The sequence below is a fragment of the Devosia oryziradicis genome, from assembly GCF_016698645.1.
GTDB classification, from domain to species: Bacteria; Pseudomonadota; Alphaproteobacteria; order Rhizobiales; family Devosiaceae; genus Devosia; species Devosia oryziradicis.
The window spans coordinates 2837933-2895603 of the sequence record NZ_CP068047.1 but is presented as its reverse complement, the minus strand read 5'-3'; the positions used below and the strand labels follow the sequence as shown (position 1 = coordinate 2895603).

At 64.0% G+C, this 57671-nt stretch carries 49 protein-coding genes and 1 tRNA gene (2 of these 50 running past the window's edge); 22 read left to right on the top strand and 28 right to left on the bottom strand.

What is annotated here, in order from left to right:
- Positions 1 to 3369 carry the 5' portion of an NAD-glutamate dehydrogenase gene (locus JI749_RS14460; RefSeq protein WP_233280776.1) on the bottom strand. Its footprint begins 1314 nt before the window's first position, so 3369 of the gene's 4683 nt are visible here — the first part of the coding sequence; its start codon is at positions 3367 to 3369; the stop codon falls past the left edge of the window.
- A 282-nt stretch (positions 3370 to 3651) separates the two neighbouring features.
- On the opposite strand from JI749_RS14460, the gene JI749_RS14455 reads away from it, so the two are divergent.
- Positions 3652 to 4683 (top strand): sulfate ABC transporter substrate-binding protein, encoded by a 1032-nt coding sequence (locus JI749_RS14455; protein WP_201655337.1) that lies wholly within the window; start codon positions 3652 to 3654, stop codon positions 4681 to 4683.
- 69 nt (positions 4684 to 4752) lie between these two features.
- Here JI749_RS14455 and JI749_RS14450 read toward each other — a convergent pair whose 3' ends face one another.
- From JI749_RS14450 to JI749_RS14440, 3 genes are all read right to left on the bottom strand, one after another.
- A complete protein-coding gene (locus tag JI749_RS14450; RefSeq protein ID WP_201655334.1) occupies positions 4753 to 5037 on the bottom strand; it encodes a DUF6894 family protein in 285 nt (94 codons plus the stop codon).
- 83 nt (positions 5038 to 5120) lie between these two features.
- Positions 5121 to 5660, bottom strand: coding sequence for a flavin reductase family protein (locus JI749_RS14445; protein ID WP_201655331.1), 540 nt, complete (start codon positions 5658 to 5660; stop codon positions 5121 to 5123).
- 132 nt (positions 5661 to 5792) lie between these two features.
- Complete coding sequence (locus tag JI749_RS14440; protein ID WP_201655328.1) at positions 5793 to 6395, bottom strand: superoxide dismutase; 603 nt, start codon at positions 6393 to 6395, stop codon at positions 5793 to 5795.
- Between the two features lie 121 nt (positions 6396 to 6516).
- Between JI749_RS14440 and JI749_RS14435 the strand changes: the two genes are divergently transcribed.
- The 5 genes from JI749_RS14435 (at position 6517) to JI749_RS14415 (ending at position 10690) form a co-directional block, all read left to right on the top strand.
- Entirely contained in the window at positions 6517 to 7182 is a 666-nt protein-coding gene (locus tag JI749_RS14435; protein ID WP_201655325.1) for a helix-turn-helix transcriptional regulator, read from the top strand.
- Positions 7179 to 7670 carry a group III truncated hemoglobin gene (locus JI749_RS14430; protein ID WP_407644885.1) on the top strand — a complete coding sequence of 164 codons (492 nt, stop codon included), beginning with the start codon at positions 7179 to 7181 and terminating at the stop codon, positions 7668 to 7670. The genes JI749_RS14435 and JI749_RS14430 overlap by 4 nt, the downstream gene beginning before the upstream one ends.
- A gap of 192 nt (positions 7671 to 7862) precedes the next feature.
- On the top strand, positions 7863 to 8732 hold the full coding sequence (gene cysT / locus JI749_RS14425) for a sulfate ABC transporter permease subunit CysT (RefSeq protein WP_201655322.1): 870 nt from the start codon (positions 7863 to 7865) through the stop codon (positions 8730 to 8732).
- On the top strand, positions 8722 to 9633 hold the full coding sequence (cysW, locus tag JI749_RS14420) for a sulfate ABC transporter permease subunit CysW (protein WP_201655318.1): 912 nt from the start codon (positions 8722 to 8724) through the stop codon (positions 9631 to 9633). Before cysT ends, cysW begins: the two co-directional genes overlap by 11 nt.
- 19 nt (positions 9634 to 9652) lie before the next feature.
- Positions 9653 to 10690, top strand: coding sequence for a sulfate/molybdate ABC transporter ATP-binding protein (locus JI749_RS14415; protein WP_201655315.1), 1038 nt, complete (start codon positions 9653 to 9655; stop codon positions 10688 to 10690).
- A 55-nt stretch (positions 10691 to 10745) separates the two neighbouring features.
- Here JI749_RS14415 and JI749_RS14410 read toward each other — a convergent pair whose 3' ends face one another.
- A complete protein-coding gene (locus JI749_RS14410) occupies positions 10746 to 11213 on the bottom strand; it encodes an Lrp/AsnC family transcriptional regulator (protein WP_201655312.1) in 468 nt (155 codons plus the stop codon).
- A gap of 125 nt (positions 11214 to 11338) precedes the next feature.
- On the opposite strand from JI749_RS14410, the gene putA reads away from it, so the two are divergent.
- Complete coding sequence (gene putA, locus JI749_RS14405; RefSeq protein WP_201655309.1) at positions 11339 to 14752, top strand: bifunctional proline dehydrogenase/L-glutamate gamma-semialdehyde dehydrogenase PutA; 3414 nt, start codon at positions 11339 to 11341, stop codon at positions 14750 to 14752.
- Positions 14753 to 14907: 155 nt separating this feature from the next.
- Here the strand turns inward: putA and JI749_RS14400 are convergent, their stop codons facing one another.
- From JI749_RS14400 to JI749_RS14380, 5 genes are read right to left on the bottom strand one after another with little or no spacing between them, the layout of a single operon-like run.
- Complete coding sequence (locus JI749_RS14400; protein ID WP_201655305.1) at positions 14908 to 15399, bottom strand: GAF domain-containing protein; 492 nt, start codon at positions 15397 to 15399, stop codon at positions 14908 to 14910.
- Positions 15400 to 15409: 10 nt separating this feature from the next.
- Positions 15410 to 16159 (bottom strand): ABC transporter ATP-binding protein, encoded by a 750-nt coding sequence (locus tag JI749_RS14395; RefSeq protein ID WP_201655302.1) that lies wholly within the window; start codon positions 16157 to 16159, stop codon positions 15410 to 15412.
- Complete coding sequence (locus JI749_RS14390) at positions 16156 to 16989, bottom strand: ABC transporter ATP-binding protein (RefSeq protein WP_201655298.1); 834 nt, start codon at positions 16987 to 16989, stop codon at positions 16156 to 16158. Before JI749_RS14390 ends, JI749_RS14395 begins: the two co-directional genes overlap by 4 nt.
- Positions 16989 to 17888, bottom strand: coding sequence for an ABC transporter permease (locus tag JI749_RS14385; RefSeq protein ID WP_201655295.1), 900 nt, complete (start codon positions 17886 to 17888; stop codon positions 16989 to 16991). The genes JI749_RS14390 and JI749_RS14385 overlap by 1 nt, the downstream gene beginning before the upstream one ends.
- Positions 17888 to 18943: an ABC transporter permease gene (locus JI749_RS14380; RefSeq protein ID WP_201655292.1), complete on the bottom strand. Its 1056-nt coding sequence runs from the start codon at positions 18941 to 18943 to the stop codon at positions 17888 to 17890. Before JI749_RS14380 ends, JI749_RS14385 begins: the two co-directional genes overlap by 1 nt.
- Positions 18944 to 19092: 149 nt before the next feature.
- On the opposite strand from JI749_RS14380, the gene JI749_RS14375 reads away from it, so the two are divergent.
- The 4 genes from JI749_RS14375 (at position 19093) to JI749_RS14360 (ending at position 23220) form a co-directional block, all read left to right on the top strand.
- Positions 19093 to 19767 (top strand): helix-turn-helix domain-containing protein, encoded by a 675-nt coding sequence (locus JI749_RS14375; RefSeq protein WP_201655289.1) that lies wholly within the window; start codon positions 19093 to 19095, stop codon positions 19765 to 19767.
- A complete protein-coding gene (locus JI749_RS14370; protein ID WP_201655286.1) occupies positions 19767 to 21353 on the top strand; it encodes an ABC transporter substrate-binding protein in 1587 nt (528 codons plus the stop codon). Before JI749_RS14375 ends, JI749_RS14370 begins: the two co-directional genes overlap by 1 nt.
- A 245-nt stretch (positions 21354 to 21598) precedes the next feature.
- Positions 21599 to 22702 carry a M24 family metallopeptidase gene (locus tag JI749_RS14365; RefSeq protein WP_201655283.1) on the top strand — a complete coding sequence of 368 codons (1104 nt, stop codon included), beginning with the start codon at positions 21599 to 21601 and terminating at the stop codon, positions 22700 to 22702.
- The gene (locus JI749_RS14360; RefSeq protein ID WP_201655280.1) at positions 22702 to 23220 is read left to right on the top strand and encodes a GNAT family N-acetyltransferase; all 519 of its coding nucleotides are present in this window, start codon (positions 22702 to 22704) and stop codon (positions 23218 to 23220) included. Before JI749_RS14365 ends, JI749_RS14360 begins: the two co-directional genes overlap by 1 nt.
- Before the next feature lie 16 nt (positions 23221 to 23236).
- Here JI749_RS14360 and JI749_RS14355 read toward each other — a convergent pair whose 3' ends face one another.
- Positions 23237 to 24187: a glycoside hydrolase family protein gene (locus JI749_RS14355; protein ID WP_201655277.1), complete on the bottom strand. Its 951-nt coding sequence runs from the start codon at positions 24185 to 24187 to the stop codon at positions 23237 to 23239.
- 124 nt (positions 24188 to 24311) lie between these two features.
- On the opposite strand from JI749_RS14355, the gene JI749_RS14350 reads away from it, so the two are divergent.
- The gene (locus JI749_RS14350; protein WP_233280775.1) at positions 24312 to 25388 is read left to right on the top strand and encodes a LacI family DNA-binding transcriptional regulator; all 1077 of its coding nucleotides are present in this window, start codon (positions 24312 to 24314) and stop codon (positions 25386 to 25388) included.
- Here the strand turns inward: JI749_RS14350 and JI749_RS14345 are convergent.
- Positions 25385 to 26413: a LacI family DNA-binding transcriptional regulator gene (locus tag JI749_RS14345; protein ID WP_201655273.1), complete on the bottom strand. Its 1029-nt coding sequence runs from the start codon at positions 26411 to 26413 to the stop codon at positions 25385 to 25387. The genes JI749_RS14350 and JI749_RS14345 overlap by 4 nt on opposite strands.
- A gap of 160 nt (positions 26414 to 26573) precedes the next feature.
- On the opposite strand from JI749_RS14345, the gene JI749_RS14340 reads away from it, so the two are divergent.
- From JI749_RS14340 to JI749_RS14330, 3 genes are all read left to right on the top strand, one after another.
- Complete coding sequence (locus JI749_RS14340; protein ID WP_233280774.1) at positions 26574 to 29342, top strand: glycoside hydrolase family 2 protein; 2769 nt, start codon at positions 26574 to 26576, stop codon at positions 29340 to 29342.
- Positions 29343 to 29507: 165 nt separating this feature from the next.
- Positions 29508 to 29990, top strand: a complete 483-nt coding sequence (gene greA / locus JI749_RS14335; protein WP_201655271.1) for a transcription elongation factor GreA — start codon at positions 29508 to 29510, stop codon at positions 29988 to 29990.
- A gap of 109 nt (positions 29991 to 30099) precedes the next feature.
- Complete coding sequence (locus JI749_RS14330) at positions 30100 to 30867, top strand: DeoR/GlpR family DNA-binding transcription regulator (protein ID WP_201655268.1); 768 nt, start codon at positions 30100 to 30102, stop codon at positions 30865 to 30867.
- 155 nt (positions 30868 to 31022) lie between these two features.
- Here JI749_RS14330 and JI749_RS14325 read toward each other — a convergent pair whose 3' ends face one another.
- Positions 31023 to 33500 carry an EAL domain-containing protein gene (locus tag JI749_RS14325; RefSeq protein WP_233280773.1) on the bottom strand — a complete coding sequence of 826 codons (2478 nt, stop codon included), beginning with the start codon at positions 33498 to 33500 and terminating at the stop codon, positions 31023 to 31025.
- A gap of 147 nt (positions 33501 to 33647) precedes the next feature.
- A tRNA-Gln gene (locus tag JI749_RS14320) sits at positions 33648 to 33721 on the bottom strand.
- A gap of 237 nt (positions 33722 to 33958) precedes the next feature.
- Here JI749_RS14320 and JI749_RS14315 point away from each other — a divergent pair.
- Together JI749_RS14315 and JI749_RS14310 are read left to right on the top strand one after the other, a co-directional pair.
- A complete protein-coding gene (locus JI749_RS14315; RefSeq protein ID WP_233280772.1) occupies positions 33959 to 35143 on the top strand; it encodes a Ppx/GppA phosphatase family protein in 1185 nt (394 codons plus the stop codon).
- The gene (locus JI749_RS14310) at positions 35082 to 35882 is read left to right on the top strand and encodes an RlmE family RNA methyltransferase (RefSeq protein ID WP_407644884.1); all 801 of its coding nucleotides are present in this window, start codon (positions 35082 to 35084) and stop codon (positions 35880 to 35882) included. The genes JI749_RS14315 and JI749_RS14310 overlap by 62 nt, the downstream gene beginning before the upstream one ends.
- Here the strand turns inward: JI749_RS14310 and JI749_RS14305 are convergent.
- The gene (locus tag JI749_RS14305; RefSeq protein ID WP_233280771.1) at positions 35879 to 37258 is read right to left on the bottom strand and encodes an MFS transporter; all 1380 of its coding nucleotides are present in this window, start codon (positions 37256 to 37258) and stop codon (positions 35879 to 35881) included. The two genes, JI749_RS14310 and JI749_RS14305, sit on opposite strands and share 4 nt — an antisense overlap.
- A 39-nt stretch (positions 37259 to 37297) precedes the next feature.
- A complete protein-coding gene (locus tag JI749_RS14300) occupies positions 37298 to 38692 on the bottom strand; it encodes an MFS transporter (protein ID WP_201655256.1) in 1395 nt (464 codons plus the stop codon).
- Positions 38693 to 39034: 342 nt separating this feature from the next.
- On the opposite strand from JI749_RS14300, the gene guaB reads away from it, so the two are divergent.
- Positions 39035 to 40537: an IMP dehydrogenase gene (guaB, locus tag JI749_RS14295; RefSeq protein WP_201655253.1), complete on the top strand. Its 1503-nt coding sequence runs from the start codon at positions 39035 to 39037 to the stop codon at positions 40535 to 40537.
- Positions 40538 to 40571: 34 nt separating this feature from the next.
- Here guaB and JI749_RS14290 read toward each other — a convergent pair whose 3' ends face one another.
- The 4 genes from JI749_RS14290 to JI749_RS14275 form a co-directional block, all read right to left on the bottom strand.
- A complete protein-coding gene (locus JI749_RS14290) occupies positions 40572 to 41216 on the bottom strand; it encodes a L,D-transpeptidase (RefSeq protein ID WP_201655250.1) in 645 nt (214 codons plus the stop codon).
- Between the two features lie 95 nt (positions 41217 to 41311).
- Positions 41312 to 42418 (bottom strand): helix-turn-helix transcriptional regulator, encoded by a 1107-nt coding sequence (locus tag JI749_RS14285; RefSeq protein WP_201655247.1) that lies wholly within the window; start codon positions 42416 to 42418, stop codon positions 41312 to 41314.
- A 113-nt stretch (positions 42419 to 42531) separates the two neighbouring features.
- On the bottom strand, positions 42532 to 43992 hold the full coding sequence (gene der, locus JI749_RS14280) for a ribosome biogenesis GTPase Der (protein WP_201655244.1): 1461 nt from the start codon (positions 43990 to 43992) through the stop codon (positions 42532 to 42534).
- A 42-nt stretch (positions 43993 to 44034) separates the two neighbouring features.
- Positions 44035 to 44862, bottom strand: coding sequence for a tetratricopeptide repeat protein (locus tag JI749_RS14275; protein ID WP_201655241.1), 828 nt, complete (start codon positions 44860 to 44862; stop codon positions 44035 to 44037).
- A 163-nt stretch (positions 44863 to 45025) separates the two neighbouring features.
- On the opposite strand from JI749_RS14275, the gene JI749_RS14270 reads away from it, so the two are divergent.
- Entirely contained in the window at positions 45026 to 45529 is a 504-nt protein-coding gene (locus tag JI749_RS14270) for a hypothetical protein (protein ID WP_233280770.1), read from the top strand.
- A 9-nt stretch (positions 45530 to 45538) separates the two neighbouring features.
- On the opposite strand, the gene guaA is transcribed toward JI749_RS14270, so the two are convergent.
- A complete protein-coding gene (gene guaA / locus JI749_RS14265; RefSeq protein WP_201655238.1) occupies positions 45539 to 47110 on the bottom strand; it encodes a glutamine-hydrolyzing GMP synthase in 1572 nt (523 codons plus the stop codon).
- A gap of 39 nt (positions 47111 to 47149) precedes the next feature.
- Positions 47150 to 49864, bottom strand: coding sequence for a DUF2339 domain-containing protein (locus JI749_RS14260; RefSeq protein ID WP_201655235.1), 2715 nt, complete (start codon positions 49862 to 49864; stop codon positions 47150 to 47152).
- A 170-nt stretch (positions 49865 to 50034) separates the two neighbouring features.
- On the opposite strand from JI749_RS14260, the gene JI749_RS14255 reads away from it, so the two are divergent.
- Both JI749_RS14255 and JI749_RS14250 read left to right on the top strand, forming a co-directional pair.
- Entirely contained in the window at positions 50035 to 51258 is a 1224-nt protein-coding gene (locus JI749_RS14255) for an acyltransferase family protein (protein WP_201655232.1), read from the top strand.
- Positions 51259 to 51315: 57 nt separating this feature from the next.
- Complete coding sequence (locus JI749_RS14250; RefSeq protein WP_267911648.1) at positions 51316 to 52518, top strand: acyltransferase family protein; 1203 nt, start codon at positions 51316 to 51318, stop codon at positions 52516 to 52518.
- On the opposite strand, the gene JI749_RS14245 is transcribed toward JI749_RS14250, so the two are convergent.
- The 4 genes from JI749_RS14245 to JI749_RS14230 all read right to left on the bottom strand — a co-directional run bounded on the left by JI749_RS14245 (position 52515) and on the right by JI749_RS14230 (position 55183).
- Positions 52515 to 53000: a TspO/MBR family protein gene (locus JI749_RS14245; protein WP_201655229.1), complete on the bottom strand. Its 486-nt coding sequence runs from the start codon at positions 52998 to 53000 to the stop codon at positions 52515 to 52517. The two genes, JI749_RS14250 and JI749_RS14245, sit on opposite strands and share 4 nt — an antisense overlap.
- 63 nt (positions 53001 to 53063) lie before the next feature.
- Entirely contained in the window at positions 53064 to 53456 is a 393-nt protein-coding gene (locus JI749_RS14240; protein ID WP_201655226.1) for a hypothetical protein, read from the bottom strand.
- Positions 53453 to 54745, bottom strand: a complete 1293-nt coding sequence (locus JI749_RS14235; protein WP_201655224.1) for an RsmB/NOP family class I SAM-dependent RNA methyltransferase — start codon at positions 54743 to 54745, stop codon at positions 53453 to 53455. The genes JI749_RS14240 and JI749_RS14235 overlap by 4 nt, the downstream gene beginning before the upstream one ends.
- A complete protein-coding gene (locus JI749_RS14230; protein ID WP_201655221.1) occupies positions 54746 to 55183 on the bottom strand; it encodes an MAPEG family protein in 438 nt (145 codons plus the stop codon).
- 168 nt (positions 55184 to 55351) lie between these two features.
- Between JI749_RS14230 and JI749_RS14225 the strand changes: the two genes are divergently transcribed.
- The gene (locus JI749_RS14225) at positions 55352 to 56614 is read left to right on the top strand and encodes a hemolysin family protein (protein ID WP_201662865.1); all 1263 of its coding nucleotides are present in this window, start codon (positions 55352 to 55354) and stop codon (positions 56612 to 56614) included.
- Between the two features lie 62 nt (positions 56615 to 56676).
- Here JI749_RS14225 and JI749_RS14220 read toward each other — a convergent pair whose 3' ends face one another.
- Together JI749_RS14220 and JI749_RS14215 are read right to left on the bottom strand one after the other, a co-directional pair.
- Positions 56677 to 57270 (bottom strand): GNAT family N-acetyltransferase, encoded by a 594-nt coding sequence (locus JI749_RS14220; RefSeq protein ID WP_201655218.1) that lies wholly within the window; start codon positions 57268 to 57270, stop codon positions 56677 to 56679.
- Positions 57270 to 57671, bottom strand: the 3' portion of a protein-coding gene (locus JI749_RS14215) for an SDR family NAD(P)-dependent oxidoreductase (RefSeq protein ID WP_201655215.1). The gene runs 348 nt beyond the window's last position; only the last 402 of its 750 coding nucleotides appear in the window; the start codon falls outside the window, past its right edge; its stop codon occupies positions 57270 to 57272. The genes JI749_RS14220 and JI749_RS14215 overlap by 1 nt, the downstream gene beginning before the upstream one ends.

Below are 57671 nucleotides of genomic sequence, written 5' to 3'. Positions count from 1 at the left end.
ATTGTCGATGGCGTCCGTATTGATGCGACCACCGGCCAGCGCATATTCGATGCGTCCGCGCTGGGTCACACCTAGATTTGCGCCTTCGCCAACGACCTTCGCGCGGATGTCGCTGCCGGTAATGCGAATGGCGTCGTTGGCCCGGTCGCCCACATCGGCGTCGGTCTCGAGCGAACTGCGCACATAGGTACCGATGCCGCCAAACCACAGCAGGTCCACCGGCGCCTTGAGGATTGCGGTCATAACCTCGGCTGGCGTTGCATGGTCGGCCACAAAGCCCAGGGGCGCCTGCATCTCCGGCGTCAGCGGGATCGACTTGAGGCTGCGCGGAAATACGCCGCCGCCCGCCGAGATCAGGCCCTTGTCGTAATCCTGCCAGCTCGACCGGGGCAGAGCGAACAGCCGCTGCCGTTCGGCGAGGCTGCGCGCCGGATCGGGATTGGGATCGATGAAGATGTCGCGGTGGTCGAAGGCTGCCACCAGCCGGATTTCCGGCGATAGCAGCATGCCGTTGCCGAACACGTCGCCACTCATGTCACCCACGCCGGCAACCGTGAACGGCTCGCGCTGGATGTCGCGATCCATCTCGCGGAAATGCCGCTTCACCGCCTCCCAGCCGCCCCGCGCGGTGATGCCCATCTTCTTGTGGTCATAGCCGGCCGAGCCGCCCGACGCGAACGCGTCACCCAGCCAGAAGCCGCGCGATGTCGCAATGCCATTGGCGGTATCGGAAAAACTGGCGGTTCCCTTGTCGGCCGCGACGACGAGATAGGGGTCGTCCCCGTCCCGACGGACGACGTCAGGCGGCGGCACTACCGCGCCGTCGACCAGGTTATCGGTCACGTCGAGCAGGGCGCCGATGAATATCTTGTAGGCCGCCATGCCCTCCGCCGCGAACGCCTCACGCGCCATGCCAGGCACCAGCCGCTTGGGCACGAATCCACCCTTGGCGCCGACCGGCACGATCACCGCATTCTTGACCTGCTGCGCCTTGACCAGGCCGAGCACTTCGGTGCGGAAATCCTCCGGCCGGTCCGACCAGCGGATGCCGCCGCGGGCAATGGCGCCAAACCGCAGGTGCACGCCTTCGACCACGGGCGAATAGACCGAAATCTCGCGGAACGGCCTGGGCGCGACCATTCCATCCACCAGGCTGCTGTTGAATTTGATGGCCAGCGCCGGCATCCGGTTGCCATCCGGGTCGCGCTGGAACGCATTGGTTCGTACCGATGCGTCCACCAGGTTGAGGAAACGCCGGACGATCGTGTCCTCGTCCAGCGATTCCATGGCGTCCAGTGCAGCCATCAGCCGCTCCCGCGCCGCACCAGCCTTGGCGTCGCGGTTCACTTCGGCGGGGTCATGCAGCGCCCCAAACAAGGCCACCAGCGCCGACGCCGCCTCGGCCTGCTTGACAAGGACGTTGGCAATGTAGCGCTGGGAATAGGAAATCCCGATCTGCCGCAGATAGCGTGCCAGCGCCCGCAACAAGGCCGCATCATGCCAGGCCAGTTCGGTCCGGCTGACCAGCGTGTTGAGCTGGTCGCTCTCCGCCAACCCCTCCCACACGGCCAGGAGGCCCGCCTCGACCGCCGCTCCGCGCGCCTCGACATCGAAGGCACTGCCATCCTGCGGTTCGAGCACCATGTCGTGCAGATAGCGCTCCACCCCATCGCGGGGCACGATCGTATAGGTGCGTTCGTCGATCACCCGGAAGCCGAAGGCCTCCAGCATCGGCACGCGATCGCTTAGCGGGATGGCGCTTTCCCGGTGGTAGAACTTCAGCCCCAGCGTCCCGTCGGTGCCCGTCCGCGCATGAAGCCGCATCGCCACGCCGGAGCCATCGCCCAGCCCGCGCAGCATATCGATGTCATCGAGCGCCTCGCGCGCCGAATTGCGCGACTGGTAGGCAGGCGAAAACGCTGCGCGATAGTCGCTGATCGTGGCTGGATCGATCGCTGCCGCCGCCAGCATATCCCCGAAGTTGGAGGTCAGCGCATTGACCCGATCTTCCAGTTCCGCCCGTTCGGGGCGCGGGGTCGGTCCGGCGACGCGGCCGATGATCACGTGCAGGCGCACCAGCTCCCCTTCGGGAAAGTGCGGGTAGAAAGCCGAGACACGCCCGTCATACGCCTGTGCCAGGTAGCGCGTAATCCGCGCCCGGGCCTCCCCGTCATAGCGGTCGCGCGGCACATAGACGAGCACGGACACGAAGTTGTCGAACCGGTCGATACGCGGCAACACCCGCACGCGCGGCCGGTCATAGAGCCCGGCAATCGCCGTGGCGAACTCGAACAACTGGTCGACGCCGATCTGGAACAGCTCGTCGCGCGGATAGGAGTCGAGGGCGCTGAGCAGGGTGCGCCCATCATGGCCCAGCGGATCCACCCCGGATTTGCGCATCACCTCGGCAATCTTGCGCCTGATGATCGGCACCTCGGTATGCGGGGTCGCCTGCGCCTGCGCCGTGAACAGACCCACGATGCGCAGCTCGCCCGCCGCCTCTCCGCTCGCACCAAATATCTTGATGCCCACATAGTCCATATGCACCCGCCGATGCACCCGGGCGCGCACATTGGCCTTCGTCACCAGCAATGGCTCGCTCGAATTCATGAAGGCCGTATGCTGCGGCGTCGATTCAACGAAGCTCGAACCGCTTCGCAGCACCTTGAGGTCCGGGTCGCGCAGAATGCCCAGGCCGCTGCCCACGACAGGCATCAGTCCGCCATCGGTCAGCCGGTATTCGCGCATCCCCAGGAAGGTGAAGTTATGCTCGATCAGCCAGTCGAGAAAACGCAGCGGTTCGTCCTTGAACGCATTCGCGCTGCCCTCGAGCGCCCCGATGCCGCGCCGCAGCCGTTCCAGCATCGGCTGCCAGTCGCGCACCGCGCGGGTCACGTCGACCAGGGTAGCCTCGACCTCGGCCGTGAGCGCCTCGAGATCGGCCACCGGATCGCTGTGGATATGCAGCAGGCTCAGCGCCCGCCCGCTTTTGTCGCTGACCTTTCCCGCCTCCAGGCGGACCACGGGGTGGGCAAACATTCTGACCGTGCCGCCCGCGGCGCGCACTGCCGCCAGCGCGCTGTCGACGATGAACGGCATGTCCGGGGAGACGATATCGAGCACCAGCGGATCATCCGGCCTGGCCGGCGGGGTGACCGTCAGTTGGCTGCCGTCGCCGGAATAGCTCAGCAGCCGCTGGTAGGCGTGTCGCAGACCGGCCTCGAACCCCTGGGGTGACTGCCGCTTCAGGTCCTCACCATCAGTCGCCAGGATCGCGGCCTTGAAGAACCGGGCGAAGCTGGCGTCCTCCCCGGCAAGGGCGGCAGCACGGTCAAACAGTGCCAGGCGGCTTGATTGTCCCAGGTCCATCGAACGACTCCCCAAAGCGCCCATCCACTCTAGGCAGCCCAGGCGCATCTGTCTGCCATCCCTTTAGATCATGCCGCCCACCCTCAACCCGGCAAGCGCGCAATAATTGGAACCAGTTTGCGCACAAGGCCCCGTTTCGGAGTCCGTGGCGCGCTTTTTCTCGACTTGTTGGCGTTTTGAGCAAAGCGTTTCTCCGCAATGCCGCAACGAAGCGCGGCTTCGCCTTGCGATACACGAGTGGTCTGGTAGTGTTTTGGCTATCGATCTCAGCGGGAGACAGAGATGAAGAACGCGTCCAAATACATCGCCTATACGGCCCTTGCCGCCGCGCTGGTGCTCGGTTTCGGGGTCACCGCCCATGCTCAGGATCGCAGCCTGATCAACGTGAGCTATGACCCCACGCGCGAACTCTACCAGCAGTTCAACGAGGCCTTCATCGCCCATTGGCAGGCGGAAAAGGGTGAGACGGTCAGCATCGAAAACACCCATGGCGGCTCGGGCGCCCAGGCCCGCACGGTCATCGATGGGCTCGAGGCCGACGTCGTGACCCTGGCGCTCGAAAGCGACATCAACGCCATTTCCGATGCCAACCCGGCGCTGATCCCGGCCGATTGGCGCGGCACGTTCGAAAACAACAACGCCCCTTACACGTCCACCATTGTCTTCCTGGTGCGCAAGGGCAATCCCAAGGCGCTCAACGACTGGGGTGACCTGGTCAAGGATGGTGTCGAGGTCATCACCCCCAACCCAAAGACCTCGGGCGGCGCTCGCTGGAATTTCCTGGCCGCCTGGGCATGGGCCAGGGCACAGGAAGGCGGTTCGGATGAAACCGCCCAGCAGTTCGTGACCGATCTCTACAAGCACGTTCCGGTGCTCGACACCGGCGCTCGCGGCGCCACCACCACCTTTGTGCAGCGCGGCATTGGCGACGTCCTTCTCGCCTGGGAAAACGAAGCCTATCTCGCTCTGGAAGAACTGGGTCCCGACGCCTTCGATATCGTGACGCCTTCGGTATCCATCCTGGCCGAACCGCCGGTCGCCCTGGTTGTCGGTAATACCGAGAAGAAGGGCACGACCGACCTGGCCAAGGCCTATCTCGAATATCTCTATTCCGACGAAGGCCAGGCGATCGCCGCCGCAAACTACTATCGTCCGTTCAAGCCGGAAGCCGCCAGCCCGGAAGACATCGCCCGCTTCGGCGAAGTCAACCTCGTGACTATCGCCGATTTCGGCGGTTGGCGCGAAGCCCAGCCGAAATACTTCGGCGACGGCGGCGTGTTCGACCAGATCTATACCGGCACGCCGGCGCAATAGGATCGTCCTCCCCGACGCAGCAACGCCGGCCTTCGTGGCCGGCGTTTTGCTTTCGGGGCCCGTCCGTCGTCAATGCACGGTAGTGGGCGCGATGACGTCCTGTTCGTCGCCATCCTGGCCAATCTTGGGCCCGGCCCAGAACACCAGATAGAGCAGTTCTTCTCCCGCAGCATCCGTGATCTCGATCGAGCGCGGGATGCGCGTATCGCCACCGGTGCTGGCCGCCTGCTCGACGATGGCCTTGGCCATCGCCGCCGCATTCTGCTCGGCGGCCTCGATGTCGGGCAGCTCGCTGCCATCGGCATCGCGGATCAGTTCATCGTCAGTGCGATAGTGAAAAAAGAACCGGGGCATGTCGGCCTCCCTCGACAGGGGAAACGTCGCATTCGGCGCGAGGTTGCCGAAGCGGTTCCACCAGCTTGGCAGCTTGGCGCCGTTCAGTCGACCCCGCTGACGCCTCGGTATTGATGGCGCTGCCAAAGCAGCGGCGCCCGGCTCGTGGTCGTCTCGGCCTCGATGATCGCCCCGGCAAACAGCACATGCGTACCCGTTTCGATCGATCCGATCATGTCGCAATCAAGGGCGGTCACGGCACCCAGCAACATCGGATGGCCAGAGGGCCACTGGCTCCAACTGCCAAGGTTGAACCTGTCTTCCGGAGCAACCTGGCCGGCGAACGCATCGGCTATATCCGCCTGGTCGTCGGCCAGCATGGCCAGAGAAAACCCGCCGGTCTTGGTGATGAGGTCCGCCAGGCGGCTCATGATGTCGATGGAAATCAGGATCGTCGGCGGGTTGATGGACAGCGACAGCATCGAGGTCACCGTTCGTCCGATCCGCTCCTCGCCACGCCGGGCCGTGACCAGGCTGACCGTCGAGGCCATGGCCGACATGGCCGCACGGAATTCGACATTGCTCACGACCGGGCGGCGCGGCGGATGCAGTTTCATCGTATCGGGCAGTTCGAAATCTGCCATTGCTGCCGTCATGCTTCCAAGTCTTCCTGGTGAGCGGCGCTGCGCTCCAACAAACCACTACGTTATTCCCGCGCAGGCGGGAATCACCGTTTCGGGAGGTCGGCGAACGGCGACCCCGCCTGCGCGAAAAGCCTATCCCAGATTGGCTTCGGCGAACTCGTAATTCGCCAGCTTGTCGAGGAAGTTGGTCACGTAGTCCGGCCGCCGGTTGCGGAAATCGACGTAGTAGCTGTGCTCCCACACGTCCAGCCCCAGGAGTGGTTTGCCCTCGCCCGTCGCCAGCGGGTTGGAACCGTTCGGCGTCTTGGTCACCTTGAGATTGCCGTCACTGCCGAGCACCAGCCACGCCCAGCCCGAGCCGAACTGGGTCGTGGCCGCCGTCTTGAACTGTTCCTTGAAGGCGTCGACCGAGCCGAGGTCACTGACGATCTTGGCTTCGAGCTTGCCGGGCAGGGCGCCGCCCTTGGGCGACAGCGCATTCCAGAAATGGATGTGGTTCCAGTGCTGTCCGGCATTGTTGAACACCGGCGCCAGGTCCGCCTTGCCATTGGCGAAGGCGATGATCTCTTCCAGCGACTTGCCTTGCAGGTCGGCATTCTTTTCCACAAAGCCATTCAGGGCCGTGACATAGGCCTGGTGATGCTTGTCGTGATGCAACTCGAGCGTTTCCTGGCTCATGCCGCGTTCGGCAAGGGCAGAATGCGAATAGGGGAGGGCAGGGAGTTCAAAGGCCATTTCCGGCTCCTGTTGGTCAGCGCAACCAGCGCGTTCGGGTCTGCGACAACGCTGGCGCTTGCATTCCGTCAGCGTGCCGTCTAATTTCCAAGCAATGACTTTGAAAACCTCTCCCACCGATATGTCAAGGCCGAACTTGGAAAATGTAGCCTGGTCGCCGCGCAGTCCCGCCGAGCGGGTGCTGATGGTCCTCAAGATGCACGGCGCCCTGTCCTCCGCCGCGGTCGGAGCCAAGCTGGGCACATCGGGCGAGGCGGCGCGACAGCAACTGGTGCGCCTGGCCGAAGAGGGGCTGGTGGCGCCGAGCAGCGAGGCAAAGGGCGTCGGTCGCCCCACCCAGAGCTGGAGTTTGACGCCGGCCGCGCAGGGGCGCTTTCCCGACACCCATGCCGCTCTCACGGTGCAGTTGCTGGGCATCGTGCGGAACTCCTTGGGCGAGGCGGCCCTCGACACCCTGATCGCCGTCCGGGAGACCGAGACCCGCATGATCTACGAGACCGCGCTGGCCGATCGTGTCAGCTTGCGGGAAAAGGTAGCCGCGCTCGCCGACCTGCGCTCCGCCGAAGGCTATATGGCCGATTGGCGCGAAGAGGCCGACGGCACCCTGGTCCTGGTCGAAAACCATTGCCCCATCTGCGCCGCGGCGGTTGCCTGCCAGGGCTTTTGCCGTGCCGAACTCGACGTCTTCCGCTCGGTTCTCGGCACGGGCACCGAAGTCGAGCGCACCGAGCATATCGTTGCAGGTGGGCGTCGCTGCAGCTACTCGATCCGCGAGACGGCCCCATGAGCGACGACAATCCTCGCCCGCCTGTCGGTACGCGGCACCAGCGCGTTGGCTGGGAGACGCCCGAGGGCCTCGACGAGGCCATGATCCGCGCGGTGGTCGACCGCTTCTATGCCGACGCGCGGCGCGACCCGCTGATCGGTCCGGTGTTCAATCGGATCATCGCGCCGGAGGCCTGGCCGCATCACCTTGCCACCATCGCCGATTTCTGGAGCTCGATGCTGCTCGGTACCGGCCGCTATGCCGGGCGGCCCATGCCGAAGCATCTGGCGATCCCGGAACTGTCGGACAGCCATTTCATGCGCTGGCTGGCCTTGTTCCGGCGGACGGTGGAAGAGCTCTGCCCATCCGAAATCGCCGCCGTCTTTATCGAGCGCTCCGAACGCATCGGCAACTCGTTCCGCATGAACATCGCCATGCGGCGCGGTGAGGACATCACCCGAATGGCGCCATTGGAGCGCGAGACGCCGGTGTGGACCCCTCCGCGGTAAAGTCACCGCGCGCCTCACGTGCTGAATCTCTCCTTGACCGCAGGCGCAGAATTTTTTTCCGCCGCGCTGATCCCAAACGCCACCGCCTCGCTTTGATAAACCCGACCGTTCCACTAGGGTCACCGCCGCCGAACCGGGTTGAGAGGTCGACATGCACTGCGCCGCCAGAACTGCTGCCTTCAGGGCTGCCGCTTGAGCACCGCCGTCTCGACCGCCAGGCGCGCTGGCCCGCGCTTTCGCCAGCAGAGCGTCATCCCGGGCTTTGGGCTTACCCTGGGTTTCACCCTTACCTATTTCTGCCTGATCATCCTCATTCCGCTGATCGCTCTTGCGGTTCGCTCCGCCGGCCTCGGTCCGGAGGGCTTCTGGAAAGCCGCCACCGATCCGCGCGTGCTCGGCTCGCTGCGGGTCAGCTTCGTCACCGCGCTCTTCGCGGCCGCCATCAACGTCGTTTTCGGCACCCTGATTGCCTGGGTCCTGGTGCGCTACCGCTTCCCTGGTCGCCGCATCTTTGATGCCATCATCGACCTCCCGTTCGCGCTGCCGACGGCTGTCGCCGGCATTTCGCTCACCGCCATCTACGCCCCCAACGGCGTTATTGGAGGCCTGTTCGCGCCTCTGGGCTGGCGCATAGCCTACACGCCCATCGGCATTACCATCGCGATGATCTTCATTGGCCTGCCTTTCGTGGTCCGCACCATCCAGCCGATCCTCGAGGAGGTGAGCCACGAGGTCGAGGAAGCCAGCGCCACGCTCGGCGCCAACCGCTTCCAGACCATTGCCCATGTCATCCTGCCCAGCCTGATGCCTGCCATTCTCACCGGCTTTGCCCTCGCCTTCGCCCGCGCCGTGGGCGAATACGGCTCGGTCATCTTCATTGCCGGCAACATTCCCTTCGTCTCGGAAATCGCCCCGCTCTTGATCGTCATCCGCCTCGAAGAGACCAACTATGCCGGAGCCGCAGCCATCGCCTCGGTCATGCTGATCATCTCGTTCGTGCTGCTCTTTGCCATCAACCTGATCCAGGCATGGTCGCGCCGGAGGTATGGCTATGGCAGTTAAGCTCACCGCACGCCGCAGGCGCCGCGTCTCGCCCACCAGCGAAAGCCGTCCGGTCCAGTGGCTGCTGATCGGCATCGCCGCCCTGTTCATGGCGGTCATCCTGCTGCTGCCGCTCTATGCGGTATTCCACGAGGCCTTCATCAAGGGCATCGGCGCCTTCTTCGCCGGCCTCGCCCATCGGGATGCCCAGGCAGCCATTCGCCTGACACTATTGGTGGCGGCCATCGCCGTGCCGCTCAACGTCGTCTTCGGCCTGGCCGCCTCGTGGGCCATTGCCAAGTTCGAGTTCAAGGGCAAGGCCTTCCTCATCACCCTGATCGACCTGCCATTCTCGGTCTCCCCGGTCATCTCTGGCCTCGTCTACGTGCTGTTGTTCGGCGCGGGCAGCGTGCTGGGGCCATGGCTCAAGGCCGGCCATTCCTTCGATCTTGGCCTCTTTACGCTTCACTTGCCGCCGATCGAAATCCTGTTTGCGCTGCCCGGCATTGTGCTGGCGACCATCTTCGTCACTTTCCCCTTCGTCGCCCGTGAACTCATCCCGCTGATGCAGGATCAGGGCACCGGTGACGAGGAAGCGGCGCTGTCGCTGGGCGCCAATGGCTGGCAGACCTTCTGGCGCGTCACGCTCCCCAACATCAAATGGGGCCTGCTCTATGGCGTGCTCCTTTGCAACGCCCGCGCCATGGGCGAATTCGGTGCCGTCGCTGTCGTCTCCGGCAAGATCCGAGGCCAGACCACGACCATGCCGCTGCAGGTGGAAATGCTCTACAACGAGTATAACGGCACGGCGGCCTTTGCCCTCGCCTCCCTGCTGGCCATGCTTGCGCTGGTCACCCTGGTATTGAAGACTCTTCTGGAATGGCGCTTCGGCGAGGAAATCGCCGCCGGCGCCAAACACTGACGCGTAGGATCGAGTGACTATGGAAGTTCGCGTTCAAAATGTGCGCAAGGAATTCGACCGGTTCCCGGCGCTGCATGACGTGTCGCTCGATATCCGCTCGGGCGAACTGATCGCGCTGCTAGGCCCCTCTGGTTCCGGCAAGACGACCCTGCTGCGCCTGATCGCCGGCCTCGAAATGCCCACCGCCGGCAAGATTTTTTTTGGCGACACCGACGCGTCGGAAAAGACCGTGCAGGAGCGCAATATCGGCTTTGTGTTCCAGCACTATGCCCTGTTCCGCCACATGACGATCCTTGAGAACATCTCCTTCGGCCTCAAGGTTCGCCCGCGTTCCACCCGCCCGCCCGCCAGTGAAATCCGCCGTCGCGCCATGGAGCTGCTCGATCTCGTCCAGCTTTCCGGGCTCGAGAAGCGCTATCCCAACCAGCTGTCCGGCGGCCAGCGCCAGCGCGTCGCCCTGGCGCGTGCGCTCGCCATCGAACCGGCCGTGCTGTTGCTGGACGAACCCTTCGGCGCGCTCGACGCCCAGGTCCGCCGCGAGTTGCGCAAGTGGCTGCGCGAGATCCACGACCGCACCGGCCATACCACCGTCTTCGTGACCCACGACCAGGAAGAAGCGCTCGAGCTTTCCGACCGCCTCTGCGTCATGAGCCAGGGCAGGATCGAGCAGGTCGGCACGCCCGATACCGTCTACGATCACCCCACCTCGCCCTTTGTATTCGGCTTTATCGGCGAATCCAGCGAATTGCCCGTCACCGTCGAAAATGGCGAACTGTGGGTTGGCGGCCGTGCCATCGGCCTGCCTGCCGGCGACGCCAAGCCCGGCAATGCCCGACTGTTCTTCCGCCCGCACGATGTCGAACTGATCGAAGCCGATGCTTCCCTCGCCGGGGTTGTCAGCACCAGCCGCCGCGTCGGCGGCACGCGTCGCGTCGAACTCGAAATCGGTGGCGCCGGTCACCTCGTCGAAGTCGACCTGCCGTTCGATCACCCCGCCGGCGAAAAGACGCGCCTGGCCTTCCGTCCCAAGCGTTGGACGCTGTTCCCAGCCACTTGAACCGGCTAACGCCAGCAATCAGCAAGCAATCTTGCGGCATGCTGGGAGCGAGCGCTTAGTCCTCGTCCCCCTTCACGGCCTCCATCGACACATGCGTACTCGTATGCGCCACATGGGGTAGGGCGCTGATCTTCTCACCCAACACTTCACGATAGTCCGCTATATCCTTGGTTCTCACCTTGAGCAGGTAATCGAAGCTCGACGCAATCATATGCGCCTGTTCCACCTCCGGTATCGCCCGCACCGCCTTGTTGAAGGCATCCAGCGCCGCCTTCCGCGTATCCGACAGCCTCACCTCGACAAACGCCACATGTAGCAGCCCCAGCCGCCGGGGATCGATTACTGCCCGATAGCCGAGGATATAGCCGGCTTTTTCCAAACGCGTGATCCGCGCCTGGCAGGGTGTCTTGCTCAGGTTCACCCGCCGGCTGAGTTCTGCCACGCTGATCCGCCCGTCCTTGGCCAGCTCAGCCAGAATATTGCGATCAATCTGGTCCAAAGTCTCGTAAGTGACAATCTTCATGGCCATTTATCCTGTCGCTGGCCTTCACGATAACGCTTCGCGCTGCCATGCGCCACCATATCAGGCGAAACGCCTGCTGAGGTCACGGTATTATCATGATCGTGATTGCAAGATACGGAGCCATAATGAATCAGACCGGCATCACCGCCGCCCGCCAGGCCCTCCGCGCCCACACCCTCGCGGACGAAACCACGCTCGTCCGTGATCTCATTGCCGCCACCGGTCTCGACGACACCGCGCGCAAGGCCATCTCCTCCCACGCCGAAACCCTGGTCACCACGGTGCGCAAGGGTAACCGCCTGGGCTTGATGGAAAGCTTCCTCGCCGAATATGGCCTCGCGACCGACGAAGGCGTGGCGCTGATGTCCCTTGCCGAAGCTCTGCTGCGCGTCCCTGACGCGGAGACCGTCGATGCCCTCATCCATGACAAGGTCGGCGGTGCCGATTGGCCCGCCCATTTCGGCGGCTCGCCCAATGCCCTGGTCAACTTCTCCTCCTGGGCGCTGAGCCTTACCGCCGACGTTCTCGGCGATCCCGAAGTCGGTCTGCGTAACGCACTGCATCGCGCGGTCGCTCGCCTGGGCGAGCCGGTTATCCGCACGGCGGTCGCCCAGGCGATGCGGCTGCTGGGCAGCCAATTCGTGTTCGGCCGCACCATCGACGAGGCTATCCAGAACGCCAGAAAGCCCGAAGCGCAGGGCTACCGCTATTCTTACGACATGCTCGGCGAAGCCGCCCGCACCGGCGCGGATGCTGCCCGCTACTTCGACGCCTACGCGCGCGCCATCGCGACCCTGGCCCCACACTGCACCGCGGCCTCCGTGCGGGACAATCCGGGTATCTCGGTGAAACTTTCGGCGCTCCATCCCCGCTACGAATTCGCGCAGCGCCACCGCGTCATGTCGGAACTCGTTCCGGCGACGCGCAAACTGGCCCTTGCGGCCAAGGCTGCCAATATGGGTTTCAACATCGACGCCGAGGAGGCCGACCGCCTCGACCTTTCGCTCGACATCATCGCCGACGTGCTCGCAACGCCGGACCTTGCGGGCTGGGACGGCTTCGGCGTGGTCGTCCAGGCCTATGGCAAGCGCGTACTGCCGCTGATCGACTGGCTCGATGCCACTGCCAGGTCGCTTGATCGCCGCATCATGGTCCGGCTGGTCAAGGGCGCCTATTGGGATGCCGAAATCAAGCGCGCGCAGGTCATGGGCCTCGACGGCTATCCGGTCTTCACCCGCAAGGCCGCCACCGATATTAGCTATATCGCGGCTGCCAAACGGCTCTTCGCCAAAGCGAGCATCTACCCCCAATTCGCCACCCACAACGCGCATACCGCCAGTGCCGTCCTCCATATGGCCGCCGAAGCGGGAAGGACCCCCGACACCTACGAGTTCCAACGTCTCCACGGCATGGGCGAGCGTCTGCACGAAGTCCTGCGGACCACCGCCGGCACCCGTACGCGTATCTATGCCCCGGTCGGGGCCCATAAGGACCTGCTGGCCTACCTCGTCCGTCGTCTGCTCGAAAATGGAGCCAATGGCTCATTCGTCTACCAGATCGCAGACGAAGACATCCCGGCGTCAACCGTGGCCGAAGACCCGATCGCCAAGGCCGCGGCGCTGGACAGCATCCCCAACCCCGCCATTCCATCCCCCGCAGCCATCTTCGCCCCGCGCCTGAACTCCGCCGGGCTCGACCTCACTGACCCGGTTGCGTTCCCGGCCATGTCCAAATCCCGCGCCGCCTTCCAAACCACGCAGTGGCACGCCGAACCGCTCTTCACCTCTCCCTCTGGGGGAGAGGTCGACCCGAAGGGTCGGGTGAGGGGGCCTTCCGTTAATCTGAGCAACCCAGCCGACCCCAGCGACCGCCTCGGCACCGTCACCAACGCCACGCCCGACGACGTCGCCTCCGCCATATCAGCCGCCACCAACTCCACGTGGCTGCAAACCCCCGTCAACACCCGCGCCGAACTCCTCCGGGCGACCGCCGATCTTTACGAAGCCAACCGCCCCGAACTCTTCGCGCTCCTCGCCCGCGAGGCGGGCAAGACCTGGGCGGATGCCGTCGCCGAGGTTCGCGAAGCGGTCGACTTCCTGCGCTACTACGCCGCCGAGGCGGAGCGCCAAACGCTCGGCGCAGCGCGTGGCCCCATCGCCGCCATCTCGCCCTGGAACTTCCCGCTCGCCATCTTTACCGGCCAGATTGCCGCCGCCCTCGTCGCCGGCAATCCGGTCCTCGCCAAGCCAGCCCCACAGACCCCGCTCATCGCCTTCCGCGCCGTCCAACTGATGCATCAGGCGGGAATCCCCACCGACGCCGTCCAGTTGCTGCCTGGAGCCGGCGAAGTCGGCACAGCCCTGACGAGTAACGCAGCAATTTCCGGTGTCGTCTTCACCGGCTCGCTGCCGACTGCCCGCAAAATCGACTGCGTCATGGCCGAACACCTCGCGCCAACCGTCCCGCTCATCGCCGAGACCGGCGGCCTCAACGCCATGGTGGTAGATTCCACCGCGCTTCCCGAACAGGCAGTCCGCGACATCCTCGCCTCAGCCTTTCAATCGGCCGGCCAGCGGTGCTCCGCGCTGCGAGTGCTCTACGTCCAGGAGGACGCTGCCGAACGCACCATCGAGATGCTCAAGGGCGCCATGGACGAGCTCTCCCTGGGCAATCCCTGGGATCTGAGCACCGACATCGGCCCGGTAATCGACGAAGCGGCCCGCGCAAAAATCCAAGCACATATCGATACTTACGAGAAGAACGGGAATCTGATTCATCGCTTGAAGACGCCGGGGCGCGGCACTTTCGTTGCCCCGGCAGTCCTGCGCATAGGCGGCATCGCCGACCTCGCCGAGGAAATCTTCGGCCCGGTCCTCCACATCGCCACCTTCAAGGCCGATGAGCTGGGTGCGGTGGTTGCCGCTATCAATGCCTCCGGCTACGGCCTCACCTTCGGCCTTCATACGCGCATTTCCTCGCGTGTTCGCCAGCTGTCGAACACGGTGCGTGCCGGCAATATCTACGTCAATCGCAACCAGATCGGCGCGGTGGTCGGCTCGCAACCCTTCGGTGGCGGAGGCCTCTCGGGCACCGGTCCGAAGGCCGGCGGTCCGCATTACCTACCCCGGTTCACGTTGGGTCTGGGCCATGCCGAGACCGCCCCCTTATCGCTCCCCGGGCCTACCGGGGAAAGCAACGTCATGCACACGGCACCGCGTGGCACCCTGCTGTGTCTTGGCCCAACGACTGCCGATCAGCAGGTCCAGGCCGCCATGGCCGCCATGCTGGGCAACACCGCGATCCTGGCCGAGCTCGATCTCGACACCTTGGCCCACGCCAAAACCTTCGACGCCGTGGCCTATTTTGCCGACGACGCCAACCTCCGCGCCATCCGCCGCGCCCTCAGCGGCCGACACGGCGCAATCATCCCGCTGCTGACTAAAGAGGAAGAGGGTGCGCGCCTACTCGTCGAACGCCACGTTTGTATCGACACTACGGCCGCAGGCGGCAACGCCACGCTCATGGCGCAGGCGGGGTAGGGCAGGAACGGGGTAGGGCAGGAAGGTTAGGCGCATTATAGCCCACCCACCAGCCGTCACCCTCGGGCTTGACCCGAGGGCTCTTCACTTTAGGGCCCGTCGCGAAGTACAGCCCCTTCAGGTCATGCCCGAGGGTGACGCTCAGTGGGCGTGAGCTACCCCCGCGCCAGCACAGCCGCCAGCTTCGCGGGCACCGCAATCACGTCGCGGATCGCCTGCACCCGTTCCGGCGTGTAATAGCCGTCCACGTCGAGCATGTTCACCGTGCCCACCAGCTCCCCGCCGATCACCACCGGCATGTTCACCACGCTCTGGCAGCCGAGCGAATTGATCAGCCCATAGTCGGGGAACACCTTGGCGATATCGGCAATGGTGTTCGCCACGAAATACTGCCGCTCCTTGTGCACGATGTCGAACCAACTGTCATAGCGGATCGGTTTGGTGCCTGATGTTGGGTAGTTGGACGGGTCGCTTGTGTAAGCACGCCGCGCCACCTCTGCCTCCATGTCCACTGTCATGAAGGTGAAGAGCTTCGCGCCGACAGTCGCCTGCACCAGCGCCTGCAAGGCGCCGAACGCCGCGTCGGCGTCCTTGGCATTGGCAATAGCGGCGTCGAACTGAGCGACGGCTTTGGAATAGTCAGTCATGGTTTGGTCCTTAGACAGTCAGGCTGGCCCGGCCCTGGGTGGCTGCCAGCAATTCCCTTGAATAGGGTTCGGCGAGGTCTCCGCGTTTGAGCAACGCGACGTCGGCGACTTCGACAATTCGCCCATGCCGCATCACCGCCAGCCGGTCGCAGAGGAAGCTCACCACCGGCAGATTGTGCGTCACCAGCAGGTAGGTCAGCCCCTGTTCCCGCCTCAGCCGCTTGAGCAGGTTGAGGATCTCCGCCTGCACCGAAACGTCGAGGGCCGAGGTCGGCTCATCCAGCAGCAGCACCTTGGGTTCCAGCATCAGCGCCCGCGCAATCGCCACGCGCTGCCTTTGCCCTCCCGAAAGCTGGTGCGGAAAGCGGAAGCGGAAACGGCGATCCAGCCCAACCGCCTGCAGCATCGCCTCGACCCGATCCCCGCGATTGCCGATGCTGTTGATTTCGAGCGGCTCACTCAGCACGGCATCAATGGTCTTGCGCGGATGCAGTGAGCCATAGGGGTCCTGAAACACCATTTGCACCTGTCGGGCTACGGCGCGTTCGATGGCATGGCTGCGCGGACGGGCCAGCACGGCAATCTCGCCTGTCCAATCCGGCGCGAGCCCTGCAATGGCACGCAGAATAGTCGACTTGCCCGAGCCGCTCTCGCCGACCAGCGCAAAGCTCTCGCCTTCGGCTATGTCGAGGTTCACCCCATGCACGACCTTGGTGTCGCCATAGGCAATGTCGAGATTGTTGAGGCGAATGGCGCTCATGTGCCGGCCCATTGGCTACGATCCAGCACAGGCAGTTCAACCCTCACCTCGTCGATAACAGGCATCGCCGCCAGCAGCCCTCGCGTGTAGGGGTGGGACGCGCGCTCCAGCTCTCCCGCCGCGCATTCCTCCACCACCGTCCCTGCATTCATGACCAGGATACGGTCGCAATAGCGGCTGACGAGGTTGAGATCGTGGCTGATGAGGATCAGCCCCATCCCCTTCGTTCTGACCAGGTCGTCGATGATGTCGAGCACCTGCGCCTGCACGCTCACGTCCAGCGCCGAGGTCGGCTCGTCGGCGATCAGCAACTCGGGCTCGGGGATCAGCATCATGGCGATCATGATGCGCTGCCCCATGCCCCCCGATACTTCATGCGGGTACAGCTTGGCGACGCGCCTGGGGTCGTTGATCCGCACCGCCTCCAGCATGCTCATGATCCGCTCATCAACCTGTTGCCGCGGCAGCTTCTCGTGCGTCACCAGCGCTTCGGCGATCTGTTCGCCTACTGTCATGACGGGGTTCAACGAGAACTTCGGGTCCTGCATCACCATCGAGATGCGCGCCCCGCGGATAGCCCGCATCTGCGTTTCCGACCGGCTCAAAATGTCTGCGCCATCGAAATCCAGCCGATCCGCCGTGACCAGCCCCGGCTTGCGGATAAGCTTGAGAATGGCGCGGCCCATCATCGACTTGCCCGACCCGCTCTCACCGACGATGCCAAGCCGCTCGCGGCGCAGATCGAACGAAATTCCCTTCACAACCTCCACCCGACCGCGATGGGTCGGGAAGGAAACGCGCAGGTTCTGAACCGACAATAGCGGCGCCATCACTTGCCCTCGCTCTTGGGATCGAGCACGTCGCGCAACCCATCGCCCAGGAAACAAAATCCCAGCGATACCACGATGATGGCAAAGCCAGGCATCGTCGCCACCCACCACTGGTCGAGAATGAACGTGCGACCGCGCGAGATCATCGCACCCCATTCCGGCAGCGGCGGCTGCGCGCCCAGCCCGATAAAGCCCAGGCCGGCTGCCGTCAGGATCACGCCGGCCATGTCGAGGGTGACCCGGATAATCATGGACGAGGTGCAGAGCGGCAGGACGTGTCGCAGGATGACGCGAACCGGGCTTGCCCCCTGCAGGCGCACTGCGGCGATGAACTCGGCATTGCGGATCGTCAGCGTCTCTGCTCGCGCGATGCGGGCATAGGCCGGCCAGGAGGTGATGGCGATGGCGATGATCGCATTGTTGATGCCCGGCCCGAGGGCGGCCACGAAGGCGAGGGCCAGAATGAGCTTGGGCATGCTCAGGAATATGTCGGTGACGCCCATCAGGATGCGGTCGGTCCATCCGCCGAAATAGCCTGAAATGGCGCCGATCAGCAGCCCCAGCGGCGCCGAAATCAGCGCCACCAGCAACACGATCGTCAGCGTGATCTGCGAACCCCAGATCACCCGCGAGAAGATGTCGCGGCCCAGCTCGTCGGTACCCATCCAGTGGGTCCCCGATGGCGGTGCCAACCGGTTGGCCAGGTCCTGACCGGTCGCCGAGTAGGGCGCCAGCCAAGGGGCAAAAATCGCCGTCAGCAGCAGGAGCAGGATGATGATCCCGCCCAGCACCGACAGCGGGTTACGCAGTAGCGATGCAAAGACCCGATAGGCCCGTCCGGCATTGGCTTGCCAGCGAGAGGTGGGGGAATCGTCAAGCAGCCAATCGCGCGTTGCCATCACCGAGCCCTCGGATCCAGCACGCGGTAGAGTACGTCACTCACCTTGTTGATGAAGATGAACACCGCTCCGATCACCAGTGTCGAGCCGAGCACGGCATTCATGTCGGCATTGAGCAGGGCCGTGGTCAGGTAGTTGCCGATCCCCGGCCACGAGAACACGGTCTCGATCATCACCGAACCCTCGAGCAACCCGGCATAGCTGAGCCCGATCACGGTGATGAGCGGGACGCGGATGGGATTGAATGCATGCCGCCAGATCACAACGCGCTCGGGCAGCCCTTTGACGCGGGCGGTGGTGACGAATTCCTGGCTGAGCTGATCCAGCATGAAGCTGCGCGTCATGCGCGCGATATAGGCCAGGCTGAAAAAGCCGAGCACCGATGCCGGCAGGATCAAGTGATTGATCGCATTCCAGAAAATGTCGATCTCGCCCGCCAGTAGGCTGTCGATCAGGGTCAGCCCGGTCACCGGGTCCACCAACCCATCATAGAAAATGTCGAGCCGCCCCGGTCCGCCCACCCAGCGCAAGCGCGCATAGAACACCGCGAGCCCGACGAGTCCGAGCCAGAAGGCCGGCATGGAATAGCCCAGAAGGCCCACCACGCGGATGATCTGGTCGATGATCGATCCCTGCCGGCTCGCCGCAATCACCCCGAGCGGCACCCCGATCACCACGCCGATGATGATGCCGATCGTTGCCATTTCCAGCGTCGCCGGGAAGAACCGGCTGATATCCTCGGCAACCGCGCGCCCGGTCGATACCGACTGCCCCAGATTGCCCGACAGCACGCCGACAACATAGTTGAAGAACTGCATGTAGAGCGGCTGGTCGAGCCCCATCTGCGCCCGCGCCGCCTCATAGACGGCCTTGGTCGCCCGGTCGCCCACCACCGCCAGCACCGGATCGATCGGGATCACCCGGCCGATGAAGAAGGTGATGGCGAGCAAGCCCAGAAACGTGAGGAAAACCGTCGCTACGAAGCCCAGCAACGCCGACAGGCCACGGCCCCAGCGCCGCCGGGCAACGACGGCGGGGGCAGGTGATAGGGCCATTTGCGGCTCCAGGCTCAAGCAGATTTTCTCCCGTGAAAACAAGGCGCTAGTGCCGCAAGATGACTCTCGTGCGGATTGTGAGGGGCTTCACATTTCGCTTTCACCATACAGAAAACTTTGCTTATATCAAAAAAATTTTGGTGGAATGGATGGCGGGTGTAGCGCTGACCAGAGCTGAGACGGAGGGGCATCCCAAGGTGGGGGCGCTGATCCGTGCCCGCCGGCGCCAGCAGCATCTGACGCTCGAGGCACTGGGCAAGGCCGCGGAAGTTTCGGTGGGCTATCTCAGCCAGGTCGAGCGCGACCATGCCACGCCGTCGCTCGGCACTCTGGCGGGCATCGCCCGGGCGCTGGGCGTCGGCATCGATTACTTCGTTTCCGCCCCATCGGCGCAGACTGCCCTGACGCGCGCCAACGAGCGCAACCGCTTTTCGCTCGATGGCTCGTCCATCGTCTATGAGCGGCTCGGTACCGAATTCCCCGGCAATACCCTGTCGAGCTTCATCATGACGGTTCCGCCCGGCTACCGCTCCGAGACGGTGGCCCACGAGGGCGAGGAAATCCTCTACGTGCTCGAAGGCTCCATTACGCAGCGTCTCGACGACGAGGAAATGGTGATGAGCGCTGGCGATAGCCTGCATTTCCGCGGCAATCGTCCCCATTCCTGGTCCAATCATACCGACCAGCCGGCGCGCCTCCTCTGGACGGGCACGCTCACCCTCTTCCGCTCGTCGGCCAAGCCATCGCGGCAGGTCGCCGCGGCAGCAAAACCCGGCCCCAAGCCGGTGAAGAACAAGAAGATCGTCAAACAGGAGAAACGCTGATGAAGCTCTTTAGGGCTGCTCTGCTTGCAACTGCGCTTTCGCTGCCGCTGGCAGCCGGCGCCGTCTATGCCGCTACCCCCGCCGATGCGCTGGTCATTGCGCAGAATATCGACGACATCGTCGCGCTCGACCCCGCCCAGGCGTATGAATTTACCTCGGGCGAGATCAACACCAACGTCTATGACCGCCTGGTCGGCTACGAAGCCGAGGATACGACGGTCCTGGCCCCGGGCCTCGCCACCGAATGGGTCGCCGACGACGCCGCCAAGACCATTACGTTCACCCTGCGCGACGCCAAGTTCGCCTCCGGCAATCCGGTGCGTCCGGAAGATGTGGTCTTCTCGTTCTCCCGCGTCATCAAGCTCAACCTGACCCCGGCTTTCATTCTCGCCCAGCTCGGCTGGACCCCCGAGAACATGGACGACATGGTCACCATTGCTGATGGCAAGGTGGTCGTGAAGTATGAGGGCGATTTCTCCTCGGCCTTCGTGCTCAACGTCCTGGCCTCGCGTCCGGCCTCGATCGTTGACGAAGTGCTGGTCATGGAACATGCCGAAGGCGAAGACCTGGGCAATGCCTGGCTCAATACCCATTCGGCCGGTTCCGGCCCGTTCGTGATGGAAGACTACCGCCCGGCCGAGATCGTCCGCCTCACCGCCAACGAGAGCTACTTCCGCGGCGCTCCGGCGATGAAATCGATCATCATCCGCCATGTCGCCGAAGCCGCCACTCAGCAACTGCTGCTGACCTCGGGTGACGTTGACATTGCCAAGAACCTCACCCCCGACCAGATCGCCGGCCTGCCCGCCGACACCGTCAAGGTCGAGACCTATCCGCAAGCCGCGGTCCACTTCCTCTCCTTCAACCAGAAGGACGAAGAGCTGACTCCGCCGGCCGTGTGGGAAGCCGCCCGCTACCTCGTCGACTACGACGGCATGACCCAGTCCTTCCTCAAGGGCCAGATGGAAGTGCACCAGGCCTTCTGGCCCAAGGGCTTCCCCGGTTCCTACGATGAAACGCCCTACACGCTCGACGTCGAAAAGGCCAAGCAGATCCTGGCCGATGCCGGCGTCAAGACGCCGATCAATGTCACCCTGGACGTGATCAACTCGACCCCGTTCACCGACATGGCGCAGTCGCTGCAGGCCACCTTTGCCGAAGCCGGCATCAACTTCGAAATCCTGCCCGGCACCGGCGCTCAGGTCATCACCAAGTATCGCGAGCGTACCCACCAGGCCATGCTGCTGTACTGGGGCCCGGACTTCATGGACCCGCATTCCAACGCCAAGGCCTTCGCCTACAATTCCGACAATTCGGATGAGAACTACACCGCAACCACCACCTGGCGGAACGCCTGGGCGGTGCCGGAAGAGCTAAATGCCAAGGTCACGGCTGCCCTGGCCGAGCCCGACCAGGCCAAGCGCAATGAGATGTATGTCGAAATCCAGAAGGAAGCCCAGGCGTCCTCGCCCATCGTCATCATGTTCCAGGCTGCCCTGACCATCGCCATGGCCAACAATGTCGAAGGCTATGTCAACGGCGCGACGTCGGACTTCGTCTACTACCGCCTCGTGACCAAGCAGTAGGCCACTCGAACAGCGGTGGTGCCCAAGCGCCACCGCCACAGGAGCCGGGCTCAGTCCCTCCGGTCCGGCTCCTACCAAAAGCCTGGCGCTTGTCGCCCCACCCCCTCCCAGCCTCCCCCATCAAGGGGGAGGTGCCGTTCTGTGGCCGGACACGATCAAGCCACGGAGTGGAGCTGTACCTCCCCCTTGATGGGGGAGGCTAGGAGGGGGGAGCCACACGCACCGTACCCTGTTGAGCACCCAGCATGAACCCCACCCTCACCACCCGCATGGCCAACCTCCGCGCCCGGATGGCCGCCACCAATACCGATCTCGTCGTCATCGGCCCATCGAGCCACATGCTTTACCTGGCCAATCTGTCGCCCCATGGCGATGAGCGCCCGGTGCTGCTCATGGTGAGCTCGACTTACGCCGGCTTCCTTATGCCCGCGCTCAATGTCGACAGCGCGCGCCAGCATACCGATCTGCCCTTCTTCCCCTGGACCGATGCCGACGGCCCGCACGCCGCGCTGCAGCAACTGCTCGACGCGACCGGCGTGTCGCGTGTCAGTCCCTCCGTCGTGCTCGACGAGACCATGCGCGCTGATTTTGCTCTCCTGGTGCTCGACGCACTACCGGAGGCGAACAGGCGTTTCACCCAGGACACCGTCGGCTATCTCCGCTCGCGCAAGGATGATGCCGAATATAGCGCGCTCAAGAAGTCAGCCGTGCTCAATGACGTTGCCATGAAGGCCGGCTTCGCCGCCCTCCGCCCCGGCATCACCGAGCGCGAGGTGGCAACGGTCATTCGTGACTTCTACAAAGCCAACGGCGCCACTACTGAGTTTTGTTCCGTCTGCTTCGGCCCCAACGGCGCCTTCCCGCATCACCACACCGGCGAGACCAAGCTCCGAGAAGGCGACGCCGTCCTCATCGATACCGGCGCCCGCATCCACGGCTACCCCTCCGACATGACCCGTGTCGGGTTCCTGGGCACGGCACCGGAAGGGTTCGGCCAGATCCACTCGATCCTGGATCGCGCCGTCGAAGCTGCCATTGCGGCCGCCAAGCCGGGCGTCAAGGCCAGCGATGTTGACAAAGCCGCCCGCGACGTCATCACCGCATCAGGCTACGGCCCCAATTTCCTGCACCGCACCGGCCACGGCCTGGGCATCGACGTCCACGAAACGCCCTACATCACCGCGACGTCTGACACCGTGCTCGAAGAGGGCATGTGCTTCTCCATCGAGCCGGGCATTTACCTGCAGGGCCAGTTCGGCTTGCGGCTCGAGGAGATCGTTATTATCCGCAATGGCCGGGCCGAAATCCTGTCGGACATGCCGCGCGCGGCGGTTGCCGGCGGCAGCTAATGGCTGCGCCAACTCTCGCCACGCAACGCCTAATTCTGCGTGCCCACACGCAATATGACTTCGCCGCCTGCTGCGCGTTATGGGCCGACCCTGAACTGACGAGATTCATCGGTGGTCGTCCTTCCACGCCCGAGGAGGTGTGGCAGCGCCTGCTGCGCTACGCCGGCATGTGGTCGCTAATTGGCTATGGCTACTTCCTGGCCACCGATCGCCAGACCGGCTTACCGGTGGGCGAATTCGGCCTGGCCGACTTTCATCGCGACATCAGTCCGCCGCTTGGCGATAGGCCGGAAGCAGGTTGGATCATGCTGCCCGGCCATCACGGCAAAGGTCTTGCCCACGAAGCCATGAGCGCAGTCCTCGATTGGGCCGATGCGACCATGCCCCGCACCGTATGCATGATCGACCCGGCCAATGCGCCCTCGCTCCGGCTGGCAGCCAAGCTTGGCTATGTTGAGTATGACCGGACGACCTACAAGGACAATCCCACCATCCTGCATGCCCGCTCGGCGCTGTAGCGCGACTCTTGTCTTCCTAGGGCTTCAGCAGCGGTATGCCAGCAGCGATATTCCGCTCGAATACCAGCACATCATCCACCACCGTTACGCGGCCATGATGCACGGCAGTCTTGCGGGCCGCGACGTCGGGCGGACCTTCCTTCGCGTTAAGCTCGTCCCATTCAGGATGCGTGAAATAGTAGACCGCGCCATGATCGCCAGCGACAACCACGTCAGCATGGCGCATGAAGCGGATGTCCATCGGGTCCGTGCCCGGCTCCCCGCCGATAATGCCCTGTCGCTCCCAATTGACTGCGTCCTGGGAGCGATAGACGCCTTGTCCGCGCCATTCGTCCACGATCAGCCAATGCCAGCCGCCGAGCACGAAGACGTTGGGCCCTTCATGCGGCGGCGCGTCGGGCGAGCCAGACAGCACAAGGCCTTCCTGCTTCCATGTGTAGAGGTCGGTGCTGACGGCGCTCCAGGTGCTCGATCCGGCATCCTCGTCCTTGTACCACATGCGCCAGAGCCCATCCGGGCACTTGAGCACGCAGGCGTCGATCACCCGCGGCCCATTGAGCGTCAGGGGGCCGACGCGTGTCCAGTTCTCGAGGTCGGGGCTGGTGAAATGGGTAATCGTGCGCGGTATGCCAGGCCAGTTATCCGGCACGCCCGGGATATAGCTGAGCCACATATGGTATTGGCCTTCGGCCCAGATGACCTCCGGCGCCCAATGCGTGTTGCGTTGGCCGGCATCCCTGGGATCGTCCAGCCCCGCAACGGTACCGCGATAGTGCCAGCTGGCCCCATCGTCCGTGCTGACGGCGACGCCGATGGGCGAGCCGTGAATCCAGGTGAATTTAGGCCCCGGCGCTGCAGGCTGGCGATTGGTGTAGAACATCCACCATTCGTTGGTGCCCTGCTTGCGGATGACGGTAGGATCGGCTGCGCCGTCGGCGATCGGATCGCGGTAAATTGGTGCTGACATGTTACTATGTCTACCAGCTATTTACGGGCAATCAACCGCCGAGGCCGCTGGTCGGTGCATGACCGCGATACTTGATCGGGCGCGCTGAAGTGCATTAGTTTTACTCAATCCCGACGAGTCTTGAATGGCCGGTTCAGTCGAAACAGTTGCGCCGCAGGCGACCCGCCGGAAGCGCGGCGGTGGCCGGCGCGTGACCATGACCGATGTGGCGCGGGAAGCGGGATGCTCCCAGGCGACCGTGTCGTTCGTCCTCAACCACGCGCCGGGCATCAAGCTTGCGGCCGAAACCAGGCAACGGGTGTTCGACGCCGCGCGGCGGCTGGGCTACGCCTTGCCGGCCATGCCGATGGCGGTCGCCACCCCGCGCGGGCGGCGCATCGGCTTCATTGCAGACCAATTGGCCACCAGCCCCGAGGCGATGGTGGCGATCGAAGGCCTGACGCAGGCGACGCGGGCAAGCGGCGATATCGTCCTTGTCTCCCAGACGCAAAATGACGGTGAGCTGGAGGCCGAGCTGATCCGCGATTTTGCAAATCAGCGGATGTCGGCACTGGTCTACATGACGATCTTCACTCGGGAGGTGGACCTTCCCAGGGAGCTGATGGGCCTCGACATGCCGGTCTTCCTGCTCAACTGCTACACATCAAGCCAGGCCTATCCCGCTGTCGTGCCAAGCGAAATTGCCGGCGGGCAGCGCAGCACCCGTCACCTGATCGAAAATGGCCATCGGCGTATCGCCACCATTACCGGCGAGATCTGGATGGAAGCGGCGCAGGATCGGCTCAAAGGTTATCGCCGCGCTTTGGCGACGGCGGATATCCCATTCGATCCGACCCTTGTGGTGGAAGGTGATTGGTCGGCCAGCGCCGGCTACGATGCTACGCGGCAATTGCTGGCGCTGCCACAGCCGCCCACGGCCATTTTCTGCCAGAACGATCGCACAGCCATCGGTTGCTATGAGGCGCTCAAGGAAGCAGGCCTGGATATTCCGACCGACATGTCGGTGGTGGGCTATGACGACGAGGAAATTTCCCGCCACCTGCATCCCCGCCTCACCACCTCGATCCTGCCGCATCGTGCCATGGGGCAGTGGATCGTCGAGCAACTGAACGAGTTCGTGCCAGGGCAGGGGCGTTACCCCCTGGTCAAACTGGAATGTCCGCTGGTTGAGCGAGATTCCGTGGCTAAGCCAAAGGCTTAGTCAGCCGCTTTTACCTGGCCTATCGAGCTGCGCTCGAGGAATTCGCATTCGATCTTGACCTTTTGCTGCCGCTCGTCCTGGTCGGCGCCGTTATAGCCGTCGAGCAATTCGGCAACGGCCCAGCGGGCCATTTCATCGTGCGGCAGCACCATGGTCGATAGCGGCGGATCCATGTTGGCTGCCAGGTCTTCATTGTCGAAACCGACGATCGAAATATCGCCCGGCACCGCCAGGCCAAGCCGCTGTGCCGCCTCATAGCAGCCCATGGCCATGCGGTCGTTGAAGCAGAAGATGGCGGTTGGCGGATGGGGGTGCGACATCAGCTTGAGCGCTGACTCGCGACCGGCCCGGATGGTCCAGCCGGCCTGTACTACGAGGTCGTCATCGACCGGCACGTTCCACTCGGACATGGCCTGGCGGAAGCCCTTTTCGCGGTCGACGGCGGCCTCGACGAACCGCTCCCCGGCCATATGGGCGATGCGGCGATGGCCGGCGCGTAGCAGGGCCTGGGTGGCCGTATAGCCCCCGACAATGTCGCCAGGCACGACCGAGGGGTAGCGCAGCTTGCGCTCGTAGCAATTGAGCAGCACCAGCGGCAGCTCGGAAAAGGCGTCCGGAACTGAGACCTGCCGCGTCATGAGCGACGCATAGATGACCCCGATGGCCTTTTGCGACACCAGCAGGTCAATCGCCGCCTGCTCCAGGGCGGGCTCTGAGCGCGTGCAGAACATGGCCACGGTGACCTCCTGCAGCGCCGCCTCGTCGCGGGCGCCCTCGATAAACTGCGCGGCAAACGGGGTGGTTGAAACTTCATCCAGCATCAGGCCGATGACGCGCTTGCGGCCTTCGGGAACCGGATGCGCCTTGCCTCGGCGATAGGACAGCGATTCCGCGGCTTCGATCACGCGGCGGCGCGTAGCCTTGGACACTCGGGCGTTAGGGACGCCGTTGAGCACCAGCGAAACGGTCGCCTGCGACACGCCGGCCAGTTCGGCCACGTCCACCATCGTCGCGCGCTTTTCCACCGTTCACCCTGTCGTCAATCCATTGAGCAGCAGTCGTTTCTTAGCCGGAAATGATCACCGACTGCGAATCCTAAGGCGGCATATCGGTGACGCTCTTGCCACCATCCAGTCATGGACCTAAGGTGATAAAGATATAACTAATATTGCTGAGGAATGGCTGATGGCTGGCGAGAGGGTCATGCAGGTGACAGGAACGGGTCCGGGTACGCGCCGCCGGCTGTCGCTGGATGGAGTCTGGCAATTCCGGCATGAGGACGGACCATGGCGCGAGGCGCATGTCCCCGGGCCCTGGCAGGCCGAATTCTCCGACGTAGTGGATACGAGCGGCCGTGCTGTCTACAAGCGCAACTTTTCTGTGCCCGAAGGCTGGGCGGATCAGGAGCTGGCGCTGCAGTTCGGCGCGGTCAGTTACTTTTGCGAAGTGCTGCTTAACGGCCAGGCCATCGGTTGCCATGAAGGAGCCTTCCTGCCGTTCGAGTTCGTGCTGCCGGCTTCGGCCATCAAGGCACAGAACGAGCTGGAAGTGCGGGTGACCATGCCGTCGGCCGATCACCGCGCCTATCCAGACTATCCGTTCGGCGAAGTGCCGCATGGCAAGATCAGCTGGTATGGCCGCATCGGCGGCCTGTGGCAGTCGGTGGCGCTCGAGGCGCGTGATCCGACCCATATCGAGAGCGTCGTCATCTCTGCCGGCATGGATGGCGTGGCCCAGGTCGAGCTGGCATTTTCCAGTGCTGCGCAGGGCAGGCAGGCCGAGTTGTCGATCATTGATGCCAATGGCTCAGTCGTTGCCGAAGCCACCTCGGGCGCGGGCGTCACCAGCCTCCGCGTTGCCAACGCATTGCTGTGGTCGCCGGAAGCGCCAAACCTCTATTCTCTTGTCGTGAACATAGGGACCGACAAGCGCGTCGAAACCTTCGGCTTCCGCACGGTCGAAACCCGCGACGGCCAGATCCTGCTCAACGGCAAGCCCATCTACATGCGCGGGGCCCTGGACCAGGACTATTATCCCAAAGGTATCTATACGCCGCCCTCACTGGAATTCATCGAGGATCAGGCGCGCAAGGCCAAGCATCTGGGCCTCAACCTGCTGCGCTGTCACATCAAGGTGCCGGACCCGCGCTACTACGAGGTCGCCGACCGCCTGGGCCTGCTGGTCTGGACGGAAGTACCCAACGTCGCCAATTTCACCGCCAAGTCGGCTGACCGTATGCGCCAGACCATGCAGGGCATTCTCGACCGCGACCGCAACCATCCCTCGATCATCGCATGGACACTGATCAACGAGGATTGGGGCACCCGGCTGGTGGAAAATGCCGAGCACCGCCAGTGGCTCAAGGACAGCTACGATTGGCTCAAGGCCGAAGACCCGACGCGCCTGGTGGTCGACAACTCCGCCTGCTTCCCCAATTTCCACGTCAAGACCGACCTCAACGACTACCATTATTACCGCTCGGTGCCCGAACGCCGCCAGGAATGGGACGACATCACGGCCCAGTTCGCCGCCGGTGCCGACTGGACCTTCTCCCCACTCGGCGATGCCGAGAGGCGCGGCGACGAACCGCTGATCGTTTCGGAATTCGGCGTTTGGGGCCTGCCCGATCCGAAGCTCCTGCGCGGTGCCGATGGCAGCGAGCCGGACTGGTTCGAAACCGGCTCGCTCTGGGGCGATGGCGTGGCCTTGCCGCATGGCGTCGAGGAGCGGTTTGCCTCGCTCGACCTGCACCGCACCTTCGGTTCATTCGATGGCTTCATCGAGAACGTACAATGGTACCAGTTCATGAACCTGCGCTACCAGATCGAGGAGATGCGCCGCTATCCCTCGATCATGGGCTACGTCATCACCGAACTGACCGACGTCCACTGGGAGGCCAACGGCCTGATGGACATCGAACGCAATCCGCGCGTGTTCCACGACGTCTTTGCCCAGATCAATACCGATACCGTCATCGTGCCGCGCCCGGCCCGCTATGCAGCCTATGGGGGCGAAACGCTCGATGTCGAAATCACCGTGGCCACCGGCGGCAACCCCCTGCCGGAAGGCGCCGTCCTGCGCTGGAGCGGTGATGCCTCCGGCTCCATAACCGTGCCGGCTGCCGGCCCGGTCTCCACTACCAGCCCCAGCACCCTCAAGGTCGACCTCCCTGCCACCGGCACGAGCCGCATGGCCAGACTTGATTTCGTGCTCGAAGCTGGCGGCGATGTCGTGGCGCGCAATAGCTGCGACATCGCCCTCTATCCCACGCGGGACACGTCAGCCCTGCCGACCATCGCGGCTGCCGATGCGACCCTTGCCACCTATGCCAGGGGTTTGGGCTACACCGTGGTGCCGCAGGAGAAGGCCGATATCGTGCTGTGCTATGCCGTGGACGGCGCCGATGTCGAGGTGATGAAGGCCGGCGGTCGTTTCCTCATCCTCGCGGATGGTTCGGTGGCGACCAACAAAAACCTGCGCACCGACATGCCCGATGGCGAACTGCCGCATCGCAGCATTGTTGCCGACGGCAAGCAGTTCCGCCCCAGCCTCGACCAGCATCTGCCGGGCATCAGCCTCGTGGAGCGCGACGGGACGATCTGGCGGGGCGACTGGATCGCCGGCTTCTCCTGGATTCGTCGCGATGGCCCCTTCGCTAATATTCCGGGTGGCCCGATCTTCGATCTGAGCTTCTCGGGCGTCGTGCCGCATCACCTGCTGACCGGCTTCCGGCCCTGGGAATTCGGCAACAACGTCCATGCCGGCATGGTCGTGGGCTGGGTGCACAAGCCAGCCGCCATCATCGGCGAAAAGCGCGTCGGCCGGGGCGGGGTGGTCGCCACCACCTTCCGCCTGACCCGCGAAGCGCCGGGTGCCGATCCGGTCGCCGCGGCTTTGTTCGATGCGCTGGTGGTGATGACCGCGCAACTTCCGGTGGATGACGGAGCAAGCTGACGCGCCGCTTCGCCAGGGAAGAAAGTAGGCCGATCGACCTGGGAACACCGGGCGGTTGGCGCGACTTCCTTTATGTGAGAAGCAGGCGAACCCGCAGCCTCGTAATACCGTTCTCTGGTGAACGGCTCCCTGTTGCGCAGGGGCTGCGGGAAGGAGAATGCCAGATTGAGTGTCGCCTTCACCAAGGAAGACAGTGCTGAGACGGCCGCTGAAACCCAGTTGCCGGACCGCCCCATTTCGGCGCATCCCAACCTCGTGACGGCGGCCGGACTGCGGGCGCTGGAATCGCGGCTTCATGAGGCGCGCGTTGCCTACGAGGCCGCTGCCCTCATCGAGGACGTCAATGAGCGCCGCCGGCAATCGGCCGGACCGGTGCGCGACCTGCGCTACTATGCCGAGCGACTGCGGACCGCACAGCTCATGCCCGCTCCAACTAGCACAGATAGCGTAGCATTCGGCTGCACCGTCACCTTCACGCGTGATGATGGCCGCCAGCAAAGCTATCGCATCGTCGGTGAGGACGAAGCCGATCCAAAGGCCGGATCCATCTCATATGTCTCTCCCCTTGCCGTCGCATTCATGGGCAAGTCGGTTGGTGACATCGTGACCCTGGGCGAGCAAGAACTCGAGATAATCGGCATCGACTGATCCTTGGGCTGCGCCGCGCTTGCGAAATCTCTTCGCTTGCTGGAAAAATGCTCTCGAAACGAAAGTGTACCGCCTTAGCCCACCGGCGGCCTGGTCTTATGGGTGCGACATGCTTGACGGGCGGCGCGGCGAAATCGTGGAACTGGCGCGGCAGGACGGGCAGGTGGCCGTCGAGGCACTCGCCAGCCGGTTCAATGTTTCTGTACAGACCATCCGCAAGGACCTCAACGAACTCTGCGAACACGGGGTCCTGACCCGCACGCATGGGGGTGCCGTCTTTCCGTCCGGGGTCGAGAATGTCGAATACGAAGCCCGGCGGCGCATCGCAGCGCCGGAGAAGGCCGCCATTGGCCGCGCTACCGCCGCACTGATTCCATCCAGCGCCTCGCTGTTCATCAATATCGGTACGACCACCGAGGCGGTCAGCCAGGCTCTGCTCAACCATTCCGGACTGATGGTCATCACCAACAACATCAATGTTGCCAACAGGATGCGTATCTACCGTGGCATCGAGGTGGTGATTGCCGGCGGCGTGGTGCGCGGCTCGGATGGCGGCATCGTCGGGGAGGCGGCGGTCGACTTCATCAGGCAGTTCAAGGTGGACTATGCCGTGATCGGCGCATCGGCCATCGACGCCGACGGCGCCCTGCTGGATTTCGACTATCGCGAGGTAAAGGTGGCGCAAGCCATCATCGAGAACGCGCGGCACGTTATTCTGGTGGCCGATTCAACCAAGTTCGAGCGCACGGCGCCGGTGCGTATCGCTCACCTGTCGCAGGTCGATACCTTCGTCACCGACCGCTGCACCCTGGATGAACTGCGTTCCATAGCCACCGCCTCGGGCGTGCGGCTGGTCGAGACATCGCGCGCCGCCTAAGAATAATGACCCGGGGTCTGCGGCCGGCAGGGCGCTCTTTGCTCGCCGGGCCTTATCAGCGTTCTGCTGCCGTGTGCGGAGCCAGGCCATCAAGCAGGAAATTGAGGCTTCTGGTGAACGCGCGTCCCGAGGCCATAGTCGTGCTCGATTAGCACTCAGCCGGCACTGGTCCGCAGCGTTGGTTCGAGCGCATCGTTCCAGTCGATCGCGCCGGGCCGGCCGAGCAGGAAGCCCTGGGCCTCGGTGCAGCCTTCGGCCCGCAGTACTTCGAGCTGCGCCGTGGTCTCCACGCCCTCGGCAAGCACGGGCACATGCAGGCTCCGCCCCAGCGCCAGGATAGCGCGCACGATGGCCTTGGACTGCTCGTTGACCTCGACCTCGTTCATGAACGAGCGGTCGATCTTGATCTTGTCGAATGGAAAGCTGCGCAGCGTGTCGAGCGACGAATAGCCGGTGCCGAAATCGTCGATGGCGATCGAAACGCCCATCGCCTTGACCTGGCGCAGGATATGCAGCGCGCGGTTCTTGTCGGCGATGATCGACGTTTCGGTGACCTCCAGCTCCAACCGCTTGGGCGACAGGCCCGAACGCAGCAGGGCCGCGCGAACGGTTTCGATCAGGTCGACCTGGCTGAGCTGGAGCCCGGAGATGTTCACGGCGACCTTGTGCGGCTCGGGCCAGCTTGCGGCATCCAGGCACGCCATCTTGAGTACCCAGGCGCCAATGGCGCCGATGGCGCCGCATTCCTCGGCCACGGGCACGAAATCGGCCGGCGAAACCAGGCCATGGCCGGGTCGGTCCCAACGCAGCAAGACTTCGTAGCCCGTGATTTCGTTGGTCGCGACCGATTTCTGTACCTGGTAGACCAGGTAGAACGCGTCCTGTTCGAGGGCGGTCCAGATGTCCTTGGCCATTTCGCGCCGCTGCCGCGCATGCTCGTCCATCTCGCGTTCGTAGTAGCAGATGTGGCGATCGAACTCGGCCTTGGCCCGGTACATGGCGAGGTCGGCATTGCTCAGGAGCTTGGAGCGTTCCGCGCCGTCCTCGGGGTAGATGGCCACGCCGATGCTGCCCCCGGTACCGACCGTGGTGTCGCCGATGGAGACCCGCGTGAACAGCGCTGTTTCGATGCGAGCCAGAAAGTCGCGCAGCGCATCCATCGAGACGAACGACTTGATGGCGGCGAATTCGTCGCCGCCCAGCCGTGCCACCAGTTCGCCGTCCTTGAGGCCATGGGTGAGGCGCTCGGCCAGGGTCTTGAGCACCTGGTCGCCGGCCGCGTGGCCATAGCCGTCATTGACCTCCTTGAAGCGGTCGAGGTCGATGGCGATGACAGCCACGTTGTCGTCTCCCGCGCTGGCAGCCTGCAGCGCCATATCGAAGCGCTCGTTGAATTGCTCGCGGTTGGGCAGGCCGGTCAGCCCGTCGTGATGGGCGAGGTGGAAGATGGCTGCTTCCGTGCGCTGGCGCTCGGTAATGTCATCGGTGGTGCTGACCCACGAGCCATCGCCGATGGGGCTATGGTTGATGCGCAGTGTCCGCCCGTCGCCAAAGCTGTGCTGGATGTCGCCGCCTTGCCCCGAAATCAGCGGCAAGTGCTGGCTGAGGGCCTGCTCGACACGCTCCTCCGTATCGGCCGCTTCCGTTCCGCCGGGACCGATGATGGTCAGACGGCAAACCTCGCGGAAACTGAGGCCCGTCAGGTCCTGCGCCGGATCCAGTCCCAGCATTGCAGGCAGCCGCCGATTGTGCAGTCGCAAAATGCCTTCGGCATCGTAGAGCGCCAAGCCCTGCGACATATGTGTCATGGCCAGTTCCAGCCGCGCCGATACCTCGCTCAACCGAACCGCGTCGGCCGCTTCGCGCGCCCGCTCGCGCTCCGTCCGGCGGCGATCCGTCTCGTCGAGCACCACGCTGCCAAAGGCTGCCCCCAGGATCAGCATGGAGACAAAGGCCACGGCCAGTGCCAGCCAGCCGCCGTTGAGCTCGCCATCGGCGCTTAGCGGGAAGCAGCGGTCAAAATTGGCCGCTCCCATGGCCGTAAAGTGCATCACGCAGATGGCCAGCGTCAGCAGGATCGCGCCCAGCGTCAGCCGCCGCCAGCCCACGCCCATTGCGCTCACCGCTGCCAGCCCGGCCAGCACCATTCCGCCGACGATCGAGGCGCCCACCATTGGCGCGTTCCAGGCGATCGTGCCGCCCATCACAAGGGCGGCGATGCCGGTATAGTGCATGCTGGAAATGGCGACGCCCACCACTGCGCCGCCCAGGAAATGGTCCCAGCGGTTGGTGCCGCGAATGGCCATGGCAATGCCCAGACCACAAAGGCCGATGGCGATGGCCAGCGAGGCCGCGGTCAGCAGTAGGTCATAGGCAAAGGTGTAACCCGGCCGAAAGGCCAGCACGGCGACGAAATGGGTCGCCCAGATGCCGAAGCCGACGGCCAGCGCTGCGACGCCGGTCCAAAGATGTCGCGTCCGCCCAGTCGCCTTATGCGCGTGCCGCAGCAAGCTGACGCACGCATAGGCCGAGATGAGGCAAACCATTGCCGCAAGCGCAACAAGGCGAGGATCATGCCCAACAAGAAAGAAATCAACCAGCGGGCCCAACACGCCATCCAAGTATTCAATCACCCGACACCCTAGGGCGTACGGCTTAAATACGTCTTACGAACATGCCGGATCGGTGCAGGGAATTTAGAATCATCGCGGCGACGCAGGGGCGCGCAGGAGACTTGTTTGTAAGCGGCTTATCCGGGGGATGGGGAACATCAGGAGGATTGGCTGGGGAACCTGGATTCGAACCAAGATTGACGGAGTCAGAGTCCGCTGTTCTACCGTTGAACTATTCCCCAGCAAGGGACCGGGCGGGGCCCGTCGGTGTGGCGCGGAGCGGCAGGGCGTCCGGCGCGGGCACTGCATAGACAATGCGGATCGAGATTGCAAGCGCCTCCGACATTGCTGCTGCCCATGTCGGCGGCATTGCGCTTGCGACCCCCATGCACTACCGTCATCGGCGACACGCAATAAACAGTGCGTTCGGGCGCGATTGGCTCGGCCAGTTCGGCGACCGTGCACGACAGGAGACCACTGTGACCGATTCCGATCGGTCCGCCGCCGGGCTGACGTCGCCAGACGAACCGGCAATCCGTGCCCCGTCCGTTCCCGGACCGGCGGGGCGGGCAGGGGGCCATGCGCCTATGCCTGGATCGGATAAGCGGACACAAGCCGCCCCCAATCCGCGTCGGCATCGCGGCCCCATCTATGCGGCGCTCGACCTGGGAACCAACAATTGCCGGCTGCTTATCGCCCGTCCGCATGACCATGGCTTCCGCGTTTTGGATGGCTTTACCCGCATCGTCCGGCTGGGCGAGGGTGTGTCGGTCACCGGGCGGCTGAGCGATGCCGCCATGGAGCGCACGATTGAAGCACTGCGCCAGTGCCGCAACAAGCTGCGCGAACACCAGCCCACCCGCATGCGGCTGATCGCGACCGAGGCCTGCCGCGCTGCCGAAAACGGCCCGGCCTTCCTGGCGCGCGTCAAGGAAGAGCTGGGGCTCGAGCTCGAAATCGTCGATCGTCGCACCGAGGCGGAACTGGCGGTGACCGGCTGCGCCGATCTCATCGAGGGCACCGCCGCGGGCGCGTTGATGTTCGACATCGGGGGTGGCTCGTCCGAACTGGCCTGGCTCGATTTCCGCGGCGGGCGGCCCAAGTCGCAGGGACGCATGTCGGCCTCGATCCGCTCCTGGCAATCCCTGCCGGTGGGGGTGGTCTCGATTGCCGAGCGATTCGGCGGCGTTGATGTGACCCGCGACGTGTTCGAGGCCATGGTCGGCTATGTGTCCGAACACCTGCGCCAGTTCCGTGGTCGCGAAAAGTTGCGTCAGATGATCGCCAATCATCCGGTGCACCTGATCGGCACGTCGGGGACCGTGACAACCTTGGCTGGCCTGCATCTGGGGCTCGAGCGCTATGAGCGGCAGAAGGTCGACGGCCTGTGGATGAAGCGCGGTGAGGTCGACGACACCATGAAGGTGCTGCTGGCCATGCCATTCGACCGCCGCGTCGCCCATCCGTGCATCGGTCGCGATCGCGCCGACCTGGTGCTGCCCGGCTGCGCCATCTTCGAGGCCATCCGCCGCGAGTGGCCGACCGAACGCGTTCGTGTGGCTGATCGCGGCCTGCGCGAGGGCATCCTGATTTCGCTGATGGATGCCGACCGCGTCCACAGCCGCGCGTCGCGCTATCCGCGGAGGAACGGCAATGGTGGATAAAGCGCTCGGCAATGGCGGTCGCAAGTCCGACAAGGACCTCAAGATCCGCGTGAAGTCGGCCAAGGGCCGCAAGGTCAGCTCGACCAAGTGGCTCGAGCGCCAGCTCAACGACCCCTATGTGGCGCGCGCCCGCGCCGAGGGTTACCGGTCTCGTGCCGCGTTCAAGATCAAGGAGATGGACGAAAAGCATAAGCTCTTTCACAAGGGCACGCGCGTCGTCGATCTGGGTGCTGCGCCCGGCGGCTGGTCGCAGGTGGCGGCCAAGGCGGTCGGGTCCACCGATGCCAATCCGCTGGTGGTCGGCATCGACTATCTCGAAATGGATCCCATTCCCGGCGTCGTCCTGTTTCGCAAGGACTTCACCGAGGATGACGCGCCACAACTGCTGATCGATGCCATGGGCGGCAAGAAGGCGGACCTGGTGATGTCGGACATGGCCTGGCCCACCACGGGCCATCGGGCCACCGATCACCTGCGCATCGTCCAGCTGATCGAGATCGCCGCCGATTTCGCCATCGACGTGCTGGCACCCGGCGGCGCTTTTGTCGCCAAGGTGTTCCAGGGCGGCACTGAGCATGAACTGCTGCACATGCTCAAGCGCCACTTCAAGACGACCTTCCACGCTAAACCGCCATCAAGCCGGCAGGATTCGGCCGAGGCCTACCTGATTGCCAAGGGTTTCAAGGGCCCCGACGAGCGGACAAACGGCGAAGAAGACGGCGAGCACGAAGAGCGCTAGTGCCCGCCACCGTCGCGTTGGGTCAGCTGATGCCCGGCATTGTTGGGTAGTCGCAGAAACAGGACGGTGGCGATGGCAGCGACACCCGTCACGACCAGGAATGCGGTCTGGAAATCGGCCAGCTGCAGCGGGCCCTCGCCGCGCAGCCGGTGGACCAGTTCCAGCGTGCCGCCGCCCAAGGCCACGCCCATAGCGAACATGAGCTGACCCCAAACCTGGCTGATCACATTGGCCTGGCCGGCATCCTTGTCTTCGACATCGGCAAACACGAAGGCGTTCGAGCCGGTCCAGAAGACCGATTGCCAGAAGCCGACGAAGCACAGCACCGACAGCATCAGGGGCAGGGGCGTCGCCGGCGTATAGAGGCCCATGGCCAGGATGCCCAGGCACGAAATGCCAGTCGCCAGCACCAGCGGGTATTTGAAGCCGAAGCGCGCGAACAGCCAGTTGCACATGAACTTGGCGATCAGGGCGCCGACGGCGCCGATAAAGGTGATCATCCCCGATTCGAACGGCGTCATGCCGAAGCTGAGTTGCAGCATCAGCGGAAACAGGAACGGGACGGCCCCCTGGCCCAGCCGAAAGAACGTGCCAGCCACCACCGAGATACGGAATACCGGCAGTCGCAACAGGCGCAGGTCCAACAGCGGGTATTCGGTGTGCAGAGCATGGCGCACATAGAGTGCCCCGAGGGCAATCCCGACTGACGCCGCCACCGCACCAACGACCGGCGGCAGGGCGGGGAGGCTCATGACCGAACAGCCAAAGGCGAATAGGGCAAAGGCCGAGCCTGCCAGCACGAAGCCGGTACGGTCGATCCGCCTGGGCTCGTTGCGCTCGGGGGTGTTGGGCAAGACGAAGCTGACCAGGATAATGCCAAGGATCCCGATCGGCACGTTGATGATGAAAATCCAGTGCCAGCTGAAAAACGTGGTCAGGAAGCCGCCAAAAGGCGGCCCGACGATCGGCCCGATCAGCGCTGGAATAGTGAGCCACGCCATCGCATCGACAAGCTGGTGACGCGGGGTGGCCCGCACCAGCACCAGCCGCGCCACCGGTCCCATCATGGCCCCGCCCATGCCCTGGAGGAAGCGGGCGCCGACGAACTGCGCCAGCGTGCTCGACAGCGCGCATGCCACCGACCCAACCATGAACACGACCATGGCGACACGGAACACATTGAGCGCCCCGAAGCGGTCCGACATCCAGCTCGAAATGGGGATGAAGATGGCCAGCGCCACCAGATAGGCCGTGAGCGCCAGCTTGAGCGAGATCGGGTCAGTGCCGATATCGGCAGCAATGGCTGCCAGCGAGGTGGCGATCACCGTCGAGTCCATGTTTTCCATGAACAGCGCGGTCGCCAGGATGAGGGGCATGGCTCGAGACACGGCAATATCGCCGGGAAAAACTCCCGGTCACTCCTTCTGGACGGTGGCGGCTCGGTGGCCCGACACGTTGCTGCCGGCGTCGGCCGGCAGCCGCCAATAAATGATGCCGGCCAGGGCGCTGAGCCCGCCGACGACAAAAAACGCGATCTGGAAGTCGATGAGCGCCAGCTCAGCGCCGCGCAGCCGCGTGCTGATCTCGAGGATGGCCCCCGCGACCGCCACGCCGAAGGCTACGCTCAGCTGCTGGCCCACAGCGACGATGGCAGTGGCCTGGCTGGCTTCCTCGTCATCCACGTCGGCATAGCCGATGGCATTGGATCCGGTGAAGAACACCGAGCGCAGGATGCCGCCCACCAGCAGCGCCGCCATGATCAGCGGCACGGGCGTTGACACGTCGAACAGGCCCTGCAGGGCGATCAGGATTCCGCCGAAGAAAGACGCGAAGCCCAGGGTGCGCGGAAAGCCGAACCGGGCATAGACACGCTCGGCAATGAATTTGCTGAAGATGGCGCCGATGGCCGAAACGAAGGTGATGGCGCCCGATTGAAAGGGCGAGAGGCCAAAGCCCAGTTGCAGCATCAGCGGCAGGAGGAAGGGCACCGCACCCACGCCGATGCGGAACATCGAGCCACCGGTGATGGAGGAGCGAAAGAGCTTGTGCCGGAACAGGGCAGGGTCCAGCAGCGGGAAACTCGTTCGCCGCGCATGCAGCAGGTAGAGCAGGCCCGACGTAACGCCGATGGCAAGCGTGAGATAGCCATAGATCAGCGGCAGGGCCGGCAGGCTGACCACCGAAAGGCCGAACACAGTTCCCGAAAAGGCTACCCCAGCCAGCACGAAGCCCACCATATCAATGGGGCGCGGATTGCGGGCATCCGGCACCTTGAGGAAAATCCCGGCCAGGATGATCCCGGCAATGCCGATCGGAATGTTGATCCAGAAGATCCAGTGCCAGCTCAGGTAAGTGGTGAGAAAGCCTCCGATCAGCGGCCCGGTCAACGGACCGAGCAGCGCCGGAACGGTCAGCCAGGCCATGGCAGACACCAGCTCGCTGCGTGGGGTCGAGCGCACCAGCAGCAGGCGCCCGACCGGTGTCATCATCGAACTGCCGATCCCCTGGAAGAAGCGCGAGGCTACGAAGGTTTCCAGCGAATAGGAAAACGAGCAGGCCAGCGAGCCGAGCATGAAGACGAAGATGGCCAGGCGAAAGATGTTCTTGGCGCCAAACCGGTCGGCCATCCAGCCGCTGATGGGTATGAAAATGGCCAGCGCCACGAAATAGGCCGTCAGCGCCAGCTTGAGCGCGATCGGCTCTGTCCCGATATCGGCTGCAATCGCTGGCAGCGACGTGGCTATGACGGTCGAATCCATCTGTTCCATGAACAGGGCAACCGCGAGGATGAGGGGAGTAACGCGGATCACTGGGATGGACCGGGAAGAATCGAAGGATACCGCGAACGCGGTACCGTGACACTATGGAGCGCCACGCCGCCGGTGAAAAGGCAGAGTTCAGCCTTGTATGGAAGATTAATTGACCCGGTCCATGGGTTTAGAGGTTTTACCTGTCGCCGAACCGCAACGGTCGCCCCGCAGCAGCCAGCTTATTTATGCAGCGCCGCCCTGCATGCGGGAAGCCGCCTGCACCCCTATGCAAGCCGGGCAGCCGGTGCTATTGACCCTCGCCAACCTGAGCCCGGAAGAGTCCCTCGTCCGGTTCGCACTCCAACATTTCTGATTGTATCAGAAGGCAGGAAAGGTCTGGCCTTGGCGAAGATTATTAGCACCGCAACCGGCGACTACGCGCTGACCTTCGACGACGTGCTGCTGCAGCCGGCGCGATCCGATGTATTGCCGGGTGAGACCGATATTTCCACCTATGTCACCAAGGACATAGCGCTCAATCTTCCCATTCTGTCTTCGGCCATGGATACCGTCACTGAGAGCGCCATGGCCATCGCCATGGCGCAGGCCGGCGGCATGGGCGTGATCCACAAGAACCTCACTGCCGCCGAGCAGGCCGAGCAGGTCCGCCAGGTCAAGAGCTTCGAGTCGGGCATGGTGGTGAACCCCATCACCATCGGCCCCGATGCCACGTTGGCCGATGCGCTGGCATTGATGCAGGCCAACCGCATTTCCGGTATCCCGGTTGTCGAGAATGGCGGCACGGGCGGCCGTGCCGTGGGCAAGTTGGTGGGCATCCTCACCAATCGCGACGTGCGCTTTGCCTCGCACCCGGCGCAGCCGATCCGCGAGCTGATGACCCACGACAACCTTGTCACCGTCCGCGACGGCGTCTCTAAGGATGAAGCCAAGGTCCTGCTGCACAAGCACCGCATCGAAAAGCTGCTGGTGGTCGACGCCGACGGCCGTTGCACAGGCCTGATCACGGTCAAGGACATCGAAAAGGCGCAGCTCAATCCCAACGCGGTCAAGGATGACCAGGGTCGCCTTCGCGTGGCGGCTGCGTCCACCGTGGGCGACCAGGGTTTCGAGCGCTCGCTGGCGCTGATCGATGCTGGCGTCGACCTTCTGGTGATCGACACCGCCCATGGTCACTCCGTCCGCGTCGCCGAGGCCGTCGAGCGCGTCAAGCGCGAGAGCAATTCCACCCGTATCGTGGCTGGCAATGTCGCTACCGCAGAGGCCACCCGCGCGCTGATCGATGCCGGCGCCGACTCGGTTAAGGTCGGCATCGGCCCTGGCTCGATCTGCACGACCCGCATCGTGGCCGGCGTTGGCGTTCCGCAACTCGCCGCGGTAATGGCCTGCGCGGAGGAGGGGGCCCGCCAGGGCATTCCCGTCATCGCCGATGGCGGCATCAAGTTCTCGGGCGACATGGCCAAGGCCCTGGCCGGCGGCGCGTCCTGCGTCATGGTCGGCTCGCTGCTGGCGGGTACCGACGAGAGCCCCGGCGAGGTCTATCTCTACCAGGGACGCTCCTATAAATCCTATCGCGGCATGGGCTCAGTCGGCGCGATGGGCTCGGGTTCGGCCGATCGCTACTTCCAGCAGGACGTGCGCGACCAGATGAAGCTGGTGCCCGAGGGCATCGAGGGCCAAGTGCCCTACAAGGGTTCGGCTGGCGCCGTGCTGCACCAGTTGGCCGGCGGCCTGCGCGCCTCCATGGGCTATACCGGCGCCCACAATCTCAAGGACTTCCGGGATAACTCGGTCTTCGTGAAGATCTCCGGCGCCGCCCTGAGCGAGAGCCACGTCCACGACGTGACCATCACCCGCGAAGCCCCGAACTATCGCAGCGGGCGGTAGGCATCGGGCCTGCCTCGAGGGCTACACCCTCACGTCAGGCGGGCAGCACGATAACCTTGGTGTCGACGGGCGTCTGCTCCCACAGGTGCAGCATGTCCTGTGTCAGCAGGCCCACGCAGCCGCTAGAGACACCCCTGCCAATCGTCTCGGGCTGGATGGTGCTGTAGATGGTGTAGAGCGTGTATTTGCCGTTCTGGTAGAGATAGAGCACGCGCGCGCCCAGCGGGTTGCCGAGGCCCGGTGGCATGCCACCGGCATATTGGGCCACCTCCGGTTGGCGGGCGATCATCTCCTTGGGCGGCGTCCAGGTCGGCCATTCGGCCTTGCGCCCGATATAGGCGTCGCCGCTCCACAGGAAGCCCTGCCGCCCGACATTGGCGCCGTAGCGGGTCGCCATGCCGTCGCCCTCTATGCGATAGACGTAGTAATTCTTGGGATCGACGATGATCGTGCCGACGGCTTCGTTTGACGCATAGCGCACACGCCGGCGCAGGTATTTGGGGTCGACCTTGTTGATGTCGACAGCCGGAACCGGGAAACGCTCGTTGGGCAGCGGGCCATAGACACGCTCGGCCTCGGCAAAGCTCATGCCGCCGGTCGTGCAACCCGCCAGTCCAAGGGCGGCCAATGCCAGCGAGCCTCCCAGAAACGACCGGCGCTTCATTTCTACCGTGACCATGACCAATCTCCCTTGCCTTGCCGGGCAGACATTGAGCCCAAGGCTGCCTATTGGCAAGCGCCAGAAACGCCGGTCCACCCGATCTTGTGCACCCGTTAGTCCTGCCCGTCCATGTCGCTAGGCAGCAGCCCCCCAAGCACGCCTGCCAGTTCGATGATGCCAGACAGGCCGGTTTTCTGGTATATCGCCTTGCTGTGCGATTTCACGGTTTCGGGCGACACGCTCAGAATGTCCGCCACTTCCTTATGGCGACCACGATTCTGCACCAGCGTTGCAGCGACCCGCGCCTCGGCCGGGGTCAGGTCGTATAGGGCCCGCAGGATCGTATCCGATGGCGCGGCGCGCTCTGCAACGCGATCAACCAGCACCAGCCCAGTAGCCCCGAAAAGGATGTCCCGCGCAACACCGCGGATCGGCAGGACGTGGATGATGGCCGCAGGGTCCCCCTGGCTGCTGCGCGGTACAGGCACGGACGCGACTGTTCCGGTCCACAATTCCGGCTTCAGCCGGGCCAGGGTTTCCTGGAGCAAAGCATTGGCGGCTGGTGCCCTGAGTCGCAAGCCATCCCGGCGATCCATGAACAGGCCGGGCATTAGGCCCTCGAAAGATTGGTTGCAGGTCAGCAACTTCCCACTATCGTTGACCACGGCCGCCGGAAGGCCGACGGCGTTGAGCACTCCGACGGTCGAATTGAAGTGCTGGAACGCCAGTTGCGCACTGAGAGACACTGCCCGGGCGATGCTGGGCCTCAGCACGTCGAACCGCTCGGCGTCGGCGCGCTCATAGGCAGGTGCGGCGCTGGCGCGCTCGAACGTCATGATGAGCATATTGCCATTGGGGACCTTGAGGATGGTGCCCATCGACGGGCCCAGGTCCCAACGGGCCGCGAAGTCAAACCATTCGTAGCCGGCACGGTCTGCGGCGGGCAGGACTTCCAGGTCGTGGACGAAACCGGGTTCGCGAGAGAGCAGCGCCTTGCCCGGTAGCGGGTTCCTGGCTGCCCAACCCTCGTTGACGATGGCGTGCCAGGCATCGTGCAGGCGCTCGCTGAGGATGGAATGCCGGTTCATTCCATTGACTTCGAACAGCGTTCCGCCGCGCGCCTCGGCCAGTTCGCTAGCCTTGTCGAGAAAGCCCTGCCACCGCTCGGGCACAATGGCCGCCTCATAGGCCAAGTCCGACAGTTCGACCGCCCAAGTCATCGATTATCCCCCCACCCCATCGTCTGATAGCGCAGGATTGGCTGGTGGCCTAGTTGCCGGGCCTGGGACGGCGATCACATTTCGGGCGATGGGCAGAGCAAAAAAGGTGGCGCCTAGCCGATCTTGCGCTTGGCCTTGTCGTCATAGGGGTTTTCGCTGCCCCCGCGCACCCAAAGCCGGATCGGCGTGCCCTTGATGTTGAACGCCTCGCGCAGTCCGTTGACCAGGTAGCGCTGATAAGCCATCGGCAACACATCCGGCCGCGAGGCGAAGAGGATGAAGCTGGGTGGTCGCGTCTTGGCCTGCGTCATGTATCGCAGCTTGAGCCGGCGTCCGGAAACGGCCGGTGGCGGATGCCCGTCGACCATGCCGCTGAGCCAGCGGTTGAGCCTGGCGGTCGATACGTGGGCGTTCCAATTGCGCTCGATGGCGAAGATGGCGTCCATTAGCTTGTCGATATTCTTGCCTGTCAGGCCCGACAGCGTCACCAGTGGCACGCCGCGCAGTTGGGGCAGCAGGCGCTCGCATTCCTCGCGCAGCATCTTGAGATGCTCGTTCTTGTCCTCGATCAGGTCCCACTTGTTGACCGCTATCACGAGAGCTCGCCCTTCGCGCTCGACGAGATCGGCTAGCGCCAGATCCTGCTTTTCAAACGGAATGGTGGCGTCGAGCATCAGCACGACGACTTCGGCGTATTGGATCGAGCGCAGGCTGTCGCCCACCGCCAGCTTTTCGAGCTTTTCGGTGACGCGCGAGCGCTTGCGGATGCCGGCGGTGTCGACCAGGTTGATCACCCGGCCTTCCCACTCCCAGGGCACCAGGATCGAGTCGCGGGTGATGCCGGCCTCAGGACCCACCAGCACACGCTCTTCGCCCACCATGCGGTTGATCAGCGTCGACTTGCCGGCATTGGGCCGGCCCACGATGGCCACGTTAAGGTAGCGCTTGGGGTTCCAGCGCAAGGTTGCCTCGTCGCCCTCGCCTTCGAGCATGTCCGCGGTAATATCGATGTCGACCTCGGGCATCTCATCGAGATCGGCAATCTCGGCGGCCCCTGCGGCTTCCTTCTCGGCTGCGACCCGGTCGATTGCGGCGGAGACAATCGAATAGAGTTCAGACAGCCCCAGTCCATGCTCGGCGGACAGCGCGATGGCCTCGCCAAAGCCCAGTTTGAAGGCTTCGACCAGCCCCGCTTCCGCCGCGCCACTCTCCGCCTTGTTGCCGACCAGGTGCACGTCCTTGCCCGCCTTGCGCAGCACCTGGGCAAAGCGCTGGTCGAGCGGCACGACGCCGGCCCGCGCGTCGATCATGAACAGGATGACGTCGGCTTCCTTTATGGCCAGTTCGGTCTGCTGGCGCATCCGGTCTTCGAGGCTACCGTCCTTGACGTCCTCATAGCCAGCCGTATCGAGAATCCGGAAAGTGAGGTCCGCGATGCGGCCCTCGGCTTCACGCCGGTCGCGGGTCACGCCCGGGGTGTCGTCGACCAGGGCGATCTTGCGACCGACCAGCCGGTTGAACAGCGTGGACTTGCCGACATTGGGACGACCGACAATAGCAACGGTGACGGTCATGCGTGTCTGTTCCGATCCGGCGTCAGGCGAAGGCGATCACGCTTATTGCGTGACCGGCTGCGCCTCGGTGGTGGCGGCGGGAGCATCCGCTGCAGGGGGCTGGTCTGCCGGCGCATCCGCTGCCGGCGTCTCCTCGGCAGGCGCTTCGTCGCTGACGATCTCGTCGATGGCTGTGGCGGCGGCGTCGGCCGAGTCAACGGCGGGAGGCGCGGTGATTGCACCCTGCGACAGCAGCTGGGCCAGGTAATAGCCCATGCGGTTGCGCACGGTACTTTGGGTCAGCGGATCATTGGCCACGGCTTCGAAATTAGCCTGGGCAGCGGCAAAGTCGCCGGCCTTGTATTGCGCCAGCCCCAGCGCCTCGCGCGCCGCATTGCGCAGGGGGCTATCTTCGGCGGCAACGCTGCCGACGCGCGATTCCACATCGGCCAGGGTACCCGCATCGATCATCAACGTGCCGCCCAGGACCAGCGCGAGTTCACGCAGGCGGGTATTGGACTGGTTGTTGGCGAGCGCATCATAGGCGGCCACGGCATCGGCGACCGAGCCTTCCTTGGCCAGCAGGCCCGCCTTGCGGAACTGGGCCAGCACCGGATAGCTGCCCGAGCCGTTGGCGATCAGGGCGTCGAGCTGCGTCTGCGCTGCCGGCAGATCGCCACCATCGATCGCGTCGAAGGCAGCATAGAGCTCGTCGGACGACTGGGCGGCATTGTTGGTGTGATACCAGGTCCAGCCTTCGTTGACCGCCACCACGAGCACGACACCGACCGCAGCGCCGATCACATAGGGCGCAAACCGGCGCCACAGGGCGCGCATGCGATCGCTGCGCAGCTCCTCGTCGACTTCGCGGAAGATATTCTGTTCGGACATGGCCTGCCTAAGGTCATCAGTTCAATTCGGGCGCACGTTTAGCATGCTGCCCGACGAAAGCAAATGCAGGTGAGAAGGCGCGGAGTTGCGAGGGCTTCTTGGCCAAAGCTTTACCGTTTATCGCTAGACTTCGGACACATCGGAACTTGAGGAAACAGTCGGCTTGGTCATCAGGGTACCCCTATCCGCCATCGACTTTGAGCCCCCGGCGGCAATACCTCCCCCCACAACCTCCAACTCCTATCCGGGCAGTTCGGCTACTCCTGCCGGCCTGCTGCTGCTTGCGGGAGAGTATCGACAGGCTGCCGGCTTGCTTATGGGCAACGGCCGAAAGGGCGTGGCCGCGTCATATGCTCCTTTCCGCCTCAATGCCATCCACGCCATCGAGCTCTATCTGAGTGCCTTTCTGCTGAGCGTCGGTGAGCCGCCCGAGGCGATACGCGCCCTGGGTCATGACCTGGCAACTCGCTCCGAGCGCGCCGTTTTACGAGGCTTGGTCCTTCGCCAGCGCACCATCTTGCATATGCGGTCGCTGTCTGGCGCCCGGGAATATCTTGTCAGCCGCTATGCAGTTGAGTTGCTGAGTTCGATGTCACAGCTTAACCAGCTCTCGGCAACGCTCGAAGAGGTCGCTTCGAAGGTAACGCGTCGAATGCAACGTGCTTAAAGAAGGCGGCTATTCCCACTCGATCGTGCCGGGCGGCTTGCTGGTCACGTCATAGACCACCCGGTTGATGCCGCGCACTTCGTTGATGATGCGCGTGGCCGTGCGGCCGAGGAAGTTCATGTCGAACTGGTAGAAGTCGGCTGTCATGCCATCCACTGACGTCACGGCGCGCAGGGCGCAGACGAATTCATAGGTGCGGCCATCGCCCATTACGCCGACGGTTTGCACCGGCAGCAACACGGCAAAGGCCTGCCAGATCTTGTCGTACTGGCCCGACTTGCGGATTTCATCGAGATAGATGGCATCGGCCTGGCGCAGGATGTCGAGCTTTTCCGGCGTGATGCCGCCAGGGCAGCGTATGGCGAGGCCAGGGCCGGGGAAGGGGTGGCGGCCGATGAAGCTTTCGGGCAGGCCGAGTTCGCGGCCCAGCGCCCGCACTTCGTCCTTGAACAGCTCGCGCAGCGGCTCGACGAGCTGCATGTTCATGCGCTCGGGCAGGCCGCCCACATTGTGGTGCGACTTGATGACGACCGACGGCCCACCCGAAAAGCTTACGCTCTCGATGACGTCCGGATAGAGGGTCCCCTGGGCCAGGAACTTGGCTCCGCCCAGCTTGCGGGCTTCTTCCTCGAAGGTCTCGATGAACAGGCGGCCGATGATCTTGCGCTTGGTCTCGGGGTCGGATTGCCCCTCCAACTCGCGCAGGAACACCTTGGACGCGTCAACATGCACCAGCGGGATATTGTACTGGTCGCGGAACATGGTCACGACCTGCTCGCTCTCGTTGAGCCGCATCAGGCCGTGATCGACATAGATGCAGGTGAGCTGGTCGCCGATCGCTTCGTGGATCAACACGGCCGCGACGGAAGAGTCGACACCACCGGAAAGTCCGCAGATCACCTTGCCGGAACCGACCTGGGCGCGGATTTTCTCGACCATCTTGGCCCGGTAGGCCGACATGGTCCAATCTGACTTGAGCCCGACGATATTGTGCACGAAGTTCGCCAGGAGCTTGCCACCATCGGGGGTGTGCACCACCTCGGGATGGAACATCGTCGTATAGCGCTTCCTGGACTCGTCGCCGGCAATGGAAAAGGGTGCGTTGGGCGAGGTCGCCATGACCTTGAATCCATCAGGGAGCACCGTCACGCGGTCGCCATGGCTCATCCAGACCGGGTATTTTCCGCCGACTTCCCAGATGCCCTCGTAAAGCGCGGACGGCTCGAGGATTTCGACATCGGCACGGCCGAATTCGCGGTGGTGGCCGCCCTCGACTTGGCCGCCAAGCTGCAGGCACAGGGTCTGCTGGCCGTAGCATATCGCCAGGATCGGCAGGCCGGAATCGATGATTTCCTGCGGTGCCCGCGGGCTGCCCGCCTCGGTCACCGATGCCGGCCCGCCTGAAAAGACGATGCCCTTGGGCTGCATCTCGGCGAAGGCGGCCGCCGACTTGTTGAACGGATGGACTTCGCAATAGACGCCCGTCTCGCGAATACGGCGCGCGATAAGCTGAGTGACTTGCGATCCGAAGTCGATGATCAGGATCGATTGCGGGCGGTCGGACAGGTCTGTGCTTTGCATGGCGAGCCATTATCGCCGCGCGGCAGATTCCGCAAGCAGTCAGGTTGCAGGACTGGGTTGCTCCGGCGTTTTTCGGCCAAGGCCGAACACGAAGCGGGCATAAAGCCAGCTGATGGCGAGGAACGACAGGCCCATGCCCAGAAACGACAGGACGCGCCACAGCCCTTCCAGGTCTGCCGCGTCGAACAGGAACACCTTGATAGTCGCCGCGAGGACGAACACGAACGAGAGAGCGCGCGCGCCCAGGTTCCGGATCACAACGCCGATGATCAGCAGCGCAGCACCGAAAGCCAGCATGGCGATCGAATAGGTGTAGGACTCCGCATCCCACGTTGGCCCCTGAAGATCCAGCGGGTGGAAGGCGTGCCGGATGTCGAGCACCATCAGCGTGAAAAGGAATACGACGGCCGCGATCGAAATTGCGATACCCGTGCGGGCGATGGGCAACCGCGCGTCCTGCCGGACGAACCAGCCAATGGCCAGCAGTGCCAGCGAGGGCAAGCCGAGCGACAGCAGCGACATGTTGAAGACGGGAGCGCCGGCAATTTCTTGATAGGGCCAGAATGTGTAGACCGGCAGCACGACGCTCAGGGCCATTGCCAGGGTGGTGGCCACGGCGACGGCCAAGCCCCCGAAATAGAGCGTGCGCCGCAGCCAACGCCGTCCGGCATAGATAGCTGCCGCGGCAAGGGCCAGCTCGGGTAGGGCGATCTTTGCGATAGTGCTGTGAGCAGTGCGCATTGTTGCCGCATCGGCGCCCCCCAGCACCAGGAAACCGATGGCGGCCACCGCAATGCCGCCGACATCCAGGCAGTCGGCGAAGACATCGGCATCGTCCCGCCTGAACAGGTAGCCGGCGCCCAGAAAAGCCAGGCCGGGCAGGATCAGGAGAACCCAAGGCGAATCCGATAGCGACGGTGCGAAGGCATAGGCCGGATCGAAGGAGAAGGCGGCGGTCGATCCGGTCGCATTGAAAGCACCGACGATCAGCAGCGCATAGATTGCCGAGAGCCCAATGGCCACCGTGCGCAGCGCGCCAACGCCGGTGCGGCGATGCACATAGGCGAGACCGAGGACTTCCAGGGCTGCCGCGGCGGGGTAGTAGAGCGGATCGAGTTCGAGCACGACCACGAGCGACAGGAAGGCTGTCACTGCGGATGCGAGGATGGCATAGACGCGATCGCGGACCGCCGCATCTTCAGTGGCAGGTCCGAACCGCCACAGCAGGGCCAACAGGGCTGCCGCCAATGCCAGGGCGCCGAGCGCCCAGGAGTGTGGCTGGTCGAGTGCGCCTTGCCAGCCCACTGTCTTGCTCAGGGCCATGATATAGAAAAAGAGCGCGACAAAGGCAGCAGTGCCCGAGGCGAGCAGCGGTGTCTGCAAACGCCGGAACTGGTCCAGGGCGAAAAGGCCGAAGATCGCGGCGGCGGCAATGATGATCAGCGTCGCCGCCGGTTCGCTGTTCTCCCATCCCAGCATGGCCACTGCGGTAGCCGCCAGCGGCGCCAGCGGCAGATAGCGCATGGCTACGGGCCAAATGAAAGCCAGGGCAACGGCCGCAGCGCCGAACACCAGGAGGCCCTGCCAGAATGGCAGCGCATAGCCCGATTGAACCAGGAATGCCGCAAAGCCAAGGCTGCTGAGCGCCACGGCCGCGACAACGGCTTGCCCAGGATTGGTCGGTTCGCCCCTGCGCCCCTGCGCCGACACGGGCCGATCCGCAATCGACCAGCTTGGATAGGCAGCCACCAGGACAATTGCGGACACCGCGAACAGGAACGCCGTTCCCCAGATGTGGTCGGTCTCGAAGCCGGGCAGGGAAGCCCAGGCGGCAATCCAAACCAGCGGCCCCAGCAGGGCGACCAGCGCGATGTTCCACCAACCCTTGCGCTGTATAACGAAGAAAATGCCGACGAGGATGGCGGTGAGATAGGCGAACAGAACTGCCGAGGAGGGTTGCTCGCTGGGCATCAGCGCCGGCGTCACATAGCCACCCAGCATGCCGACAATGGCCACAGTGCGGCCAAAGATCAGGGCGATCGCGATACCGGCGGCAGTAGCTGCGGCCATAGCGATGAACCCGGCTGTGATCGGCACCAGTTCGTAGATCACGGAAGCCAGGTATGCGGTGGCGACCAGCGTCGCGACGCCGGCAGCGGCCAGCGCGGCGGCAATGGCGGGACCATTGTCGAGCTTGACGCGGCGCCGTACCAATTCGGCGGCAATCAGGAAGCCGAACGCTGCCAGAAGGACTGCGAAAACGCGGAAGGCCGGCGTCAGCAGGCCTGCTTCGATCGAGTAGCGGACGAAGAAGAAGCCGGCGAGCGACAGGGCCAGTGCACCCAGCCAAACCGGTAGGCGGACACCGATGAAACGCTCCCAGTCGAACTGCGGGCGCGGCGAAGCAACCGCTGCAGGCGTAGTCGCGGCCGCTGCCCACCCGCCATCCAGGGGCTCGGCGGGTTCTGGCTCGTCTGCAATATGATCGGGTTGTTCGGGCGGGGGGTCGGCTGGCTCGACCGGTTCGACGACAGATTCGGCCTCGGGCACGTCCACGGGGACGGCAGCCGGTGGCGTTGTCGTAACAGGGTCGGTCGGATGCAGCGCCCGGCGCTCGAGATTGTCGATGCGGACCTTGAGGCTCGCATTCTCGGCTGCCAGCCGGGCAACCCGGCCTGAATGGCCCACGGCCAAAATCAGGGCGACAACCGGCGCGATCAAATAGAACGCGCCCAGCAGTACCCCGAATGCCACCAATCCTTCCATCGCGCCCCCCCGACCGCAAAAAGCGCATGCGCTCCGCCGATGGTCAAGGGCGGCGGGGAAACTCTCCTCCGGCAAGCATCTTGGCTTGCGGTTCGCTTTTGGGGATGGCACCTGTATCGATTGCGGACAGGTGCTGAATGGCCCACCGGGAGGATAGTATGACACCTAGCCACGATCGCCTTTACGGGGCCGATTTTGTCCGCGCCAGCGCCTGCTTCGTCGTGCTGTTTCATCATCTCGCCCAGCGCATCGATTCCCGCAGCGCCCTTGGTGCCAATCCATTCGCCCAGGTATTCAACAGCGCGGGGGGGTTTGGCGTCGGCATGTTCTTCGTGCTGAGCGGTTTTCTCCTGGCCCGGCCGTTCTGGCAGGCACTCGACGCGGGCGCGCCCCTGCCTTCCCTTCGCGTCTATGCCATGCGCCGGGCAGCCCGCATCGTGCCTGGGTTCTGGCTCGCGCTCACGGTTACCTTCATCCTGAGTTTTACGGTGTTCGGCTTCGCGCTCGATGGCTGGCTGTGGCTGCGCTACGCCGCCGGACTGCTGCTGGTCAGTGATTGGCACTGGACGACGCTGTTTCCGGTCGAGATCAACGGTCCGCTCTGGTCCATCGGCTTCGAGGTCAGTTCCTATGTCATGCTGCCGCTGGGCTTTCTTGCCTTGTTTGCATTGGGGCAGGGCCGCTTGCGTTTCTGGCCGGGACGCGTGGCCTGGCTGGGCGTCATCGGCGTTGCCGTGTTTGCCCATTGGCTGTTCTACACCAATGTAGAAGTCGACCCCTTCAACAAGGGGTGGAACTACGGCCTGCAGGGTGGCGCCAAGACCTGGATGCCATGGTTCAACCCGTTCGGGTTTTTTGCCATGTTCGCCACCGGCGCCCTCGCCGCGGGGGTGCAGGTGAGCCTCGCCCGCGCCCGGTCGGTGGTGTTTGACATCGTGGCAGTCGTGGCCTTGGTCCTCACCGGCGCGACCGTATGGTTCCTGGGGCTGCGGGGCGGCGGCGAATTTTATGGCGTGCTGCGCGTACCCTACCAGTTCCCGGGCTTCCATCTGGTGCTTGGCCTGGCCTTGGCCGCTGCACCGTCAAGCCTGGTCGTGGGCCGGATTCTCGACAACCCGTTGATTGCCTGGCTCGCGCGCATTTCGTTTGGCATCTACGTCTGGCACTACCTTGTGCTGGAACTGGTGCGGCTCTATTGGGCACCCGAGATGGCGCATGGCACCATGGCCGATCCCATAAAATTTCTGATCGCCAGCCTGGTGATAACGGTTATCACCCTGGTGATTGCCTCGCTCTCGTGGCGGTGGCTGGAACTGCCCGTCATCAATTGGGCGCGCACGCTCGAGCAGCGTCGGCCAACCAGCCAGCGCATGCCTGCCTGACCGCAACGAACAGCTTGCCGCCGCCGTTTGCGCAGCAAACCGCAACAGGATTTCTCATTGACTCAACAGCGACTGCTTGGCGCAGATTTCCTGCGCGCCGCCGCCTGCTTGATGGTGCTGCTGCACCACCTGGCCTTCCGCATGGACATGCGCAATGTACCGGCCGCGGCCGAACCACTCATGCAGTTCCTGGTCATGGGCAGCTTCGGCGTCTCCATCTTCTTCGTGCTCAGCGGATTTCTGCTGGCGCGCCCTTTCTGGGTAGCGCTGGACCGGAGCGAACCGATGCCTTCGCTGCGCATCTACGCGCTGCGTCGTGCAGCGCGTATTCTGCCCGGCTTCTGGCTTGCGCTGGTGGTAAGCCTCGTCTTCAGCATCACCATCAGCGGATCGCCGCTCGATGGCGAGCATATCACTCGGTTCTTCGCCGGCTTCTTCCTGGTCAGCGATTGGCACTGGCTGACCTTATTCCCCGTCGACAATAACGGACCGCTCTGGTCGATCGGCTTCGAAGTCACGTCCTACCTGCTGCTGCCATGCTGCTTGGCCCTGCTTTTCGCCTTCCAAGTGCGGGGCTGGCCGGCTCGATTTGCCTGGCTCTGCGTCATCGCGGCTATCTTGCTGATGCACTGGCTCGTGGTGCAGTGGGCGCCAATCGACGAGGTGGAGCGTGGGTGGGAGCATGGCCTGGTCGGTGGTGCCAAGGCCTGGATGCCGCGCTTCAACCCAATTGGCTTCTTCGCCATTTTTGCCCTCGGGGCCCTGGCAGCCGGGGTCCAGGTCAGGGTAGCGGGTCTGCGACACTGGGTGTTCGACCTTCTTGGCCTCGCGGCCATCTGTGCCATTGCATGGCTGATTGCCGCCCACATGGGCGGCCTCACCGAGGGCTTCGGATGTCTCGGCATCCCCTATGGCTACCCGTGGATGCCCCTGGCCACCGGCTTGGCACTGGTCGCCCTGCCTTCATCCATCATGGCCGGCAGGATTGTCGACAACCGGGTCGCGCGCTACGTCGCCCAGATTTCGTTCGGCATCTATATCTGGCACTTCCTTGTCATCGGATTGATGGCGCGGCTGCTGCCGCCCAGCTTCAAAACCGGCGATGAGGGCGGCTGGACGATCTGGTTGTGGTCGAGCGCCGCTGCGATTGCTCTCAGCGTCGCGATCGCGACGCTGAGCTTTCACCTTCTGGAGCAGCCGGCTGTGCGTTGGGCCCGCGGGCTGGAAGATAGAAGAAGGGTCGCGCCCGCGCTGGCCTAGTTGAGGATGGCGATGGACAGGTTCAACAGCGACGCGAAGCTCACCCATGCCAGATACGGCACGAACAACCACGAAGCGATGGCATCGTATTTCCGGGCAACGACGATAAAGGCGACGATCAGCGCCAGAATGGCAACAATCACGGCGAAGGCCGGCCACAGCATCTGACCCAGGAACCAGATCGGTGACCAAGCCCAGTTGAAGGCCATCTGGGCGAACCAGACCTTCATGGCGTCGCTGCGCGGATCCACCATCCAGATGCGCCAGCCGGCCACGGCAATCGTCACGTAAAGCGTGAACCAGACCGGCCCGAAGATCCAGTTCGGCGGATTGAATGGCGGCTTTTCGAGGCTTTCGTACCAAGCGCCAGGCACCGATTGCGTACCGATCAGGGCGCCGACGCCGATTACCACGACGAGGAATATGCCCAGCGTCAGCCAGGGGCGAGGGGTCTTGTAGTCTGCCAGGGAAGGAACGGTCATGGGATTCACGCAGATTGGGATGCTATTCCCATGTGAACGTGGCAGCGCTCCGATGAGTTTCACCTATTCGGTGATCGTGCAGTCCCCACGCGCTATGGTCAGCGAGCCGGTCTGGCCGTCGGCTGCCACATAGTCCACCACGACGTCGGATTCGTCTTCCGACCAGGCGGCCTTGACGTCGGCGAATAGTGGCTTGCGGCTTTCCAGCGCCAGGGGGCAGCCCGTGCGGACGCCTTGCACATCGAGGATAGCAACGCGGTCGCAACCGGACCCGCCACAGAGCTCTCCCAACTCGATCCGCGCGGTGCCCGACGGGGAAACCAGATCATGTCGCGTGTCAGGCGCAGGGAACATGAACCAGACAGACGCAAACGCTGCCGCAACCAATGCCGTCGCCCCGGCAACAAAGGCCCAGAGCGGGACGCCACTCTCCTGATTATCCGGTGCGAGCGTCATGCCGGTTTTCTCAGGGCGTTGAAGTAGAACCCGTCGGTACCGGTCAACCGCGGCGTCAGCGCAACGCCGCCATGGGCAGTTTCAAGATCGTCGGGCAGTTCGGTCGCGAAAGCGCCCTGCCACAACGCATCGGCTGGAATCGAAGCGAAGCCCGGATGGTCGGCGATGAAGGCCGCGACCTGGTCGTCGTTCTCCTCGGGCAGGATCGAGCAGGTGATGTAGACCAGCGTGCCACCCGGCTTCAGGAAGCGCTGTCCTTCCTGCAGAATTGCGGCCTGCTCTGTCATTCGCTGGGCCAGGAGGTCGGGACTCAGCTTCCACTTCGTGTCCGGCCGACGTCGCCAGGTGCCGGTGCCGGTGCAGGGCGCGTCGATCACCACCCGGTCCATCTTGCCCACCAGGTCATCCAGCGCGCCCGGCTGCGGGGCGCGAACCTGCACGTTGCGGGCCCCATTGCGTTTCAACCGGTCATAGATCGGCGCCAGGCGATTGCGGTCGCTGTCATAGGCGAAGATCTGGCCCTTGTTCATCATCGCCGCCGCCAGTGCCAGGGTCTTGCCGCCGGCTCCGGCGCAGAGGTCCAGCACTTGTTCACCGGGCCTGGCGCCAGCCAGTGCCGCCACGATCTGGCTGCCGTGGTCCTGCACCTCGAACCAGCCCTTGAGGTAGCCCTCGTCGGTAGTGACGTTGGGCGTCCGCGCGTCGCGCAGCCCTGCCGGCATGGTGACACCCAGCGGCGAGACGGCGGTTTCGGCCGGCGCGAACCGGGCCAGCGCCTTCATCACCCGGTCGCGCGTCGACTTGAGCGTATTGACTCGGAGGTCCAGCGATGGACGGCCCGCCATGTCCTGGCCCTCGGCGATCCAGTTGTCGCCAAAGCCGCGCTGCAGTGACGGTGCGAGCCATTCCGGTACGTCTGCCAGCACCCAGCCCGGCGTATCGTCGTTCAACTGGCCGGTCACGCGCGCGATCTCGTCCTCGCTCAGCGGATCGGGCGCATGGCTATCGGCGGCGAAGCTTTCGTTGAGTGCGGCCGGGTCCTCTTGCCAGTCGCGCACGGCGACCGCGAGCACCAAAGCCCTGGGGCTATCGCTGCCCATAAGCGCGGCATGCGACGCCCGGCGGCGCAGCGCGTCATAGACAAGGTTGCCGATGGCAGCGCGATCGCCAGCCCCCGCAAAGCGGTTATTGAGACCCCAGGCCTTGAGGGCCTCCGACACGGGGCGCTTGCGCGTCTCGATGTCGTCAAGCACGGCAATGGCGGCGGACAGGCGGCCGGGCAGGCGCATTCACATACTCGGAGCTAGAACAACAAGTCTGAGCACGAGCCATAGCCACAGAAGCGCCAGCACCACAAGGCCCGCGGTATAGACGGCAAAGCGGCGATACACCCGGTTGGTGGTGACGTGGATCGCCGCATGGACATATCGCAAGGCCACGAACAGCCAGGCCAGAACCAGCTCGACCCATCCAGCACCACCGCTCCAAAGCGCCAGCAAAGCGGAAACATAGAACAATACCGGGAGCTGGAACTGGTTGTCGAAGCTGTTGGACAACAACCTTGCCCTGAGCGGATAGGCGTCGCGATCCACCGCAACGTCCTTGACGGCGATCTCGCCCCGCGCCACGCGCGGCACCCGTTCAATGCCCATCCAGACAAGGATGCCGAATGTCAGAAGGACCTGGAAGGCGATGGCGAGAATAAGCAGTTTGTCGATAAGTGACATGGATCGTCCTCTGGCTCGCCTTCAACGCGCGGGCACGGTGGGGGTCGCGACATATTTTCCGCGCCCATGGTGCAACCGGTTGGTTTGCTCTTATATTCACCCGGCTTAAGCGACCCGATGCTGAGTGCGGGGCCGCATTCCAATGAAAAGACATTGTTCGTAGAAATATTGATCGTCGTCGTCCTCACCATCGTCAACGGCCTGTTGGCGATGTCGGAGCTGGCAGTGGTTTCCGCTCGTCCGGCTCGCCTGCGCGCCATGGCGGAGCAGGGCAACAATGGCGCGGCGACCGCTATCCAGCTTGCCGAGGATCCTGGCAAGTTTCTCTCCTCCGTGCAGATTGGCATAACGCTGGTCGGCATCCTCTCCGGTGCGTTTTCCGGCGCCACGCTTGGCCTGCGCCTGACGGTCTGGCTCGAATCGGTTGGCGTTTCCCGCAGCGTCGCCGATGTGTTGGGCGTCGGCGTGGTCGTTGTCCTGATCACCTATATCTCGCTGATCATTGGCGAATTGGTGCCCAAGCAGATCGCGCTGCGGGACGCCGAGGGCGTTGCGGCGCGCGTCGCCCCGTCGATGAAGCTGCTTGCCGCAATCGGCTCGCCACTGGTCTGGATCCTCGACATTTCCGGCAAGCTGGTCCTGAGCCTGCTGGGCCAGGGTGGCGAGGCCGAGGAAAAGGTCACCGAAGAAGAGGTCAAGACCATCATCGCCGAGGCCACCACGGCAGGCGTGATCGAAAGCGACGAGCACTCGATGATTTCGGGTGTGATGCGCCTGGCAGACCGGTCGGCACGCGGTTTGATGACCCCGCGCCTCGATGTTGACGTGGTCGACCTCAGCGACGAGAGCGACGAAATCCGTCGCACGATCCTGAGTACCCACCGGTCGCGCCTGCTGGTGCAGGACGGCGACGCCGACTCCATCATCGGCGTGGTCGCCATCAAGGACATTATCGGCGTCTTCGCCAACGGCCTGCCGCTCGACATTCGCCGTTTCGTCCAACCGGTGCCCGTTGTCATGGAACACGCCGATGCGCTCGACGTCGTGCGGGCTATCCGTAACTCCACCGTACACATGGCCCTAGTGGTGGACGAATACGGTCACTTCGAGGGCATCGTGACCTCCGGCGATATCCTCGAAGTCATCACCGGCGTGTTCCAGGAAGAGACCGGAGATGATCCGGCAATCGTCAAGCGCGATGACGGTTCCTATCTGGTAGCGGGCTGGATGCCCGTGGATGAGTTCGGCGACAAGCTCAAGATCGCCATTCCACGCGACGCCAAATACGAGACGGTGGCCGGCTACGTGCTCTCCATCATCAACCACCTGCCGACGGTGGGAGAGACCTTTGAGCACAATGGCTGGAAGTTCGAAGTGCTGGACCTCGACGGCCGTCGCATCGACAAAGTGCTGATGACGCAGTTGCAGTAACGGCGCCGCCGCCAAGGTGCACCCTCTTGGCCTCACCCGAGGCCGGGAGGTTAGCCTCTAGACTACAGCGTCATCCCGAACCAGACGGCACCCTCGGTGCGCAGCGGCGTGAAGTTCTTGCTCCAGAAGGCGATGCCGCCCTTGTTCGTCGGGCTCGCGCCCAGGTGAATGCCGGCAACACCTGCATGCTTAGCCCGGGCGACCCAAAGCTCCAGCAGCCCGCTGCCCACCCGCTGCCCACGCAGCCGGGGCAACAGATTCATGTGAATGTGAGCGGGATACTGCGCCACGATATCGGGCGGGTTCTCGCTCGGCTCGCGGATGAGGGCGATGCGCTCTCGGTCCGCCGGCGTCAGCTCGGATTGAGGCACCATGTCATAGCGCTCCCGTAATGCCGGCCACCAGTCGCGTTCCAGCTTTGCCGCGAATGCGTTGGTGTCATGCGTGCCCACCACGTAACCGGCGACACCGTCTCCATCTTCGGCGACAAAAACGTTGTCGGGCTCAAGCACGCCATAGGGTGCGGAGTAGATATGGCCAAGCAGTTGCCCGTCATTGTGCAGCGCGCTCGCATCCTCGCCCGAAGCGCCGGTAAGCAGGCAAATCTGGTAGAGCGCGTCGAGATCCCCAGCGCGATAGGGGCGCAGCTCGACCATCAGATCTCCTCGAAGGCGCCCGTTTCGGTATTGAACACCTTGCCGCTTTCCTTCAGCGACGGGCTCAGCAGGTCGACAAGCTTTGGCGCGATGTCGCCTGGCTTGGGCAGCGTGTCGGGATTTTCGCCCGGCATGGCCTTGGCGCGCATCGCGGTCCGTACGGCGCCCGGGTAGAACACGTTGACCTTGACCTTGGTCTGCGCCACTTCGCCGGCATAGGACTTGGCCATGGCGTCGACCGCCGCCTTGCTGGCTGCATAGAGGCCCCAGAACGGCCTAGCCGAGCGGGCAGAGGAAGACGACACGAAGACTGCGCGACCCGCTGCCGACTGGCGCAGCAACAGGTCCGTCGCCCGCAGCAGGCGATAATTGGCGGTGACGTTGACCGCCATCACCTTCTC

What these genes read in the sequence shown, in the direction of transcription:
- JI749_RS14400 (WP_201655305.1), bottom strand. Translation starts at nt 15,399, where the DNA reads ATGACTGACTATTCCAAAGCCGTCGCTCAGTTCGACGCCGCTATTGCC.
- JI749_RS14430 (WP_407644885.1), top strand. Translation starts at nt 7,179, where the DNA reads ATGAGCGACGACAATCCTCGCCCGCCTGTCGGTACGCGGCACCAGCGC.
- JI749_RS14245 (WP_201655229.1), bottom strand. Translation starts at nt 53,000, where the DNA reads ATGACCGTTCCTTCCCTGGCAGACTACAAGACCCCTCGCCCCTGGCTG.
- JI749_RS14365 (WP_201655283.1), top strand. Translation starts at nt 21,599, where the DNA reads ATGAACCCCACCCTCACCACCCGCATGGCCAACCTCCGCGCCCGGATG.
- JI749_RS14380 (WP_201655292.1), bottom strand. Translation starts at nt 18,943, where the DNA reads ATGGCCCTATCACCTGCCCCCGCCGTCGTTGCCCGGCGGCGCTGGGGC.
- JI749_RS14275 (WP_201655241.1), bottom strand. Translation starts at nt 44,862, where the DNA reads ATGTCCGAACAGAATATCTTCCGCGAAGTCGACGAGGAGCTGCGCAGC.
- JI749_RS14440 (WP_201655328.1), bottom strand. Translation starts at nt 6,395, where the DNA reads ATGGCCTTTGAACTCCCTGCCCTCCCCTATTCGCATTCTGCCCTTGCC.
- JI749_RS14390 (WP_201655298.1), bottom strand. Translation starts at nt 16,989, where the DNA reads ATGGCGCCGCTATTGTCGGTTCAGAACCTGCGCGTTTCCTTCCCGACC.
- cysW (WP_201655318.1), top strand. Translation starts at nt 8,722, where the DNA reads ATGGCAGTTAAGCTCACCGCACGCCGCAGGCGCCGCGTCTCGCCCACC.
- JI749_RS14385 (WP_201655295.1), bottom strand. Translation starts at nt 17,888, where the DNA reads ATGGCAACGCGCGATTGGCTGCTTGACGATTCCCCCACCTCTCGCTGG.
- JI749_RS14235 (WP_201655224.1), bottom strand. Translation starts at nt 54,745, where the DNA reads ATGCGCCTGCCCGGCCGCCTGTCCGCCGCCATTGCCGTGCTTGACGAC.
- JI749_RS14240 (WP_201655226.1), bottom strand. Translation starts at nt 53,456, where the DNA reads ATGACGCTCGCACCGGATAATCAGGAGAGTGGCGTCCCGCTCTGGGCC.
- JI749_RS14360 (WP_201655280.1), top strand. Translation starts at nt 22,702, where the DNA reads ATGGCTGCGCCAACTCTCGCCACGCAACGCCTAATTCTGCGTGCCCAC.
- JI749_RS14330 (WP_201655268.1), top strand. Translation starts at nt 30,100, where the DNA reads ATGCTTGACGGGCGGCGCGGCGAAATCGTGGAACTGGCGCGGCAGGAC.
- JI749_RS14355 (WP_201655277.1), bottom strand. Translation starts at nt 24,187, where the DNA reads ATGTCAGCACCAATTTACCGCGATCCGATCGCCGACGGCGCAGCCGAT.
- JI749_RS14310 (WP_407644884.1), top strand. Translation starts at nt 35,082, where the DNA reads ATGCCGACCGCGTCCACAGCCGCGCGTCGCGCTATCCGCGGAGGAACG.
- JI749_RS14435 (WP_201655325.1), top strand. Translation starts at nt 6,517, where the DNA reads ATGTCAAGGCCGAACTTGGAAAATGTAGCCTGGTCGCCGCGCAGTCCC.
- putA (WP_201655309.1), top strand. Translation starts at nt 11,339, where the DNA reads ATGAATCAGACCGGCATCACCGCCGCCCGCCAGGCCCTCCGCGCCCAC.
- JI749_RS14370 (WP_201655286.1), top strand. Translation starts at nt 19,767, where the DNA reads ATGAAGCTCTTTAGGGCTGCTCTGCTTGCAACTGCGCTTTCGCTGCCG.
- JI749_RS14445 (WP_201655331.1), bottom strand. Translation starts at nt 5,660, where the DNA reads ATGGCAGATTTCGAACTGCCCGATACGATGAAACTGCATCCGCCGCGC.
- JI749_RS14255 (WP_201655232.1), top strand. Translation starts at nt 50,035, where the DNA reads ATGACACCTAGCCACGATCGCCTTTACGGGGCCGATTTTGTCCGCGCC.
- guaA (WP_201655238.1), bottom strand. Translation starts at nt 47,110, where the DNA reads ATGCAAAGCACAGACCTGTCCGACCGCCCGCAATCGATCCTGATCATC.
- JI749_RS14455 (WP_201655337.1), top strand. Translation starts at nt 3,652, where the DNA reads ATGAAGAACGCGTCCAAATACATCGCCTATACGGCCCTTGCCGCCGCG.
- der (WP_201655244.1), bottom strand. Translation starts at nt 43,992, where the DNA reads ATGACCGTCACCGTTGCTATTGTCGGTCGTCCCAATGTCGGCAAGTCC.
- JI749_RS14375 (WP_201655289.1), top strand. Translation starts at nt 19,093, where the DNA reads ATGGCGGGTGTAGCGCTGACCAGAGCTGAGACGGAGGGGCATCCCAAG.
- JI749_RS14450 (WP_201655334.1), bottom strand. Translation starts at nt 5,037, where the DNA reads ATGCCCCGGTTCTTTTTTCACTATCGCACTGACGATGAACTGATCCGC.
- JI749_RS14290 (WP_201655250.1), bottom strand. Translation starts at nt 41,216, where the DNA reads ATGGTCACGGTAGAAATGAAGCGCCGGTCGTTTCTGGGAGGCTCGCTG.
- JI749_RS14230 (WP_201655221.1), bottom strand. Translation starts at nt 55,183, where the DNA reads ATGTCACTTATCGACAAACTGCTTATTCTCGCCATCGCCTTCCAGGTC.
- JI749_RS14350 (WP_233280775.1), top strand. Translation starts at nt 24,312, where the DNA reads ATGGCCGGTTCAGTCGAAACAGTTGCGCCGCAGGCGACCCGCCGGAAG.
- JI749_RS14340 (WP_233280774.1), top strand. Translation starts at nt 26,574, where the DNA reads ATGGCTGGCGAGAGGGTCATGCAGGTGACAGGAACGGGTCCGGGTACG.
- JI749_RS14305 (WP_233280771.1), bottom strand. Translation starts at nt 37,258, where the DNA reads ATGCCCCTCATCCTGGCGACCGCGCTGTTCATGGAAAACATGGACTCG.
- JI749_RS14395 (WP_201655302.1), bottom strand. Translation starts at nt 16,159, where the DNA reads ATGAGCGCCATTCGCCTCAACAATCTCGACATTGCCTATGGCGACACC.
- JI749_RS14415 (WP_201655315.1), top strand. Translation starts at nt 9,653, where the DNA reads ATGGAAGTTCGCGTTCAAAATGTGCGCAAGGAATTCGACCGGTTCCCG.
- JI749_RS14220 (WP_201655218.1), bottom strand. Translation starts at nt 57,270, where the DNA reads ATGGTCGAGCTGCGCCCCTATCGCGCTGGGGATCTCGACGCGCTCTAC.
- JI749_RS14410 (WP_201655312.1), bottom strand. Translation starts at nt 11,213, where the DNA reads ATGAAGATTGTCACTTACGAGACTTTGGACCAGATTGATCGCAATATT.
- JI749_RS14285 (WP_201655247.1), bottom strand. Translation starts at nt 42,418, where the DNA reads ATGACTTGGGCGGTCGAACTGTCGGACTTGGCCTATGAGGCGGCCATT.